The organism is Neisseria sp. HMSC073G10 (assembly GCF_001812605.1).
In the GTDB taxonomy this organism is placed as follows: domain Bacteria; phylum Pseudomonadota; class Gammaproteobacteria; order Burkholderiales; family Neisseriaceae; genus Neisseria; species Neisseria subflava_A.
The window spans coordinates 1-57,671 of the sequence record NZ_KV809540.1 but is presented as its reverse complement, the minus strand read 5'-3'; the positions used below and the strand labels follow the sequence as shown (position 1 = coordinate 57,671).

51 protein-coding genes and 3 tRNA genes (1 of these 54 running past the window's edge) are annotated in these 57,671 nt (G+C 51.6%); 28 read left to right on the top strand and 26 right to left on the bottom strand.

Translation table 11 applies throughout. The annotated features are described in order from the left end of the window. Together accC and katA are read left to right on the top strand one after the other, a co-directional pair. Positions 1 to 1,221: the 3' portion of an acetyl-CoA carboxylase biotin carboxylase subunit gene (gene accC, locus HMPREF2865_RS11275; protein ID WP_070460540.1), read on the top strand. 141 nt of this gene lie to the left of the window's left edge; only the last 1,221 of its 1,362 coding nucleotides appear in the window; its start codon lies off the left edge, out of view; it ends in the stop codon at positions 1,219 to 1,221. A 304-nt stretch (positions 1,222 to 1,525) separates the two neighbouring features. After that, positions 1,526 to 3,040, top strand: a complete 1,515-nt coding sequence (katA, locus tag HMPREF2865_RS11270; RefSeq protein ID WP_070647252.1) for a catalase KatA — start codon at positions 1,526 to 1,528, stop codon at positions 3,038 to 3,040. A 302-nt stretch (positions 3,041 to 3,342) separates the two neighbouring features. Here the strand turns inward: katA and groL are convergent, their stop codons facing one another. From groL to groES, 3 genes are read right to left on the bottom strand one after another with little or no spacing between them, the layout of a single operon-like run. Beyond that, complete coding sequence (gene groL / locus HMPREF2865_RS11265) at positions 3,343 to 4,977, bottom strand: chaperonin GroEL (RefSeq protein ID WP_049322649.1); 1,635 nt, start codon at positions 4,975 to 4,977, stop codon at positions 3,343 to 3,345. 46 nt (positions 4,978 to 5,023) lie between these two features. After that, positions 5,024 to 5,323, bottom strand: coding sequence for a hypothetical protein (locus HMPREF2865_RS11260; RefSeq protein ID WP_070647251.1), 300 nt, complete (start codon positions 5,321 to 5,323; stop codon positions 5,024 to 5,026). A 24-nt stretch (positions 5,324 to 5,347) separates the two neighbouring features. Further along, complete coding sequence (gene groES, locus HMPREF2865_RS11255) at positions 5,348 to 5,635, bottom strand: co-chaperone GroES (RefSeq protein WP_003684150.1); 288 nt, start codon at positions 5,633 to 5,635, stop codon at positions 5,348 to 5,350. 423 nt (positions 5,636 to 6,058) lie between these two features. On the opposite strand from groES, the gene HMPREF2865_RS11250 reads away from it, so the two are divergent. The 6 genes from HMPREF2865_RS11250 to HMPREF2865_RS11225 all read left to right on the top strand — a co-directional run bounded on the left by HMPREF2865_RS11250 (position 6,059) and on the right by HMPREF2865_RS11225 (position 12,953). Beyond that, on the top strand, positions 6,059 to 8,161 hold the full coding sequence (locus HMPREF2865_RS11250) for a TonB-dependent siderophore receptor (protein WP_070460546.1): 2,103 nt from the start codon (positions 6,059 to 6,061) through the stop codon (positions 8,159 to 8,161). Between the two features lie 115 nt (positions 8,162 to 8,276). Beyond that, the gene (locus HMPREF2865_RS11245) at positions 8,277 to 9,239 is read left to right on the top strand and encodes a siderophore ABC transporter substrate-binding protein (RefSeq protein ID WP_070647250.1); all 963 of its coding nucleotides are present in this window, start codon (positions 8,277 to 8,279) and stop codon (positions 9,237 to 9,239) included. Positions 9,240 to 9,469: 230 nt separating this feature from the next. Further along, complete coding sequence (locus HMPREF2865_RS11240; protein WP_070647249.1) at positions 9,470 to 10,438, top strand: ABC transporter permease; 969 nt, start codon at positions 9,470 to 9,472, stop codon at positions 10,436 to 10,438. Further along, entirely contained in the window at positions 10,428 to 11,399 is a 972-nt protein-coding gene (locus tag HMPREF2865_RS11235; RefSeq protein WP_070647248.1) for an iron chelate uptake ABC transporter family permease subunit, read from the top strand. The genes HMPREF2865_RS11240 and HMPREF2865_RS11235 overlap by 11 nt, the downstream gene beginning before the upstream one ends. 88 nt (positions 11,400 to 11,487) lie before the next feature. Next, positions 11,488 to 12,114, top strand: coding sequence for an FmdE family protein (locus tag HMPREF2865_RS11230; protein WP_070647247.1), 627 nt, complete (start codon positions 11,488 to 11,490; stop codon positions 12,112 to 12,114). An 80-nt stretch (positions 12,115 to 12,194) separates the two neighbouring features. After that, the gene (locus tag HMPREF2865_RS11225; protein ID WP_070647246.1) at positions 12,195 to 12,953 is read left to right on the top strand and encodes an iron ABC transporter ATP-binding protein; all 759 of its coding nucleotides are present in this window, start codon (positions 12,195 to 12,197) and stop codon (positions 12,951 to 12,953) included. A gap of 68 nt (positions 12,954 to 13,021) precedes the next feature. Here the strand turns inward: HMPREF2865_RS11225 and HMPREF2865_RS11220 are convergent, their stop codons facing one another. From HMPREF2865_RS11220 to HMPREF2865_RS11205, 4 genes are all read right to left on the bottom strand, one after another. After that, positions 13,022 to 14,314 (bottom strand): valine--pyruvate transaminase, encoded by a 1,293-nt coding sequence (locus tag HMPREF2865_RS11220; protein WP_070647245.1) that lies wholly within the window; start codon positions 14,312 to 14,314, stop codon positions 13,022 to 13,024. A gap of 140 nt (positions 14,315 to 14,454) precedes the next feature. After that, a complete protein-coding gene (locus HMPREF2865_RS11215) occupies positions 14,455 to 14,613 on the bottom strand; it encodes a DUF1328 domain-containing protein (RefSeq protein WP_039862543.1) in 159 nt (52 codons plus the stop codon). 72 nt (positions 14,614 to 14,685) lie between these two features. Continuing rightward, entirely contained in the window at positions 14,686 to 14,880 is a 195-nt protein-coding gene (locus HMPREF2865_RS11210) for a CsbD family protein (protein WP_063068317.1), read from the bottom strand. A 301-nt stretch (positions 14,881 to 15,181) separates the two neighbouring features. Beyond that, positions 15,182 to 15,481 carry a porin gene (locus HMPREF2865_RS11205; protein ID WP_070647244.1) on the bottom strand — a complete coding sequence of 100 codons (300 nt, stop codon included), beginning with the start codon at positions 15,479 to 15,481 and terminating at the stop codon, positions 15,182 to 15,184. Positions 15,482 to 15,575: 94 nt separating this feature from the next. On the opposite strand from HMPREF2865_RS11205, the gene HMPREF2865_RS11200 reads away from it, so the two are divergent. The 4 genes from HMPREF2865_RS11200 (at position 15,576) to HMPREF2865_RS11185 (ending at position 19,479) form a co-directional block, all read left to right on the top strand. Beyond that, on the top strand, positions 15,576 to 16,406 hold the full coding sequence (locus HMPREF2865_RS11200) for a carbon-nitrogen hydrolase family protein (protein ID WP_070647243.1): 831 nt from the start codon (positions 15,576 to 15,578) through the stop codon (positions 16,404 to 16,406). Positions 16,407 to 16,415: 9 nt separating this feature from the next. Beyond that, positions 16,416 to 16,961, top strand: a complete 546-nt coding sequence (gene ruvC / locus HMPREF2865_RS11195; RefSeq protein WP_003684216.1) for a crossover junction endodeoxyribonuclease RuvC — start codon at positions 16,416 to 16,418, stop codon at positions 16,959 to 16,961. Positions 16,962 to 17,039: 78 nt separating this feature from the next. After that, a complete protein-coding gene (locus tag HMPREF2865_RS11190; RefSeq protein ID WP_256388722.1) occupies positions 17,040 to 17,924 on the top strand; it encodes a lipid A biosynthesis lauroyl acyltransferase in 885 nt (294 codons plus the stop codon). A gap of 760 nt (positions 17,925 to 18,684) precedes the next feature. Then, positions 18,685 to 19,479 (top strand): 3'-5' exonuclease, encoded by a 795-nt coding sequence (locus HMPREF2865_RS11185; protein WP_070460568.1) that lies wholly within the window; start codon positions 18,685 to 18,687, stop codon positions 19,477 to 19,479. Positions 19,480 to 19,563: 84 nt separating this feature from the next. On the opposite strand, the gene prmC is transcribed toward HMPREF2865_RS11185, so the two are convergent. The 3 genes from prmC to tldD are packed head-to-tail and all read right to left on the bottom strand — an operon-like array spanning position 19,564 to position 22,322. Further along, positions 19,564 to 20,376, bottom strand: coding sequence for a peptide chain release factor N(5)-glutamine methyltransferase (gene prmC / locus HMPREF2865_RS11180; protein ID WP_070460570.1), 813 nt, complete (start codon positions 20,374 to 20,376; stop codon positions 19,564 to 19,566). Next, positions 20,366 to 20,827 (bottom strand): hypothetical protein, encoded by a 462-nt coding sequence (locus HMPREF2865_RS11175; protein WP_070460571.1) that lies wholly within the window; start codon positions 20,825 to 20,827, stop codon positions 20,366 to 20,368. Before HMPREF2865_RS11175 ends, prmC begins: the two co-directional genes overlap by 11 nt. 52 nt (positions 20,828 to 20,879) lie before the next feature. Then, a complete protein-coding gene (gene tldD / locus HMPREF2865_RS11170; protein WP_070647242.1) occupies positions 20,880 to 22,322 on the bottom strand; it encodes a metalloprotease TldD in 1,443 nt (480 codons plus the stop codon). Between the two features lie 254 nt (positions 22,323 to 22,576). Here tldD and HMPREF2865_RS11840 point away from each other — a divergent pair, with 254 nt between their 5' ends. Then, positions 22,577 to 23,098 (top strand): DUF4189 domain-containing protein, encoded by a 522-nt coding sequence (locus HMPREF2865_RS11840; RefSeq protein ID WP_083309609.1) that lies wholly within the window; start codon positions 22,577 to 22,579, stop codon positions 23,096 to 23,098. Positions 23,099 to 23,491: 393 nt separating this feature from the next. On the opposite strand, the gene HMPREF2865_RS11160 is transcribed toward HMPREF2865_RS11840, so the two are convergent. The 6 genes from HMPREF2865_RS11160 to HMPREF2865_RS11135 all read right to left on the bottom strand — a co-directional run bounded on the left by HMPREF2865_RS11160 (position 23,492) and on the right by HMPREF2865_RS11135 (position 27,139). Then, positions 23,492 to 24,334 carry a cell division protein gene (locus tag HMPREF2865_RS11160; protein ID WP_070647240.1) on the bottom strand — a complete coding sequence of 281 codons (843 nt, stop codon included), beginning with the start codon at positions 24,332 to 24,334 and terminating at the stop codon, positions 23,492 to 23,494. A 15-nt stretch (positions 24,335 to 24,349) separates the two neighbouring features. After that, positions 24,350 to 26,110, bottom strand: coding sequence for a bifunctional biotin--[acetyl-CoA-carboxylase] ligase/type III pantothenate kinase (locus tag HMPREF2865_RS11155; RefSeq protein WP_070647239.1), 1,761 nt, complete (start codon positions 26,108 to 26,110; stop codon positions 24,350 to 24,352). Further along, a complete protein-coding gene (locus HMPREF2865_RS11150) occupies positions 26,107 to 26,613 on the bottom strand; it encodes an adenylyltransferase/cytidyltransferase family protein (RefSeq protein ID WP_141745162.1) in 507 nt (168 codons plus the stop codon). The genes HMPREF2865_RS11155 and HMPREF2865_RS11150 overlap by 4 nt, the downstream gene beginning before the upstream one ends. A gap of 259 nt (positions 26,614 to 26,872) precedes the next feature. After that, positions 26,873 to 26,948, bottom strand: a tRNA-His gene (locus HMPREF2865_RS11145). Between the two features lie 9 nt (positions 26,949 to 26,957). Next, a tRNA-Arg gene (locus HMPREF2865_RS11140) sits at positions 26,958 to 27,034 on the bottom strand. A 27-nt stretch (positions 27,035 to 27,061) separates the two neighbouring features. Continuing rightward, positions 27,062 to 27,139: transfer RNA gene (locus HMPREF2865_RS11135), tRNA-Pro, on the bottom strand. A gap of 201 nt (positions 27,140 to 27,340) precedes the next feature. On the opposite strand from HMPREF2865_RS11135, the gene folD reads away from it, so the two are divergent. From folD to aroG, 11 genes are all read left to right on the top strand, one after another. Then, complete coding sequence (gene folD / locus HMPREF2865_RS11130; protein WP_070647238.1) at positions 27,341 to 28,192, top strand: bifunctional methylenetetrahydrofolate dehydrogenase/methenyltetrahydrofolate cyclohydrolase FolD; 852 nt, start codon at positions 27,341 to 27,343, stop codon at positions 28,190 to 28,192. 84 nt (positions 28,193 to 28,276) lie between these two features. Further along, a complete protein-coding gene (locus HMPREF2865_RS11125; protein WP_049333660.1) occupies positions 28,277 to 29,350 on the top strand; it encodes an AI-2E family transporter in 1,074 nt (357 codons plus the stop codon). A gap of 129 nt (positions 29,351 to 29,479) precedes the next feature. Beyond that, positions 29,480 to 30,721 carry an aromatic amino acid transporter gene (locus HMPREF2865_RS11120; protein WP_070647237.1) on the top strand — a complete coding sequence of 414 codons (1,242 nt, stop codon included), beginning with the start codon at positions 29,480 to 29,482 and terminating at the stop codon, positions 30,719 to 30,721. Between the two features lie 93 nt (positions 30,722 to 30,814). Then, positions 30,815 to 31,267, top strand: coding sequence for a DUF7832 domain-containing protein (locus HMPREF2865_RS11115; RefSeq protein ID WP_070647236.1), 453 nt, complete (start codon positions 30,815 to 30,817; stop codon positions 31,265 to 31,267). Positions 31,268 to 31,278: 11 nt separating this feature from the next. Next, the gene (gmhB, locus tag HMPREF2865_RS11110; protein ID WP_039862535.1) at positions 31,279 to 31,857 is read left to right on the top strand and encodes a D-glycero-beta-D-manno-heptose 1,7-bisphosphate 7-phosphatase; all 579 of its coding nucleotides are present in this window, start codon (positions 31,279 to 31,281) and stop codon (positions 31,855 to 31,857) included. Between the two features lie 71 nt (positions 31,858 to 31,928). Next, positions 31,929 to 32,660, top strand: coding sequence for a lysophospholipid acyltransferase family protein (locus HMPREF2865_RS11105; protein ID WP_070460589.1), 732 nt, complete (start codon positions 31,929 to 31,931; stop codon positions 32,658 to 32,660). A 49-nt stretch (positions 32,661 to 32,709) separates the two neighbouring features. Next, the gene (locus HMPREF2865_RS11100) at positions 32,710 to 33,405 is read left to right on the top strand and encodes a M48 family metallopeptidase (RefSeq protein WP_070647235.1); all 696 of its coding nucleotides are present in this window, start codon (positions 32,710 to 32,712) and stop codon (positions 33,403 to 33,405) included. Between the two features lie 172 nt (positions 33,406 to 33,577). Continuing rightward, a complete protein-coding gene (locus HMPREF2865_RS12215; protein ID WP_168163644.1) occupies positions 33,578 to 33,727 on the top strand; it encodes a hypothetical protein in 150 nt (49 codons plus the stop codon). A gap of 156 nt (positions 33,728 to 33,883) precedes the next feature. Continuing rightward, a complete protein-coding gene (locus HMPREF2865_RS11095) occupies positions 33,884 to 35,359 on the top strand; it encodes a surface lipoprotein assembly modifier (RefSeq protein ID WP_070647234.1) in 1,476 nt (491 codons plus the stop codon). A 289-nt stretch (positions 35,360 to 35,648) separates the two neighbouring features. Then, positions 35,649 to 37,145, top strand: coding sequence for a subtype B tannase (locus HMPREF2865_RS11090; RefSeq protein ID WP_210399363.1), 1,497 nt, complete (start codon positions 35,649 to 35,651; stop codon positions 37,143 to 37,145). A 292-nt stretch (positions 37,146 to 37,437) separates the two neighbouring features. After that, positions 37,438 to 38,481, top strand: a complete 1,044-nt coding sequence (aroG, locus tag HMPREF2865_RS11085; RefSeq protein WP_070460595.1) for a 3-deoxy-7-phosphoheptulonate synthase AroG — start codon at positions 37,438 to 37,440, stop codon at positions 38,479 to 38,481. A 158-nt stretch (positions 38,482 to 38,639) separates the two neighbouring features. On the opposite strand, the gene HMPREF2865_RS11080 is transcribed toward aroG, so the two are convergent. The 8 genes from HMPREF2865_RS11080 to wrbA all read right to left on the bottom strand — a co-directional run bounded on the left by HMPREF2865_RS11080 (position 38,640) and on the right by wrbA (position 49,507). Beyond that, positions 38,640 to 39,257, bottom strand: coding sequence for an NAD(P)H-binding protein (locus HMPREF2865_RS11080; RefSeq protein WP_070460597.1), 618 nt, complete (start codon positions 39,255 to 39,257; stop codon positions 38,640 to 38,642). A 92-nt stretch (positions 39,258 to 39,349) separates the two neighbouring features. After that, positions 39,350 to 41,170 carry a heme anaerobic degradation radical SAM methyltransferase ChuW/HutW gene (gene hutW, locus HMPREF2865_RS11075; protein WP_070647232.1) on the bottom strand — a complete coding sequence of 607 codons (1,821 nt, stop codon included), beginning with the start codon at positions 41,168 to 41,170 and terminating at the stop codon, positions 39,350 to 39,352. Between the two features lie 274 nt (positions 41,171 to 41,444). After that, positions 41,445 to 42,170: an ABC transporter ATP-binding protein gene (locus HMPREF2865_RS11070; protein ID WP_070647231.1), complete on the bottom strand. Its 726-nt coding sequence runs from the start codon at positions 42,168 to 42,170 to the stop codon at positions 41,445 to 41,447. Positions 42,171 to 42,216: 46 nt separating this feature from the next. After that, positions 42,217 to 43,158 (bottom strand): FecCD family ABC transporter permease, encoded by a 942-nt coding sequence (locus tag HMPREF2865_RS11065; protein WP_070647230.1) that lies wholly within the window; start codon positions 43,156 to 43,158, stop codon positions 42,217 to 42,219. A 142-nt stretch (positions 43,159 to 43,300) separates the two neighbouring features. Then, the gene (locus tag HMPREF2865_RS11060; protein ID WP_070647229.1) at positions 43,301 to 44,092 is read right to left on the bottom strand and encodes a heme/hemin ABC transporter substrate-binding protein; all 792 of its coding nucleotides are present in this window, start codon (positions 44,090 to 44,092) and stop codon (positions 43,301 to 43,303) included. 72 nt (positions 44,093 to 44,164) lie between these two features. Then, complete coding sequence (locus tag HMPREF2865_RS11055) at positions 44,165 to 46,363, bottom strand: TonB-dependent hemoglobin/transferrin/lactoferrin family receptor (RefSeq protein ID WP_070647228.1); 2,199 nt, start codon at positions 46,361 to 46,363, stop codon at positions 44,165 to 44,167. A gap of 144 nt (positions 46,364 to 46,507) precedes the next feature. Then, positions 46,508 to 48,691 carry a TonB-dependent siderophore receptor gene (locus HMPREF2865_RS11050; protein ID WP_070647227.1) on the bottom strand — a complete coding sequence of 728 codons (2,184 nt, stop codon included), beginning with the start codon at positions 48,689 to 48,691 and terminating at the stop codon, positions 46,508 to 46,510. Between the two features lie 210 nt (positions 48,692 to 48,901). Continuing rightward, complete coding sequence (wrbA, locus tag HMPREF2865_RS11045) at positions 48,902 to 49,507, bottom strand: NAD(P)H:quinone oxidoreductase (RefSeq protein ID WP_070647226.1); 606 nt, start codon at positions 49,505 to 49,507, stop codon at positions 48,902 to 48,904. Between the two features lie 99 nt (positions 49,508 to 49,606). Here wrbA and HMPREF2865_RS11040 point away from each other — a divergent pair, with 99 nt between their 5' ends. The 4 genes from HMPREF2865_RS11040 to xth all read left to right on the top strand — a co-directional run bounded on the left by HMPREF2865_RS11040 (position 49,607) and on the right by xth (position 54,321). Next, positions 49,607 to 50,809 carry a YihY family inner membrane protein gene (locus HMPREF2865_RS11040; protein ID WP_070647225.1) on the top strand — a complete coding sequence of 401 codons (1,203 nt, stop codon included), beginning with the start codon at positions 49,607 to 49,609 and terminating at the stop codon, positions 50,807 to 50,809. Between the two features lie 99 nt (positions 50,810 to 50,908). Further along, positions 50,909 to 52,690, top strand: a complete 1,782-nt coding sequence (locus HMPREF2865_RS11035) for an extracellular solute-binding protein (protein WP_070647224.1) — start codon at positions 50,909 to 50,911, stop codon at positions 52,688 to 52,690. 414 nt (positions 52,691 to 53,104) lie between these two features. Further along, positions 53,105 to 53,383, top strand: a complete 279-nt coding sequence (locus HMPREF2865_RS11030) for an ArsR/SmtB family transcription factor (RefSeq protein ID WP_070647223.1) — start codon at positions 53,105 to 53,107, stop codon at positions 53,381 to 53,383. A gap of 167 nt (positions 53,384 to 53,550) precedes the next feature. After that, a complete protein-coding gene (gene xth, locus HMPREF2865_RS11020) occupies positions 53,551 to 54,321 on the top strand; it encodes an exodeoxyribonuclease III (protein WP_070647221.1) in 771 nt (256 codons plus the stop codon). Between the two features lie 351 nt (positions 54,322 to 54,672). Here xth and HMPREF2865_RS11015 read toward each other — a convergent pair whose 3' ends face one another. Beyond that, positions 54,673 to 55,296, bottom strand: coding sequence for a hypothetical protein (locus HMPREF2865_RS11015; RefSeq protein WP_141752551.1), 624 nt, complete (start codon positions 55,294 to 55,296; stop codon positions 54,673 to 54,675). 21 nt (positions 55,297 to 55,317) lie between these two features. After that, on the bottom strand, positions 55,318 to 57,345 hold the full coding sequence (uvrB, locus tag HMPREF2865_RS11010; RefSeq protein WP_070647219.1) for an excinuclease ABC subunit UvrB: 2,028 nt from the start codon (positions 57,343 to 57,345) through the stop codon (positions 55,318 to 55,320). Positions 57,346 to 57,671: the final 326 nt, after the last annotated feature.

The window sequence follows — 57,671 nt, the reverse complement described above, 5'->3', positions numbered from 1 at the left end:
TCCGTGTGCATCGGCCCTGCCGCATCTGCACAAAGCTACCTCAACATTCCCGCCCTCATTGCTGCTGCCGAAGTCACCGAAGCCGACGGCATCCACCCGGGCTACGGCTTCCTCGCCGAAAACGCCAACTTTGCCGAACAAGTCGAACAATCCGGCTTTGTCTTCATCGGCCCTAAAGCCGACACCATCCGTCTGATGGGCGACAAAGTATCCGCTAAACACGCCATGATCGAAGCCGGCGTGCCTTGCGTTCCCGGCTCTGAAGGCGCATTGCCGGACGACGGCGAAGAAATCCTCAAAATTGCCGATAAAGTCGGTTATCCCGTCATTATCAAAGCATCCGGCGGTGGCGGCGGTCGCGGTATGCGCGTCGTCGAGAAAAAAGAAGACCTCCTCCAGTCTGTCGAAATGACCAAAGCCGAAGCAGGCGCGGCATTCGGCAACCCGATGGTTTACATGGAACGCTATCTGCAACGTCCGCGCCACGTCGAAATCCAAGTGATTGCCGACGAACACGGCAACGCCATCTACCTCGCCGAGCGCGACTGCTCCATGCAGCGCCGCCACCAAAAAGTCATCGAGGAAGCACCGGCTCCGTTCATCACTGAAGAAGAACGCGCCAAAATCGGCAAAGCCTGTGCCGACGCTTGCAAACGCATCGGCTATCGCGGCGCAGGTACGTTTGAATTCCTGTACGAAGACGGCGAATTCTTCTTTATCGAGATGAACACACGCGTTCAGGTTGAGCATCCGGTTACCGAGCTCATCACCGGCGTAGACATCGTCCAAGAGCAATTACGCATCGCATCCGGCCTGCCTTTGCAATACAAACAGGAAGACATTCAAGTCGAAGGCCACGCGTTTGAGTGCCGTATCAACGCCGAAGACCCGTACAACTTCATTCCAAGCCCAGGTCTGATTGAAAGCTGCCACCTGCCCGGCGGCTTTGGCATCCGCGTCGACAGCCACATCTACCAAGGCTACCGCATTCCTCCTTACTACGACAGCCTGATCGGCAAAATCTGCGTCGTCGGTAAAGACCGCGACCAAGCCATGGCAAAAATGCGCGTAGCCCTTGCCGAGCTGGCGATTACCGGCATCAAAACCAATACGCCGCTGCACCGCGACTTGTTCAGCGACCCAGGCTTCCAAAAAGGTGGCGTCAGCATCCACTACTTGGAACATTGGTTGGAAGAACGCAAAGCCAAACTGGATAAATAATCCCTTGTTTTGACTAAAAATAAGGCCGTCTGAAACACAAAATAAAGTTTCAGACGGCCTTTTTTCACAATTAAATTATTTATTAAAACTAATGATATTTAATAATTGATTTATTATATCTATTCTAAATCGGTTTCATAGTTCCAATAGTTAAAACCTTTCTGTATAGTTGTTTTCATAGCTTAAGTAAAAGGAAAAACAAATGTCGATACAAGAAATTTATGAGAATCAAGAAACCGGCTACGAATATGCCTTCCGGCAAATCGTTTTATAAACCACTGACCATTTTGCAAAGGAAACCATCATGACTACCTCTAAATGCCCTGTTACCCACCTGACCATGAACAACGGCGCGCCCGTTACCGACAACCAAAACAGCCTGACCGCAGGTCCGCGCGGTCCGTTGTTGGCGCAAGACTTATGGCTGAATGAAAAACTTGCCGACTTCGTGCGCGAAGTCATCCCCGAACGCCGTATGCACGCCAAAGGTTCAGGCGCGTTCGGTACGTTTACCGTAACACACGACATCACAAAATACACCCGCGCCAAAATCTTCAGCGAAGTCGGTAAGAAAACCGAGATGTTCGCCCGTTTCACCACCGTGGCAGGCGAGCGCGGCGCAGCAGATGCGGAACGCGACATCCGTGGCTTTGCATTGAAGTTTTATACCGAAGAAGGCAACTGGGATATGGTCGGCAACAACACGCCCGTGTTCTTCCTGCGCGACCCGCGTAAATTCCCCGACCTGAACAAAGCCGTCAAACGCGACCCGCGCACCAATATGCGTTCCGCCACAAACAACTGGGACTTCTGGACGCTGCTGCCCGAAGCCCTGCACCAAGTCACCATCGTCATGAGCGACCGCGGCATCCCCGCCAGCTACCGCCATATGCACGGCTTTGGTTCGCATACTTACAGCTTCTGGAACGAAGCGGGCGAGCGTTTTTGGGTGAAATTCCATTTCCGCAGCCAGCAAGGGATTAAAAACCTGACCAACGAAGAAGCCGCAAAAATCATCGCCGACGACCGCGAAAGCCACCAGCGCGATCTGTACGAAGCCATCGAGCGCGGCGAGTTTCCAAAATGGACGATGTACATCCAAGTCATGCCTGAAGCCGATGCGGAAAAAGTGCCTTATCATCCGTTTGACTTAACCAAAGTTTGGCCGAAAAAAGACTATCCGCTGATTGAAGTGGGCGAATTTGAGTTAAACCGCAATCCCGAAAACTTCTTCGCCGATGTGGAACAATCCGCCTTCGCACCGAGCAACCTCGTTCCCGGTATCGGCGCCAGCCCCGACAAAATGCTGCAAGCGCGTTTGTTCAATTACGCTGATGCGCAGCGCTACCGCTTGGGCGTAAACTTCCGCCAAATCCCTGTCAACCGCCCACGTTGCCCTGTTCACAGCAACCAGCGCGATGGACAAGGCCGTGCCGACGGCAACTACGGCAGCCTGCCGCACTACGAACCCAACAGCTTCGGCCAATGGCAGCAACAACCCGACTTCGCCGAACCGCCTTTGAAAATCAACGGCGACGCGGCGCACTGGGACTACCGCCAAGACGATGACGACTATTTCAGCCAACCGCGCGCCTTGTTTAACCTGATGAACGACGCACAGAAACAGGCTTTGTTTAACAACACCGCCGCGGCCATGGGCGATGCGCCTGACTTCATCAAATACCGCCATATCCGCAACTGCTACCGTTGCGATCCGGCATACGGCGAAGGCGTAGCCAAAGCCCTTGGACTGACTGTCGAAGATGCCCAAGCGGCACGAGCCAACGACCCGGCTTTAGGTCAACCTGGTTTACTGTAAGGAGGCATTATGTGGATAGAAATTGAAGAACTCTTATCTCAAGCTGTCCGATACAGCCGTTCAAACAAAAAGTAACGGTTTAGATCATTAAGCAGGCCGTCTGAAATACAAAATAAAGTTTCAGACGGCCTTTTTTATGATGAAGTTTATTTGATTGCTTCAGATTCAATGGAACTGGCTGCCCTTATTTCTCAGTAAATCATGGCATGCCCCTCACCATCTCATGCTTCTACTGACAAATAAAAAACCGCACAGCTGCTTGCCGTGCGGTTTTGCTTTTTGTCTGAAGGTTTCAGACGGCCTTACATCATGCCGCCCATACCACCCATGCCGCCCATATCAGGCATAGCAGGTTTTTCTTCAGGGATTTCAGCGATCATGCAGTCTGTGGTCAGCATCAGGCCGGCGATAGATGCGGCGTGTTGCAGCGCGGAACGGGTTACTTTGGCAGGGTCGAGTACGCCCATTTCGATCATGTCGCCGTATTCGCCGGAGCCTGCGTTGTAACCGTAGTTGCCTTTACCTTCCAACACTTTGTTCACAACCACGCTAGGTTCGCCGCCTGCGTTGGCAACAATTTGACGCAGAGGAGACTCAACGGCGCGCAATACGATTTGTACGCCTGCGTCTTGGTCGGCATTGCCGGTATGCAGGTTTTCCAAAGCAGCACGGGCGCGCAACAGGGCGACACCACCGCCGGCAACCACGCCTTCTTCAACGGCTGCGCGGGTAGCGTGCAGCGCGTCTTCCACGCGGTCTTTTTTCTCTTTCATTTCGACTTCGGTAGCGGCACCGACTTTGATCACTGCCACACCGCCGGCCAATTTGGCCACGCGCTCTTGCAGTTTTTCTTTGTCGTATTCGCTGGTTGCGGTTTCAATTTGTTGGCGGATTTCAGCAACACGCGCTTCGATTTGGGCCGCATCGCCGAAACCGTCGATAATGGTGGTGTTTTCTTTACCGATTTCGATGCGTTTGGCTTGACCCAAGTCGTCCAAAGTCGCTTTTTCCAGAGACAGGCCGACTTCTTCGGAAATCACCACGCCGCCAGTCAGGATAGCGATGTCTTGCAACATGGCTTTGCGGCGGTCGCCGAAGCCAGGGGCTTTCACGGCAACGGTTTTCAGGATGCCGCGGATGTTGTTCACCACCAAAGTCGCCAAGGCTTCGCCTTCTACGTCTTCAGCGATAATCAAGAGCGGACGGCTGGCTTTGGCCACTTGTTCCAAAACAGGCAACAAGTCGCGGATGTTGCTGATTTTTTTGTCGAACAACAATACAAACGGATTGTCCAAAGCAGCGATTTGTTTTTCAGCATCGTTGATGAAGTAAGGAGACAGGTAGCCGCGGTCGAACTGCATACCTTCGACGACATCCAATTCGTTTTCCAAAGATTTGCCGTCTTCAACGGTAATCACGCCTTCTTTACCGACTTTTTCCATCGCTTCGGCGATAATCGCGCCGACTTGTTCGTCAGAGTTGGCGGAAATCGAGCCGACTTGAGCGATTTCTTTAGAAGTATCGCAAGGTTTGGCGATGTTTTTCAGCTCGTCAACCAAAGCGGCAACGGCTTTGTCGATACCGCGTTTCAGGTCGGTCGGGTTCATGCCGGCGGTCACGTATTTCATGCCTTCGGCAACGATGGATTGCGCCAATACGGTTGCAGTAGTGGTACCGTCGCCGGCTACGTCGTTGGTTTTGGACGCCACTTCTTTCACCATTTGCGCGCCCATGTTTTCGAATTTGTCTTTCAATTCGATTTCTTTTGCAACAGACACACCGTCTTTAGTGATGTGCGGGCCGCCGAAAGCGCGGTCGAGTACCACGTTGCGGCCTTTAGGGCCCAAAGTTACGCGTACGGCGTTTGCCAATACGTTGACACCGTTTACCATTTTTTGGCGAACTTCGTTACCGAACTGTACGTCTTTTGCTGCCATATTTTATCTCCAGAAAATATAATTAATTTTCAATGCACTATAACTCTTAGAGCTGTGCTTCTTGCAATTTCATTTCTTGTTGCTGTTCTTCACCAAATGCTGTGCTTTGGATATGAATATCACCATTAATCAAACCTTGGGAAATGGAAATAAACCCAGCCACTTGTTCATCTGATTGATTTTGCAAATCAGGAAAAATTTGTTTCATTTGCTGAATTGTAACACCTGCTTTGTCAGCTCGTGCTAAAGTTGCAGCACCTGATAGCAGCCTTGCAGTACCTGTTGGATTTGAAAAAGTATTGATTGTGGCATCAATAAATTGTTTGCAAGTTTCTTTAATAAACATTCACTTTATCCTCAAAAATCAGGTTTACTCCACAATACCGAAGATGTCTTCTTCACGCATTACCAACAGCTCTTCGCCGTCGGCTTTTACAGTTTGGCCGCTGTATTTGCCGAAGATCACTTTGTCGCCGACTTTGACATCCAGCGGACGGCGCTCGCCGTCTTTACCGATTTTGCCCGCACCCACGGCGATTACTTCGCCCATGTCGGGTTTTTCAGCAGCCGCACCCGGCAAAACGATGCCGGAGGCGGTTTTTTCTTCAGCTTCTAAGCGTTTGACGACTACGCGGTCGTGTAAAGGGCGGATGGTCATGTCTTAATGCTCCGATAAATAAATAGATTGAAAACAATTGTCTGTCGGACATGACAGACACGGTTTGCTTGAAAATAGCGGCACACTTAGTAGAAAGCCTGCCGTAATGGCGGGTAGATTTGGGTTGTTTGCGACAAATTCAAGGGAAAAAGTAAAAAATTCTATGCAGTCTTTCCAAATATTTTCATACGCAAAAATGCCCGATCACTTATTTTTCAGACGGCCTGACATACAAACTGCAAAATTCGTTTAAAAACAACACAATTTCTTTACAAATGCAGCACAACTCTTTACAACTATTCCTTTTTAATGCATTATTATAAATGATGATTATTCTTAATTGCATATTTTAAAGATAATTCCTCTTTGATTTGGATTTGCTTTTATTTTTTTATTACTGTCATTTTATTAAGGACATTTTCAATGAATACGCCCCTGTTCCGACTAAGCCTGCTGTCACTGACACTGGCAGCCGGTTTTGCACACGCAGAAAATGAAGCCAAAGACAATGTTGTGCTTGATACCGTTACCGTTAAAGGTGACCGCCAAGGCAGCAAAATCAAAACCAATATCGTCACCCTTCGTCAAAAAGACGAAAGCACATCAACCGATTTGCGCGAATTATTAAAAGAAGAACCTGCCATCGATTTCGGCGGCGGTAACGGCACATCCCAACACATGACCTTGCGCGGCATGGGTCAGAACTCTGTCGACATCAAGGTGGACAACGCCTATTCCGACAGCCAAATACTGTATCACCAAGGCCGTTTCATCATCGACCCTGCGCTGGTCAAAATCGTCTCCGTACAGAAAGGCGCGGGCTCGGCATCTGCCGGTATTGGTGCGACCAACGGCGCGATTATTACTAAAACAGTCGATGCCGAAGACTTGCTAAAAGGTTTGGACAAAAACTGGGGCGTGCGCCTCAGCAGCGGCTATGCCAGCAATGACGGCGTAAACTACGGCGCCAGCGTGTTCGGAAAAGCCGGCAACTTCGACGGCTTATTCTCTTACAACCGCAACGATGAAAAAGATTACGAAGCAGGTAAAGGCTACAAAAGTCCCAACGGCGGCAAAACCGTACCTTACAGCGCACTGGACAAACGCAGCTACCTGGCCAAAATCGGAACAACCTTCGGCGACGGCGACCACCGCATCGTGTTGAGCCACATGAAAGACCAGCACCGGGGCATCCGTACTGTGCGTGAAGAGTTTACAATCTTCGAGTCCAACCCTGCAAAAGACAGGCAGAAACCCTCATACCGTGAAACTACCCAATCCAACACCAACTTGGAGTACACGGGTAAAAACCTGGGCTTTGTCGAAAAACTGAACGCCAACGCCTATGTGTTGGAAAACGAACGCTATTCCGCCGATGACAGCGGCAGCGGTTACGCAGGCAATGTGGCAGGTCCGACCACAACCAAAATCACCACCAAAGGTGCAAATATCAACTTCGACAGCCGCCTTGCCGAAAAAACCCTGTTGAAATACGGTGTCAACTACCGCCATCAGGAAATCAAACCTCATACCTTCCTGAATTCGCAATACACCAGCACCAATGCCGCCCTGCAAAGTCTGGTACGCGGATACAGCCTGACCAACCCGACCAAAACCGATTACGGCGTGTATGTCGAAGCCATCCAAGATATCGGCGATGTTACCCTGACCGGCGGTCTGCGTTACGACCATTTCGATATCAAAACCCATGACGGCAAATCGGTTTCAGACGGCAAAGTCAACCCGAGTCTGGGCGTAATTTACCAACCTGTCGAAAACTTGAGCTTCAGCGTAAGCCACAACTACGCCAGCCGCAGCCCGCGCCTGTATGACGCGCTGCAAACCCACGGCAAACGCGGCATCATCTCGATTGCCGACGGCACTAAAGCTGAACGCGCGCGCAATACCGAAATCGGCTTCAACTACAACGACGGCACGTTTGCCGCAAACGGCAGCTACTTCTGGCAGACCATCAAAGACGCGCTTGCCAATCCGCAAAACCGCCACGACTCTGTCGCCATCCGTGAAGCCGTCAACGCCGGCTACGTCAAAAACCACGGTTACGAATTAGGCGCGTCCTACCGTACAGGCGGCCTGACTGCCAAAGTCGGCGTAAGCCACAGCAAACCGCGTTTTTACGATACGCACAAAGATAAATTGTTAAGCGCGAACCCCGAGTTTGGCGCACAAACCGGCCGCACTTGGACGGCCTCCCTTGCCTACCGCTTCCAAAATCCGAATCTGGAAATCGGCTGGCGCGGACGCTATGTTCAAAAAGCCGTGGGTTCGATATTGGTGGCAGGTCAAAAAGGTCGCGACGGCAAACTGGAAAACGTTGTACGCCAAGGTTTCGGTGTGAACGATGTCTTCGCCAACTGGAAACCACTGGGCAAAGACACGCTCAATGTCAATCTTTCAGTCAACAACGTGTTTAACAAGTTCTACTATCCGCACAGCCAACGCTGGACCAATACCCTACCAGGTACCGGACGTGATGTACGCTTGGGCGTGAACTACCGCTTCTAAGCAATCAGCTTGAAAAAGCCGTCTGAAAACAAAAGTTTTCAGACGGCATCTAGCTTTATAATCCGATACAAGTTATCATTTCGATTTACTTTATTTCCGACTACGGAGAAACTCTATGTTACGTTTGACCGCTTTAGCCGTATGCTGCACCCTCGCTTTGGGTGCGTGTTCACCAAAAGATTCTGCTTCCAATCAGGCACAAACTGCTTCCGCTTCTGCCGCCCAAACCGAAGGCGCAAGCCTGACGGTGAAAACCACGCGCGGTGAGGCAACAGTGCCGCAAAATCCGGAGCGTATCGCCGTTTACGATTTGGGCATGCTCGATACTTTAAACAAACTGGGCGTGAAAACCGGTTTGTCCGTCGACAAAAACCGCCTGCCCTACTTGGACGAATATTTCAAAACCACGAAACCTGCCGGCACGCAGTTTGAGCCTGACTACGAAGCACTCAACGCTTACAAACCGCAGCTCATCATCATCGGCAGCCGTGCAGCCAAAGCGTTTGACAAGTTGAACGAGATCGCACCGACCATCGAGATGACCGCCGAAACCGCCAATCTGAAAGAAAGCTCAAAAGAGCGCATCGACGCACTGGGTCAAATCTTCGGCAAACAGGCCGAAGCGGACAAGCTGAAAGCGGAAATCGATGCTTCGTTTGAAGCGGCGAAAACTTCTGCGCAAGGCAAAGGCAAGGGTTTGGTGGTATTGGTCAACGGCGGTAAGATGTCAGCTTTCGGCCCTTCCTCACGTTTGGGCGGTTGGTTGCATAAAGACATCGGCGTTCCCGCTGTTGATGAATCGATTAAAGAAGGCAGCCACGGCCAGCCTATCAGCTTTGAATACCTGAAAGAGAAAAACCCTGATTGGCTGTTTGTTTTGGACCGCGGCGCGGCCATCGGCGAAGAAGGTCAGGCTGCGAAAGATGTGTTGAACAATCCACTGGTTGCCGAAACGACCGCCTGGAAAAAAGGCCAAGTCGTGTACCTCGTGCCGGAAACCTATCTGGCGGCCGGCGGCGCACAAGAATTGCTGAACGCTTCCAAACAGGTCAGCGATGCGTTTAATGCGACCAAGTAATTCGGCGCGGGCATAGCCGCCCGCTTCTTTCAGACGGCCTGAAGGGTTTGATGATACACAGGGTCAAGCTGCTTGACCTGAAGTCATTGGATTTGGGCCGTCTGAAAATACATGGTGCAAATGGACAATTTTTGCCTGTTTGCATCTGTTTTTATGATGGGCAAACCTGCCTTTTTTGCCAAATACCTTAACCCTTCTTTCAGACGGCCTTATTTTTTCCGAACCATTTTATGTTTCACAAACCTTCATTTTTAAATGCGGTCAACGGTGTGGCGCTGCTGATATTGTTTGCCGTCAGCCTGTCGGTCGGCGTGGCCGAATTCAAATGGTCCGCCCTGTTTTCGCTATCCGACAGCCAACAGGTCATGTTCATCAGCCGCCTGCCGCGCACGTTTGCGATTGTGCTGACGGGCGCGTCGATGGCGGTGGCCGGCATGATTATGCAGATTTTGATGCGCAACCGTTTTGTCGAACCGTCGATGGTGGGCGCAAGCCAAAGCGCGGCTCTGGGTTTGCTTCTGATGACCCTGCTGCTTCCGGCCGCGCCGCTGCTGGCAAAAATGTCGGTTGCCGCCGTTGCCGCGCTGATCGGGATGTTGATCTTTATGCTGCTGATCCGCCGCCTGCCGCCGACCGCGCAACTGATGGTGCCTTTGGTCGGGATTATTTTCGGCGGTGTGATTGAGGCGGTGGCCACCTTTATCGCGTATGAAAACGAAATGCTGCAAATGCTCGGCGTGTGGCAACAGGGCGATTTTTCCGGCGTGTTGCTCGGGCGGTATGAATTGTTGTGGGCAACGGGGATTTTGGCTTTGTTTGCCTATTTGATTGCCGACCAGCTGACGATTTTGGGTTTGGGCGAAACGGTAAGCGTGAACTTGGGGCTGAACCGGACGGCGATTCTATGGTCGGGGCTGATTATTGTGGCGCTGATTACGTCTTTGGTGGTCGTGACGGTCGGCAATATTCCGTTTATCGGCTTGGTCGTGCCGAACATCATCAGCCGCCTGATGGGCGACAAACTGCGTCAAAGCCTGCCTGCGGTGGCCTTGCTGGGCGCGTCTTTGGTGTTGCTGTGCGATATTGTCGGACGCGTGATTGTGTTTCCGTTTGAAATTCCGGTCTCTACGGTTTTTGGCGTAATGGGGACGGCTTTGTTTTTGTGGCTTTTATTAAGGAAACCTGCTCATGCCGTCTGAAAAAAATATCGGTTTTATGGCAGGAAGCAGCCGTCCGTTGTGGGTCGCCTTTGCACTGTTGCTGGTTTCCTGCGTCCTGTTTATGACGCTCAACGTCAAAGGCGATTGGGACTTTGTCTTGCACCTGCGCCTGACCAAGCTTACCGCGCTGCTGATGGTCGCCTATGCGGTCGGCGTATCCACGCAACTCTTCCAAACGCTGACCAACAATCCAATTCTGACCCCTTCGATTTTGGGTTTCGATTCGCTGTATGTGTTTTTGCAGACATTGCTGGTGTTTACGCTCGGCGGCGTGGGCTATGCTTCCCTGCCGTTGACGGGTAAATTCGGCTTTGAACTGGTCGTCATGATGGGCGGCTCGCTGCTGCTGTTCTACACGCTCATCAAACAGGGCGGACGCGATTTGTCGCGCATGATTTTAATCGGCGTGATTTTCGGGATTTTGTTCCGCAGCCTGTCATCGCTGCTTTCGCGCATGATTGATCCCGAAGAATTTACCGCCGCGCAGGCGAATATGTTTGCCACCTTCAATACTGTCCATTCAGAATTGTTGGGCATCGGCGCAATCGTGTTGCTCATCAGCGCCGCCGTGATCTGGCGCGAACGCCACCGCCTCGATGTTTACCTGCTCGGCCGCAATCAGGCCATCAATTTGGGCATCAACTACACGCGCAATACCTTATGGCTGCTGCTCTGGATCGCCGCACTGGTTGCAACCGCCACCGCCGTTGTCGGCCCGGTAAGCTTTTTCGGCCTGCTGGTTGCCGCGCTGGCCAACCATTTTTCTCCATCGGTCAAACATTCCGTCCGCCTGCCCATGACTTTTTGTGTCGGCGGCATCCTGTTGGTCGGCGGGCAAACCATCTTCGAACACTTCCTCGGCATGCAGGCCGTATTGAGCGTGGTCGTCGAATTTGCAGGCGGATTGGTATTTTTATATTTGGTGTTGAAAAAGAAATAAATTAAACGTGCCCAAACGTTCGCAAAAATAAACTCAGGCCGTCTGAAACCTTCAGACGGCCTAAGCAAACCCATAAAGGACAACCCTCATGACACAAGAACGCCTTCCTTCATTCTTCGATGAAGCCCCGACCATTACCGTCCAAGACGCATTGGCCGACTTCCTCGGCGCAGCCGAAAACGGCATCTTCACTTACCGCTACGCCGATGCCGTGCGCCTGTGCGGCCACTCCTGCCCGACTGTCGCCGGTGCCTACCTGATGGTGGTCAAAGGCCTGAAAGCCCTTTACGGCGCAGAGCTGCCGCAACGCGGCGACATCGAAGCCTTTATGCAGGGCGAGCGTGACGAAGGCACGACCGGCGTTACCGCTTCCGTCGTCCAACTCCTTACCGGCGCGGCACCCGAAACCGGCTTTGGCGGCGTAGGCCCAGCCGGACGCTTTGCCCGCCGCCACCTCTTGTCCTTTGGTACAGGCGAAATCAACGGCACACTCGCGCTCCGCCGCCGCGATACCGGCAAAACCGTTGCCGTCAGCCTCAATGCCGCGCTCCAACCCTTTGCGCCGCAAATGCGCGACATCATGCCCAAAGCCGTCAGCGGCAGCGCAAGTGCCGACGAACTCAAACAATTCGGCGAGCTTTGGCAAGAACGCGTCCGCGCCTTCCTGATCGACCAAGCCGACAATCCCGAATTTGTTACCGTCAGCGAAATCTAACCACACCATACAGGAATAAAATTCAGACGGCCTCACGCTGAAAGGCCGTCTGAAACTCAAATTTCCACTTGGATCCGCCTATGATTACCATCCGCAACGTCAGCCACACCATCGGCAGCAACCCCATCCTCAACGACGTCAGCCTCGACATTCCCGAAGGCGGCATTACCGCGCTGATCGGCCCGAACGGCGCAGGCAAGTCCACACTCCTCTCCTTTATGGCGCGCCTGCAGCCCTTGGTATACGGCAACATCAGCTACGCAGGCAAAGACATCAAAACCACCCCCACCGCCGAACTCGCCCGCACGCTCTCCATCCTCACCCAAGAAAACAGCATCATGAGCCGCATTACCGTGCGCGACCTGCTCATGTTCGGCCGCTATCCCTACCACCAAGGCAGGCCGTCTGAAACGGATAAAACCATCGTCGAAGAAGCGCTTGCCGAGTTCCACCTGCAAGACTTCGCCGACCGCTACCTGACCGAGCTTTCCGGCGGCCAACGCCAACGCGCCATGATTGCCATGGTGTTCTGCCAGCGCACCGACTACGTTTTGCTGGACGAACCGCTGAACAACCTCGACATGTATCATGCCCGCTCCCTCATGCAAATCCTGCGCCGACTGACCGACGAACACAAACGCACCACCGTCGTCGTCCTGCACGACATCAACCAGGCCGCCGCCTACGCCGATTACGTCGTCGCCATGAAAAACGGCCAAGTCGCCATGCAGGGCAAGCCCAACGATATTTTCACCGCCGAAAACATCAAAACCCTATTCGATATGGACGTCAACGTCCTCGATTACGAAGGCAAAAAACTGGTTATCCACCATATCTAAATCCGACAAAAAGGCCGTCTGAAACCCGATTGCTCAGGTTTCAGACGGCCTTTGCCTATTCAAAGCGTTTATTTTTTATCGTACAAACCGCGCACCACGCGACCGATCGCGGCAATGCCTTTTTCCAGCGTTTCCGCGTCCTGCGCAATGCTCATGCGGATACACTCGTGCGCGTGCGGATAGTCTTGCGTATCGATGCCGACGAAGAAATGCTCGCCCGGAATAATCAGCGTGCCTTCGGCTTTGAGCATTTCGTACAAGGTTTGCGACGAAACAGGCAGGTTTTCAAACCAAAGCCATAAGAAAATCGCACCTTCAGGCTTGTGGATTTTCAACGGATACGCGCCCAATTCACGCTTGAGCAGGGAAACCGCCGCTTGCGCCTGCTGACGGTAAAACGGCTGAATCACTTGGTCGGCCAGCTGTTTCAGACGGCCGTCGTTCAACAGCGGAGCCGCAATCGCCGCACCGAAACGCGTAGGCGACAGGTTCACAATCGCATTCAAACTGCTGACGGCTTTGACCACTTCCGGCGCGGCGATAATAATGCCGGTACGCACGCCGGGTAGGCCGATTTTAGAAAGACTGAAGCAAAGGATAATGTTTTCGTGCCAGTTGAGCGTCACATCGCTGTAAATAATATTCGGGAACGGCATTCCGTAAGCGTTGTCGATAATCAGCGGAATCCCGTGTTCCTGCGCCAATGCGTCCAAACGCGCCATCTCGCCGTCGGTCAACACATTACCGGTCGGGTTGGTCGGACGCGAACAGCAAATCGCACCGATTTTGCCCTCTTTCAATTCAGGCAGGCTCTCCAGCGCGTCAAAGTCCACTCGGTATTTGAAAAAGCCCGCTTCGCCTTCGTGTTCGACATTTTCGATTTTCGGCTTCACCGAAATAAAATGCTGCCCTTCGACATGCACGTCCGCATAACCGATATATTCAGGCGCAAGCGGCAACAAAATCGCTTTTTCAGCCGTTTGGCCGTCTGAAAGATTGAATTTGCCGCCAAACAGGTTGAACAAATAGAAAAACGCGTTTTGCGAACCATTGGTCAACGCGATATTGTCCGCCGTCAGATTCCAGCCGTATTCACGGTTAAGAAACTCCGTCAAAGCCGCAATCAGCGCCGCATCGCCCTGCGGATTGGAATAATTGCCGATATTCTCAACAGCATGTTCCGCCGCCAACTTGGAAAACACATCGGCGAACACCGCATTGACTTCAGCAATCTTCGCTGGATTGCCGCCGCCAAGCATATTGACGGGCTTGTCACTTTTGAGCGCATCGCCCAAATCGTCCATCAACTGCAAAATACCGCTGTGTTGTGTGAATTTTTCGCCGAATGCTGAAAACTGCATGGAAACTCCGTTGCTGAGTGTGTAAAAAAATAAACCACTATTATAAGAACAAAGGCCGTCTGAAAACCAGTTATCCTGATTTTTCAGACAGCCTATTTGACGGAATGGTGGCTTGATACAACCTTATTGGTCTACAGGTATTATTTCTTCCTGCCAAAAATCAATGATATCACCGACAAGATCAAGAAACCGGCAAATAAAATTTTGGCTATGCCTGCCGCACTACCTGCAATACCACCGAAACCTAATACAGCTGCAATAATAGCGATGATAAAGAAAACGATCGAATAATGAAGCATGATTTTTTCCTTTCGGTTTAATATAAAAACGGTCGAGAGAGACACGACCGTTTATTGGGAAATTCAACGGTCTTAGCTGTTCAACCAATCATCAATTTCTTTTTCAGCTTCATCTTTAGTGCGACCGTAACGCTCTTGGAGCTTACCAGCCAACTGATCGCGCTTGCCTTCGATGATTTCTAAATCATCGTTTGTCAACTCGCCCCATTTTTCTTTGGCTTTACCTTTAAGTTGCTCCCATTTTCCTTTGATAATATCTTCATTCATGGTTATACCATCCTATCTTATTGATTAATATTTAACTCACGGATAAAACCGCTTGCATTTAACCTTACTTGATAATTTTTTAATTTGCAAGCAATGCCAATGCTGATTTTTTAATCAGCTACCCAATATTTTATTAATTTCATAAATAATCAATAAGTTATATAAAATTGTTAAATTTTGAAAATATTAAGATATTATTGATTACCGCCTTTTAAGTGTATTCTTTAAATCAATCGACCTCACTATAAAAAACAGGCCGTCTGAAAATCTTTCAGACGGCCTTTACTATCCAATCTTTCCTTTAACGGCCAAAATTCTCGCGGCGTTCGCGCCAGTCTTGGCGGATGGAGCCGCTTTTGCCGACCGGAGTATCTTGTTCGACTTCCCAAATAAAATTCGTTCCGCCACCAATCGGATGCGAACCGCGCAAGCCGATGTGGCTGCCTTGATCGGCAACGGCGGTTCGGCTATATGTTTGGCCGCCGAAACGGGTTTGCGAGGTTTCGATGCCGCTTTTGATGTTGCCGTAAAGCTGTACGTCGGCATGTGCGGCAAGTGAGGCGGTGGAAAGTGCGGCAGTGAGGAGAAGTTTTAAGTTCATGGTTTATCCTTTTTTGGAGAGGAATTGTGTGACGATTGTATCGGCCTTGTGCGTAAACAAGTTACAATTCTTGCAAAATCTGACAGGAGTTTTGATGATGCGCTCTTTACGCGCCGCCGCTGTGCAAATGGTGTCGTCCACCGACCCAGAAACCAATATTGCCACCATGAAGCGCTTTGTCCGCGAGGCTGCCGAACAAGGGGCGGATTGGGTGTTGCTGCCCGAATATTGGCCGCTGATGGGCAAAAACGATACGGACAAGCTGGCATTTGCCGAGCCTTTGGACGATGAACGAGTTGGCGAAACCTGCCACACCCGTTTTCAGACGGCCTTAAGCGAAACGGCAAGGGAATGCGGCGTGGTGTTGTTTGGCGGTACGGTTCCGCTGCAAAGCCCAGACGCTGGCAAGGTGATGAACACAATGCTGGTGTATGACCGCGACGGCAATCGAATCGGGCTTTACCACAAAATGCACCTTTTCGGCTTTTCCGGTTTGGGCGAACGCTACGCTGAAGCCGATACGATACTGGCAGGAAGCGATGTGCCGAAGTTAAGCGTGGACGATGTTCCGCTGGCGGCCGGCGTCTGCTACGATTTGCGCTTTCCTGAATTTTTCCGCGCCCAGCAGCCGTTTGATGTTTTGCTGTTACCGGCTGCGTTTACCTATACGACCGGCAAGGCGCATTGGGAATTGCTGCTACGCACCCGTGCGGTGGAAAACCAATGCTACGTCATTGCATCGGCACAAGGCGGACTGCATGAAAGCGGCCGCCGCACATTCGGCCACAGTATGATTATCGACCCTTGGGGCGATGTGTTGGCGACGTTGCCGGAAGGCGAAGGCGTGATTTGTGCCGATTTGGATACTGCGCGCCTGCAAAGCGTGCGCACGCACCTGCCTGCCCTGAAACACCGATTACTTTAAACACGCACTATGTCCCAGTTCCAACCCACACGCATTCTCGGCATCGACCCCGGCAGCCGCGTGACCGGCTTCGGCGTGATTGATGTCCACGGCCGCGAGCATCATTATGTTGCTTCCGGCTGTATCAAAACGCCGACCGGCGCGTCGCTTTCCGAACGCATCGCCGTGATTGTCCGCCATATCGACGAAATCATCCGCCACTATCAGCCTCATCAGGCGGCCATCGAGCAAGTGTTCGTCAACGTCAACCCGGCCGCGACTTTGATGCTCGGTCAGGCACGCGGTGCGGCGATTGCCGCTTTAGTCATGCACGATTTGCCCGTATTTGAATACACCGCGCTTCAGGTCAAGCAGGCTGTGGTCGGCAAGGGCAAGGCCGCCAAAGAGCAGGTGCAGCATATGGTGGTCCAAATGCTTGCACTTTCAGGCACGCCTCAAGCCGATGCCGCCGACGGACTCGCCGTCGCCCTTACCCACGCCCTGCGCAATCACGGATTGGCTTCGCAACTCAACCCTGACGGCCTACAGGTCAAGCGCGGCCGTTTCCAATGGTAAGCCGACATTCAGGCCGTCTGAAATAGTGTTCCAGCCCGTTTTCAGACGGCCTTTCGGTTATAATAACCCTTTGCCCACATACAGCGAGCCTTCATGAAAGCCGCCTTCCTTTTTCTCTACCTCATCCGCCTGCTGCCTTTTTGCGTGTTGCACAAGATTGCCGACGCGATCGGCATTCTCGCTTATTACGCGGTCAAACCGCGCCGCAAAGTCGGCGAGGTCAACCTCAAAAAATGCTTTCCCGAGCTGAGCGACAGCCAGCGCACTGCCCTGCTCAAACGCCATTTCCAACACATGGCCAAGCTGATGCTCGAATACGGCCTCTACTGGTACGCGCCTGCGGACAAGCTGCGCTCGTTGGTACGCTATCAAGACAAACACCATCTCGATGAAGCCCTCGCCGCCGGCGAAAAAGTCATCATCCTCTATCCGCACTTTACCGCATTTGAAATGGCGGTTTACACGCTCAATCAGGATGTGCCGCTGACCAGCATGTATTCGCACCAAAAAAACAAAGCCCTGGACGAGCAAATCCTGAAAGGCCGCCATCGCTACAACAATGTGTTCCTGATCGGCCGCACAGAAGGCCTGCGCGCCATCATCAAACACCTGCGCAAAAGCGATGCGCCCTTTCTTTATCTGCCCGACCAAGACTTCGGCCGCAACGATTCCATTTTCGTCAATTTCTTCGGCATTCAGACGGCCACGATTACCGGCCTCAGCCGTATCGCCGGCATGACCAAAGCCAAAATCATTCCCGCCATCCCCACGCGCGAAGCCGACAATACCGTAACCCTGCGCTTCTATCCGGCTTGGGACAATTTCCCGACCGAAGATGTCGAAGCCGACACCCAGCGCATGAACGACTTCATCGAAGAGCGGGTACGCGAGCATCCCGAACAATATTTCTGGCTGCACAAACGCTTCAAAACCCGTCCCGAAGGCGAAAGCAGCTTTTATTGACTACATCGAATTACAATTTAAATATGCAAAAGCGGCAAAATCCTTCTTTCTCCGCTTTCTCATTTTAATTGAATCAAACCAAAATTCATGTTCGAATCCAAACAATCAAATAATATTCCGCTTTAAAAACAGATTTTTTCAGTGCAATTGAAACTTTCAAACAACCCTATATTTTTTCTCAAACGAAAAACGTCCAGTTTAATACACTTTTTCATTTATATATTAAATTTAATTTATTTTAAAAACAATATGTTACAAAATAGTTCATCTGAAAAAATACATTTTAATCATCCAAAATATGAAATAAAATTAAATTATAATTTAAAAAAATAAAATAAATATCTAACTTTTGAATAATTATGAAATATAATTGCAAAAATATGACAAAATCTGAAATTTATACCGAAACAAGTCTTCAGAAAAAAATACTTGGCAAACTGTAAAAATTCGCGTAAATTTCACTACATTAAATTACAAAATGTTCAAACGGCCTCGCCGGTTTTAGATACTTTTGTAAACAGTTTTCTGATATTGCAAGAAATTGCGGTATTTTAGAGGATTTCGGTGCAATGCCCGAAATGAAAGTTTACTGATGCAGAGTTGAGCTGCATCTGTAAAGCCGCAGGTGAAAGCCTGTATTGTTTGTGAAGCGTAAATCTCTGATTTGAGGTATTGGGGCAATCCTGTGGGGGATTGCCTCTTTTTTTATCTGCGCCGTCATGCCACAATGACATCATCCCTTATCCAACCCGATCACGCCATGACTCCGATACTCGCCTTCGACATTGAAACCATTCCCGACGTACACGGCATCCGCCAGCTTTACGATTTGCCAGCCGATTTGCCCGACAACGAAGTCGTCCTGTTTGCCCAGCAGCAACGCCGTGCCAAAACCGGCAGCGACTTTATGCAACACCATCTGCACCAAGTCGTCGCCATCTCCTGCTGTATGCGCTGGGGGCAAGACAAAATCCGCGTCAGTACCATCGGCGATCCCGAAGACAGCGAAGAAGTCATGATTGCCAAGTTCTTCGAGGTCATCGAAAACTATACGCCGCAACTTGTCAGCTGGAACGGCGGCGGTTTCGATCTGCCCGTCCTCCACTACCGCGCCCTGATACACGGCATCAGCGCCGCCCGCTATTGGGACATGGGCGACGGCGATTTTGGCGACAGCCGCGACTTTAAGTGGAACAACTACATCAGCCGCTACCACACCCGCCATTGCGACCTGATGGATTTGCTCGCCCTCTACCAACCGCGTGCCAGCGTGCCTTTGGACGATATGGCCAAACTCTGCGGCTTCCCCGGCAAACTGGGTATGGACGGCAGCAAAGTTTGGGACGCTTATCATGCAGGCCGTCTGAAAGACATCCGCGATTATTGTGAAACCGATGCCGCCAATACCTACCTGATGTACATGCGCTTTCGCATGATGAGCGGCGCGCTCGATGCCGACGAATACGAAGTCGAAATTAAACGCATCAAACATTATCTGGCCGCACAAGCCGAAGAAAAACAACATTGGGCGGAGTTCGTCGCTGCTTGGCGTTAAACCAGGCCGTCTGAACAGACAAACCAGAAAACCAAAAGGGCGTGATCGACACGCCCTTTTTTATATTTCGACAAATCATGCCCATTAAGCAGGCAAACGCCCCAGCGTTACCCTATCCAATCCAGCCAAATCCTGTTCGGTTGCCACTTCGGCAAAACCGTTCTCAAGCATAATGTTCCGCACTGCTTCGCCTTGGTCGTAGCCGTGTTCAAACAGCAGCCAGCCGTTGGCTTTCAAGTATTTGGGGGCTTCTTGGGTAATGTGGCGGATATGGCTGAGGCCGTCTGAAAAGTCGGTCAACGCATTTTGCGGTTCAAACCTCAAATCGCCTTGCGACAAATGTTCATCGCCGTCCTCGATGTACGGCGGATTGGAAACAATCACATCGTATCGGCCTTCAGACGGCCTGTCGGTATCAAACCACGAACCCTGCGCAAACTCGACTTTTGCGCCCAATTCGGCCGCATTTTGACGGGCAGTATCCAAAGCACCAACGCTGATGTCGGATGCGCGAACATCAGCATCAACGCGTTCAAGCGCGACGGTCACGGCAATGGCGCCGCTGCCCGTCCCCAAGTCCCACACACGGCCTTGCGGCGGCAAGCGTTTGAGCACGGCTTCCACCAAATGCTCGGTTTCAGGGCGTGGAATCAGCACATGGGGATTGACGGCAAAACGTCTCCCGTAAAACTCGCGTTCGCCCAACAGATAGGCCATCGGCTCGCCTTTCAGACGGCGTTGAGCCAAAGCCTCCAAGGTTTGCAGGGCAGAGTCTGCCAAATCGTCCGTACCGCGTGTAACCAGTTGCGCGCGCGTGTAACCCAGTGCATATTGCAACAACATCCGCGCTTCATTTTTGGGCAGCGCCGATTGGCGCAGCCATTCATCAAGCGTCATTTTTCGTCCCATCTGCCAGCATTGTTGCTTTTCTTTCCTTATTCTTTCCGGCAAACGTGCCGATGGTGGCAACCGCAAATGCGGCATACCACAAATAAAATCCTGCACCGTAGCGCACAATATCCGATGTATTCCCTGCTTCATCAACGTGTACGGCTTTCACACTGAAAGCCACCAGCGCCAAGCCCCAAAGTGCCGCATGGACAGGCACGACCTTCTTCCGCAACGCCAACAAAACAATGGCCGCCAACCAAACATAATTAGCATAGGCCGCACAATATCTGATGTCCAAAGAAGCAAATATCGACCCCAAAATCAAAACGGTCAAACCCTTCATGCTTTCATGATTGCCCAAATAAAATGCAACATTGGACAAAGACGCGATCCACAGGGCAACCGACACCAGCAACATCACTATGAGAAAACTTGATTTCCGATTCTGTTCCTGCATGGTTTTATCCTAATGTAAAAGGCCGTCTGAAACCTTTCAGACGGCCTGCCGTTTAAATTTCGCTACCGCCGACGGTCAGTCCGGCATCAATCCTCAGTGTCGGTTGTCCGACGCCGACAGGAACACTCTGCCCTTCTTTGCCGCAGACGCCGATACCGCTGTCGAGCGCAGTGTCGTTGCCTATCATGGAAACATGTTTCAGCACTTCGGGACCGTTGCCGATAATAGTCGCGCCTTTGACAGGATATTGCAGCTTGCCGCCTTCCACCCACCACGCTTCGGATGCGCTGAACACGAACTTGCCGCTGGTAATGTCCACCTGTCCGCCGCCGAAATTGACGGCGTAAATGCCCTTGTCGATGGACGCGATGATTTCTTCCGGCTCATAGCCGCCGTTTTCCATAAAAGTATTGGTCATGCGCGGCATAGGGGCGGAAGCGTAACTTTCGCGGCGGCCGTTGCCGGTCGATTGCGTACCCATCAGGCGGGCGTTGGTTTCGTCCTGCATATAGCCGACCAAAATACCGTCTTCAATCAATACAGTGCGTCGGGTTTCGTTGCCTTCGTCGTCGATATTGAGCGAACCGCGTCTGTCGGCAATATCGCCTTGATCCACAACTATCACGCCTTTGGCAGCCACGCGTTCGCCGATTCTGCCGGAGAAAACGCTGGTTTCTTTACGGTTGAAATCGCCTTCCAAACCATGTCCGACCGCTTCGTGCAGCAACACGCCCGGCCAGCCGTTGCCCAAAACGACGGTCATCTCGCCGGCAGGCGCAGGACGGGATTCAAGATTGGTCAGCGCTTGTTTGACGGCGGAATCGACAAACCGACAAACCAAGTTTTCATCGAAATACGCCAAATCATAACGCCCGCCGCCGCCCGCGCTGCCCTGTTCGCGACGCTCGCCCTGCTTGGCAATGACGGTGACGTTCATGCGCACCATCGGGCGGATGTCGGCAGCGTGTTTGCCGTCCAGACGGGCGATGTACACCATGTCGTATTCGTAGGTCAAACCGGCCATCACTTGCACGATACGCGGATCGGCGGCTTTGGCCAGCGTTTCGACTTTGTTCAACAGCGCGACTTTGGCAGCAGAATCAAGACTGGCAATAGGGTCAATCGCCATGTGGACAGGCTTGCCGTAGGCAGGTGTCGGCACTTTGACGCTGGCTTCGCCACCAGCCGCACCAATCACGCGCACGGCTTTGGCAGAGCGGTTGATCGAATCGATACACAAGCTGTCGGCGTAGGCAAAAGCGGTTTTATCGCCCGAAACGGCACGCACGCCCACGCCCTGATCGATTTGAAAGCTGCCCGATTTGACGATGCCCTCTTCCAAATGCCAACTTTCATAGGCAGTGCGCTGACAATAGATGTCGGCATAATCGACATGGTTGGCGCCGATAATGCTCAGGCTTTGGGCGAGCAAATCGGGGGAAAGATGGTTGGCTTCGAGCAAATCCCGCTGTACGGCGGCGTAGGTTTTTTGCATAATTTTTCAGACGGCCCGACAAGCAGGCAAAGTTAATTTGGCCTTGATTATACGGTATTTTATATGGCTTTGGATATGTTGATTGCTTGGGTTTATGAGTGATTGAAACAAATCAAAAGGCCGTCTGAAAGATAGGGTGAAATGTTTGCCTACCCTATTTCAACGTCAGCCGCGTGAAGAAGATAACAAATCATCGTATGATTGATGCAGCGCAGGCTGATAAAGATTCAAATAATAAATAGATTGGAATTGAAATGAAAAAGTTACTTGTTGTATTGCTAGGACTGGCAAGTCTTAATGTTTATGCCAACGGCTGCGGCGGTGAATACCAACCTGCAACTGGAACTTGTCGTATTATCGACAGCTCGGGCCGACAAATTCTATATAACGTTGGCAGACCACAATCTTCTAATAGTGGTTATTCTCAAAACCAACCAAGCGTTGTCAATATCGATGTTCCTTCAAAATATGGTGCATGGGCAATCAATCCTAAAACAGGTATATCAGGTGGAGCACTTGAGATGGATTCACTTGATGCTGCAAAAAAACTAGCCATTAAAACCTGTGAAGAAGGTGGAACAAATAAACCGTGTAAAGTTAGAGCTTGGTTTCGCAACGCCTGTCTCGCTGTTGCTCTAGGAAAAGATGGTTCAGCTTTTTTTGGAGTAGCCCCCCCGGGTATGGCTGAAGCGGAGGCATTAAAAAAATGTCGAAAACGTGGAGCTTTACAATGCAGAATTACTACCCCTGAAGGTTGCTCTATGCCTAAATTCTAACAGACAAAAGGCCGTCTTTATTCAGACGACCTTTTCAATCACGGCAAAGACGATACTAAAACTTAATTTCCATACAAAACAATCTATTACAGAAAAATCCCTTATTTTTTCAATTTTGCTATTGATAATAGTTATTATTAGCGTATAATCAAAACCACTCGGAAGACGTCCTAATCCGAGCCATTAAACGACAGATTTTATCCCCCTCTTCCCCATTATCTCTTGATACTCGGAGTGCGCATATACGAAACATACCTGTTCCCCTTTATATCAGATACTCAAAACCGAAAAACATGAAACCCACTGCCGATACAGTGGGTTTCGTGTTTTGTGGCGTTCGGTTTATCAGGTTTGGCACTGCTGTTCAGGCCGTCTGAAACCGAATAAATCTGATTATCGGCAGGTTTTCATGTTCAATTTGCCATAACGGCCGACAATGTTTCTGATGTCTTGGGCATCGCGCTCGTCGACCGCCATAAAGACCACGGTCATGCGCGCCACGCTCAAACCGGTATCGGGTGCGCTTCTGTCTTCCTGTTCGACAATGCGCGCGCCGCCGAAACCTGCGCTGGACAAGCGTGAAATCAATACTTGGGCGGAAGAACGGCTGCGTGTTACGTCAATGCTGATTTCGCCGTTGTGAATGCTGCCGCTAAAGCCGCGGCTGCCCAAGGCATCCAGCTGGGCGGAAGTGTCGCCGTCGGCAGGTAAGACCACGCGGAAGGTTTTGGAAGCAGTCTCGCCACCGGATGCGCCGTTGCGTTTTTCGATACTGCGGCTGGCTGCATGAGGCCATTTGCCCAATAGGCCTTTGATGCGGTGGTAATCGTCTTCATCCATCACTACGGTGGCGCTGCTGGTACACAAGCGTTCCACGCCGGCCGCGCCCATCTCTTCTTCAGCGGCGCGGCGTTCTTGCGCTTCTTTCTCGCGGCGCATTTTTTCTTTTTTCTCTTTTAACTGCTGCGCTTCTTGCTTTTTACGCAAGGCTTCTGCTTCTTCGGATTCAGGTTCGGCCATAATCAGGCCGTCTGATTCAACCACCACCCAATCGGGTTGCGATGCCTGCCGAGGCTCGGCTTTAGGCGCGTCCAAAGAAGACGGGCGCAATAATTCGTGCGTACCGCCTTCCAAGGAAGATTCGGGTTTGGCGGTTTTATGTTGTGTCCGATAGGCAACCATGCTGCCAAAAACAATGATGTTGAGTGCGACCAAGACCGCAAACAGCCATTTCATGATGCGTTTTCCTTTTTATTGTCCGTTGCGATGGGCAATCCAATGCAAGAGCCCGTGAATCACGAGATTATCGACGATTTTCACTTGATTGTCATGAACGAATGACTCCGGCAGCGCCTGTACGACTCTGGCCGCGCCGCCGCCCGTGATAATAATATCGACCGGTTTGCCCTCGCCCGTTTTGTCTTTCAGACGGCCATGCATCATCATCAACGCGCCGCAAACGGCATCCATCATGCCGCTGGCAATGGCGTTCGGCGTTGTGGTTGGGAACGGATATACCTTGCCGATGGGGCGGTTGAGGTTGGCGGTCTTGAGCGCCATCGCCTCTTTCATCAAGTGGAAACCGGGCATGATGGTGCCGCCGAGATAATGATTGTCTTCCGTCAGCGCGTCGGTGGTTACGGCGGTGCCGCAGCTGACGACGACGCAGGCATTTTGCGTAAAGCGACGGCTGCCCAGCGCATTAAACCAACGGTCGGAGCCATGTTCTTCAGGACGGCGGTAATGGTTGCGGATACCCAAAGCCTGCGGCATGGAAGACAGCCATTCGACCGGACGGGTTAATTGTTCTTCCACCATCGCTTTTTTTACCGAACCGCACACGGCGCAACCGACAATCTTCACATCATCATCGGCAAATTGCAGCCATTCTTCGCCCAGCTGGGTCAAATCACGATACGGCGCGCGGCCGACTTCGGAAAATGTGCCGTTCTCTACCCACGCCCATTTCAACTGACTGTTGCCGCCGTCCAGCAGCAAAAAGCGTTCCGGCTTAGTCGCGGCAGGTTGCGCCGGACGATTATCCGGACGCAAGCTGATCTCGCCGCTGACAATGGTTTTCTCGCCATTGTCGGTCAACAAACGCAACGCGCCTTGCGCATCCACGCCTTTGACTACGCCTTCATGAACAATGCGCCCTTCTTGAAGCAGCAAGACCGGCCTGCCTGTGTCGCGGTTGGCGGCATCGTATTCGCCGACACATGACGCGAATCCGTTTTGCGCGTATTCGTTCAACAGCGCATCGAGTTGCGCCAATACCGCATTCAATAAGGTTTTGACGCTTACGCCCTGCTTAGAGGCCGTCTGAAACAATGCCTGTATGGAAGTGGCGTTTTCAACTTCTTTCGGCAATACAAAATTGATACCGATGCCGATGACGGCGACGGTTTTATTCTCTACCCGAGCCGTTTCAATCAACACGCCGGCCAATTTATCGTTGGCTACAACCAAATCGTTCGGCCACTTGATATTTACGTCCAAACCGATATCGGCAAGCGCGCGGCGGCAAGCCAATGCCACAACCAACGCCAGCGAACCCAGCTCATATTGCGGCTTGTCAAACGCCCAGCCCAAGCTGAACATCAGACATTCACCCTGTCGGTTGACCCAGCTTCGCCCTTGCCGTCCGCGTCCTTTGGTTTGAAAATGCGCCACGCACAAGGCCTTATGCGCCAAATCTGCCGACTGGCGCGCCAATGCCATGATTTCATCGTTGCTGGACGAACATTCGTGTTTCAACTGCGCACGAAAACCCTGTTTTCCGGCCATTTGTTGCAGAGATTCTTCGGCAAACACAGCCAAAGGGCGCACCAAGCGCCATTGCCCGTCATGCTGGCGCAGCAAACCGCGGATATGACCCGGCATCTGTTGCCAGAATCCGTTTAATTGTTGCGGCTTCATACCGACCACTCGCGCCAACTGAGAAACGTGTTGCGGCAGGCCGTCTGAAAGCGCGGCGAGCAAGGCCCAATGGCGGCTGTTTAAATCCGTCATTCGCCTCCTCCGGCTTCGCGGATTTTCGCCAACGTTTTGGTGGTCGAAGTCTGGTGTAAAAACGGAATCGAAAATACTTTGCCGCCGCGCGCAAACGTCTCGGCCGCACCGACAATCTTATCCACAGGCCAATCGCCGCCTTTAATCAACACATCGGGTTTGACCATTTCAATCAACGCGGCAGGCGTATCGTCATCAAACCATGTGACCAAATCCACGCTCGCCAATGCCGCTGCCACTGCCGCGCGGTTTTCCAAAGGATTAATCGGACGGTCGTCCCCTTTGCCCTGACGGCGCACCGAAGCATCGGTATTCAACGCCAACACCAAAGCCGCACCGGCCGAACGCGCCTGCGCCAGATACGTTACATGCCCCCGGTGGAGAATATCGAAACAGCCGTTGGTAAACACTAGCGGACGGGGCAGTGCCGCCAAACGCTCCGCCAGCTTTTCGGGCGGACAGATTTTGGATTCAAATTCTGGAGCTGACCATTCGGACATGATGCGGTTCCTTTGGGAATGAAACAGAAAATAATCGGGGTATTATAAAGGATAACGGCGAAACGCCATAAAAAGATACCGAACGGTACAATATTCGGGCTTGACTGCGTATTCATTGACATTTGATAACACAGCAAACGCCATTTTTGCCGATACTATGATGAAACGGTTTGATAAATACTTTTTTGAAACCCAATTAAATCTGAAGTAAAATTCGGGTATAAACGGAAAAAAGCCTGCATACAATATGCAGGCTTTCATCTGGGGTGGCTGATGGGGCTCGAACCCACGACAACTGGAATCACAATCCAGGGCTCTACCAACTGAGCTACAGCCACCGTAAAAATTGGCACGCCCGACAGGAATCGAACCTGTAACCCCCGACTTAGAAGGTCGGTGCTCTATCCGGTTGAGCTACGGGCGCTCATGCCGATTCGTGCTAAGAATTTTGTGGTCGGGGCGGTGGGATTCGAACTCACGACCCTCTGCTCCCAAAGCAGATGCGCTAACCGGGCTGCGCTACGCCCCGACTGAAGACCTGAACTATACAGACCCTTTTTAACCCGGTCAACATCTACTTTGCTTTATTTTTTCATTTTTTGATTATCTTATTATTTTTAATCGTTATTTATTTTTATGCTTCACAATCAGGGCTACTCTTTTGTGTCAGGTCGTCTGAAAAATGCGATAATTTAAACGCAATATTTATCCCTATTGAGGAGGAAAAATCATGGCTGCACAACTTATAGACGGAAAAAAAATCTCCCAGCAACGCATCGAGGCGGTCGCGCAGGCGGTAAAAGCGCGTCAGGAAAAAGGTTTGCACACGCCTTGCTTGGCGGTGGTATTGGTTGGCGACGACCCTGCCAGCGCAGTTTATGTACGCAATAAAAAACTGACCTGCCAAAAAAGCGGCATTGAATCGCGCTCTTATGAGCTGCCGTCTGAAACCACGCAAGACGATCTGCTGAAACTGGTGGATGAATTGAATGGCGATCCTGCCGTCGACGGTATTTTGGTGCAACTGCCGCTGCCGGCACACATCGACAGCCAAGCGGTTTTGGAACGTATCGAGCCGCATAAAGATGTGGACGGCTTCCACCCTTACAACGTCGGCCGTCTGGTCGTCAAAATGCCGCTGATGCGCCCGTGCACACCCAAAGGCGTGATGACTTTGTTGGAAGCCTACGGCATCGACCCGAAAGGCAAAAAAGCCGTCATCGTCGGCGCATCCAATATTGTCGGCCGGCCGCAGGCGTTGGAATTGCTGCTGTCCCGCGCGACGGTAACCATTTGCCACAGCGCCACGCAAAACCTTGCCGATGAAGTTGCCGCCGCAGATATTTTGGTGGTCGGCGTAGGCATTCCGAATTTCGTTAAAGGCGAATGGGTCAAACCCGGCGCAGTCGTTATCGATGTGGGCATCAACCGCTTGGACGACGGCAGCCTGTGCGGCGACGTGGAATTTGATGTTGCCAAAGAACGCGCGTCCATGATTACGCCCGTTCCCGGCGGCGTCGGCCCGATGACGATTGCCACTTTGTTGGAAAACACGGTACACGCGGCCTCATTGCACGATTAATCGCTGTCATTAAGTTAGGCCGTCTGAACATGGTTTTTCAGACGGCCTGACCTGTTTTTTTGCTTTTTACCTTATTGGCTTCACATGTCCTTACTCTCTTCCCACTCCGACAACCCGACTTTCCGCAACGCTTCCTATATCCTGATGGGCTTGGCCTTGCTGATTGTCTTGCACTACCATTTGCTGCCGCTGCTGCTGTCGGTTATCCTGACCTATATCTTTATTACGCGCACCAACGGCGTCATCCTCAAGCTCCGCCGCCGTGTTTTGCCGCGCAACACGCGGCTGCATAAATCACTCAACGCGCACAATATCAACCTGATTTCCACCACGCTGACGCTGGCCATCGTGTTCAGCATCATCACAATGATGTCTTTAGGCATTTACCACCTGATACACGGCGGCCATGTCGGCTTTATGCTGGCCAAGCTGGCGGCAATTTTGGAAGACACCAAAAACAGCCAAGACCTGCCTGCGGCCATTCTCAATATGCTGCCCAACAATATGGCCGAAATCAAAGCCTCGGCAATCAAGCTGATTGAAGAATACCGCGCCGCGCTGACCCGCATCAGTAAAAACAGCATCACGTCCTTCGTGTACATCCTCATCGGCATCATCATCGGCGCCATGCTCAGTTTCCACCGCCTGGAAATGCGCAAAAACCGCCATAAAATGCCGCTGTTTAAAGCCGAATTGATGCGGCGCATCATCAATTTTGAAACCAGCTTTGAACGCGTGTTCCTCGCCCAGGTCAAAATCTCGCTGATCGACACCTTCCTGACCGGCCTGTACCTCTACTTGGTTTTGCCACTGTTCGGCGTTGAGCTGCCGTTTAAAATGACCGTCCTGATCGTTGCCTTTATCGTCGGCTTAATTCCGGTGGCGGGCAACCTGATTTCCAACACCATCATCATTATTTTGAGCCTCGGCGCATCGCTTTACGTCGCACTCGCATCGCTGGTTTTCCTCGTTGTCATCCACAAGCTCGAATATTTCCTCAACGCCAAAATCATCGGCTCGGAAATCGAATCCAGCGCATGGGAATTGCTGGTGGCGATGGTCGTCTTTGAACGCATTTTCGGCATCGGCGGCATCATCGTCGCGCCGGTTTATTACGCGTATCTGAAAAACGAATTGAAACTGCGAAAATTGATTTAATTAGTTGCATTTATACACATCAAAGGCCGTCTGAAAACGACAAACGGGTTTTCAGACGGCCTTTGCTTTACCTTTTCTTACACTTTACGGCATAATGGCAGCCACGCATTTCTAGAAGAAAGATAAACAATGTCAACCAAAACCCCTTCCCTATTCGGCGGCGCGATGATTATCGCCGGTACGGTTATCGGCGCAGGCATGCTTGCCAACCCGACCGCCACCTCCGGCGTATGGTTTACCGGCTCGCTGGCCGTGTTGCTGTACACCTGGTTTTCCATGCTCTCCAGCGGCCTGATGATTTTGGAAGTCAACACCCATTATCCGCACGGCGCCAGCTTCGACACTATGGTTAAAGACCTGCTCGGCCCGGCTTGGAACGTCATCAACGGCGTTGCCGTCGCTTTCGTTTTATACCTGCTCACCTACGCCTACATCTTCGTCGGCGGCGACCTGACCGCCAAAGGCATCGGCAGCGCGGTAGGCAGAGAAGTTTCGCTGACCGTCGGCCAACTCGTCTTCTTCGGCATTCTCGCCTTTTGCGTTTGGGCATCCGCACGCTTGGTTGACCGTTTCACCAGCATCCTCATCGGCGGCATGGTATTGACCTTTATTTGGGCAACCGGCGGCCTGATTGCCGATGCCAAAATGCCTGTCCTGTTTGACACCCAAGCCCCTGCCGGCACCAGCTACTGGATTTATGTCGCCACCGCCCTGCCCGTCTGCCTTGCCTCATTCGGCTTCCACGGCAACGTTTCCAGCCTGCTCAAATACTTTAAAGGCGACGCGCCCAAAGTGGCCAAATCCCTATGGGCAGGAACGCTGATTGCGCTTGTGATTTACATCCTCTGGCAAATCGCCATCCAAGGTAACCTGCCGCGCAGCGAGTTCGCACCGGTTATCGCCGCAGAAGGACAAGTTTCCGTCCTGATCGAAACGCTGTCCAAGTTCGCCCAAACCGGCAATATGGACAAAGTGTTGACCCTGTTCTCCTACATGGCGATCGCAACATCCTTCCTCGGTGTAACGCTCGGCCTGTTTGACTACATCGCCGACATCTTCAAATGGAACGACAGCATTTCCGGCCGCACCAAAACCGCCGCGCTGACCTTCCTACCACCCCTGATTTCCTGCCTGCTCTTTCCTACTGGCTTCGTTACCGCCATCGGCTACGTCGGCCTGGCCGCCACCATCTGGACCGGCATCATCCCCGCCATGCTGCTCTACCGCTCGCGCCATAAATTCGGTGCCGGCAAAAACTACAAAGTTTACGGCGGATTCTGGCTGATGGTTTGGGTCTTCCTCTTCGGCATCATTAACATTGCCGCCCAAATACTGAGCCAAATGGAACTTGTTCCTGTATTTAAAGGTTAAATTCCCTTAAGGCCGTCTGAAACACCCTCTTTCAGACGGCCTAATTCATTATTTTCCGCTACAATACCCCCTTTCCCCCAACGAACACCGTCCATGTACGACAATATCCGTTTCCATCTCGACGAAGACTACCCCGAACAGCTCCCGCCCGAAAACGCCGCCACCCACATCGGTATGTACTGGCAGTGGGCGGCGCAGGCAGGCCTCGTCAACCCCGTCTGGCAAACCGCCCCCGAAACCGCAGCCGACTTCGCAGCCATGACCTCGGGCAAAATCAGCGGACGGCACTTCCTGCTCAAACACATGGACGGCGCACTGACGGCGGACGACTTTACCGAACTCGGCCAACGGTTTACCGAGTTCTACTACACCGACGAAGAAGACGGCTACGGCGCATTTATGGAAGACTACGTCCTCGCCCTCGACACATCCTCGCTCGGCGGCTTCTACCACGTCAAAAACACCCTGGAAACCTTCGCCAAACTGACACCCGTTTTTCAGACGGCCTTTGAAAAATGGAAAAGCAGTTTGAAAGCAGAAAAATAAGAGCCCACACCATGAAACTCATCATCCTCGACCGCGACGGCGTCATCAACCAAGACCGCGACGATTTCGTCAAATCCGTTGACGAATGGATTCCCATCGAAGGCAGCATGGATGCCATCGCCTTTTTAACGCAGGCTGGCTACACCATCGCCGTGGCCACCAACCAATCCGGTATCGGCCGCAAATACTTTACCGTGCAAGACCTGACCGAAATGCACGCGAAAATGCACCGCCTTGCCGTTCAAGCAGGCGGCACCATCGACGGCATTTGGTTTTGCCCGCACACTGCTGCCGACAACTGCGAATGCCGCAAACCCAAGCCCGGCATGATTATCGACATCATCGAACGCTTCAAGGCCAATGCCGCCGAAACCTGGCTGGTCGGAGACAGCCTGCGCGACCTGCAAGCCATTGATGCCGCAGGCGGCAAATCCGCGCTCGTCCTGACCGGCAAAGGCAAAAAAACGCTGGCCAAACACGAGCAAGACCTGCCCGAACACACCCAAGTCTTCGACAACCTGCTGGCTTTTTCGCAATACATCATGCGTGAAAACACACAAATCGAAGAAGCCGCGCAAGCTATCCTATAAACGACAAGGCCGTCTGAAACCAGCCGACAACGGTGTTCAGACGGCCTTCAAACGACAGACTTTTCCCCGATATGCTGATTATCCGCAACCTGATTTACTGGTTCATCCTTTCCTCTAGCATTATTTTGCTGTTCCCCTTTATGCTGCTCGCCCTGCCCTTCCAAGGCGGCGCGCACAAAATGGCGCAAGTTTGGGTGCGTATCCTCAACTGGTCGCTCAAGCACATCATCGGCTTAAACTACACCTTAAGCGGCGCGGAAAACATTCCCGACCACCCCGCCATCATTTGCTCCAAACACCAAAGCGGCTGGGAAACCCTCGCCCTACAAGAGATTTTTCCGCCTCAAGTCTATGTTGCCAAACGCGAACTTTTCAAAATCCCTTTCTTCGGCTGGGGCTTGAAGCTGGTCAAAACCATCGGCATCGACCGCAGCAACAGCCGCGAAGCCAACAAACAACTCTTAGAACAAGGCCTTGCGCGTAAAAACGAAGGCTATTGGATTACCATTTTCCCCGAAGGCACACGCCTGCCGCCTGGTGAAAAAGGCCGCTACAAGCTCGGCGGCGCGCGCATGGCAAAAATGTTTGAGATGGACATCGTCCCCGTTGCGCTCAACAGCGGCGAGTTTTGGCCGCGCAACTCCTTCCTCAAATACCCCGGTACGGTCAGCGTCATCATCGGCAAACCCATTGCCCACAACAACGGCAATGAAGCCGAACTCATGGCCCAATGCGAGCAATGGATTGAAAGCCAGCAGCCCCTGATTACCGGACAAGGCCCGTTCGCCCCCAAAACCAAATAAATCATTCCATCGGGTGGGCCGCTATGCCCTCCCTTTTCACTCAAACACCATGCCCCGCCTCCATACCCATACCCTTTCAGACGGCCTCACCATTCATATCCAGCTCAAACGCAGCGCCAAGAAAAACCTCATCTTGCGCCCCGTTTCCGCCGATACCGTCAGCATCAATATCCCTCCGTTTGTTACCCAGCACACCTTTACCCAATGGCTGAACGACAACGAAGCCATCCTGCGCCGTACCTTAAACAAAGCACCGGCCCGACAAACACCCACCGACACGCTTCCCGAATGGATTTGGTATCAAGGCGTTCAGACGGCCTTGTCCGTCCATGCAGCAAACCACATCCAAATCAGGCCGTCTGAAATCCTGTTGCCCGAAAAAGAAAACGCCGCCCAACTCACCCATTTGCGCCGTTTCCTACACGAGCGTGCGCACGAATATCTGCTGCCACGCCTCGAAGGCCATACCCGAACCACCCGCCTGACTCCGAGCGCCATTTCCCTTTCCAACGCCAAAACTTTCTGGGGCGTTTGCCGCCACACCACCGGCATCCGCCTCAACTGGCGGCTCATCGGTGCGCCCGAATATGTCGCCGACTACGTCTGCCTGCACGAACTCGCCCACCTGCGCCATCCCAATCACAGCCCTGCATTTTGGGCTCTGACCCACTCGCTTACGCCACATGTTGACCAAGCCGAACAATGGCTGAAGGCGCACGGCAGCGAATTGTTCCGCCTCGGCTAAGTCTTATCCGGCAGCATTTTTCTGCAAGCAAACACCAGCCCAAAGCAAAGAATCAACGCCCTCCAAACAAATCATGTAGTCGCACGTAAAATCAGGTTTATCCGCTTGCCGCCACTCATACCTACCGATAAGATGATGCCATTCTCAAAACCCTTTTCAGAAAGGAAAACCGATGACCAAAGCAAAATCGTTACTGGCCACCGGCATTTTGGCTCTTTTCTCCGCCACGGCATTCGCCTCCTCGCTGCCTTCCGAAATCTACCGTCCGGCAGGCGCGCACACCATCAAAGCCGATTTGGATTTGGACTTGGACCAAAACTAAATCCGACTCGCAAATAAAGGCCGTCTGAAATCCCATCGGGTTTCAGATGGCCTTTTGTCGTCTTTATCAGATATAATGGCACTCGGTTTGTAAAATTTCTGACTCAAAACATTGTACAATCTGCCCACTTATACCGATAACATCCCAAACATTGCCATGAAAAAACGTCTGCTCCTCCTCGCCATCCTTCCCCTTTCCCTTCACGCCGCCGATGTGCCGCCTGATGTGAAACCCGAGCTTCAAGTCAACACAGCCGAACCCCAACAACCCGAAACGCACAACATCCCTGTCGAGCAGACAAACAGGCCGTCTGAAAAAATCATCAACGTCGATGCCGACACCCTGCTTGCCAATACCGAATTACTGGCACGCGCCATGTATTCCGCCGTCGTCGCCCACAACATCCCCGGCATCAAAGCCGTTTTGCCCATTTACGAACAATGGCCAGAACACGACCGCGCCATGGCACGCTATGCCAAAGGTTTGCTTGCCCAATCCGAAGGACGCGCCGCCGAAGCCATCGGCCATTACCGCCGCTTTATCGCCGAGCAACCCGATGCCTCCGCCGTCCGCTGGCAGCTTGCGACCGCCTTGTTTGAAGACAAACAAAACGAAGCCGCAGCCGACCAGTTCGACAAACTACAAACCGAATCCCTCCCGCCTGCCTTGCAAGAACGCATCGAAACCTACCGCAAAGCCCTGCGTGAACGCGACTCATGGCAATTCAATGCCGGCTTGAACATCACGCGCGAACAAAACATCAACCAAGCCCCCGGCCAACGCCGTCTGGGCAACCACCTGAGCGATGAACAATGCCGCGCCGTGCGCCTTGCCTATCCCGACGACGACTGCTTCCGAGGCTGGACATTCCCCGAACCCATCGATGCCACTGCCATCCATTACCAAATCGGCGCAGAAAAAAAATGGTCGCTGCCCCGCGGCTTCTATGCCACGGCAGGCGCAGACCATTACGGCAAAATCTATCCCAAACACACCAACTACAACGACCTCACCACACGCTTTTCGGCAGGCATCGGCTATGCCGACCAGCGCAACGATATCGGCATGACCCCGTTCCATGAACGCCGCTTCTACGGCAACGACCCCTACACCTACACCAACGGCGCACGCCTCCACTACAACCATTGGTGGCAACCCAAGCTGCAAACCCTCAGCGCATTTGAAGCAGGCCGTCTGAAAAACGGCCGCCGCGAGCATTCCAACAACACCAGCCAACTGCTCAGCAACTCCATCGTGTACTACCGCAACGCGCGCCAATACTGGGTAGCCGGTATCGACCTCTACCGCGAACGCAACCGCGACGACAAAAGCGACAGCTTCAACCGCTACGCCCTGCGCACCACATGGGGACAAGAATGGCCCAAAGGCCTCTCCACCGTCCTACGCCTCAGCGCCGCCCAACGCCATTACCAAGCCCCCAGCTTCTTCAGCAACGAACAAAACCGCCGCGACAAAGAAGCCTCCGCCTCCCTAAGCGTATGGCACCGCGCCCTCCATTTCAAAGGTATCACCCCGCGCCTGACCATTGCCCACAACAAAACATGGAGCAACGACAAGTTCTACGAATACGGCAAAACCAAAATGTTTGTCGAATTGAGCAAAACGTTCTGACAAGTAGTACCAATCTGCGAAAAAAGCAAAAATGCCTGTCCTGCATACTTATTTACAAGACAGATTCAAACTTTTACAGATACCGAATCAATAGATTTTTTAAGGCATAATGTCTTATTAAATTCATATTTATCAAATAGATGAAGTTTACGCCCATATTACTTTACGACGTAACGTACAACACTACATAACGCTACAAAGAAATCAGGCCGTCTGAAACCCGACTTGGCGTTTCAGACGGCCTAAGTATTCGTTATCATATCCGCTTACCTCTTCAGAAAGTATGATGATGAACGCCCTAAACAAAACCCTCTTATCCGTTTCTGTCGCGCTGGGATTGAGCGCCTGCGCTTCCGTCAAAACCGCAGACACCTACGACCTAGACTTCTCCAAACAAAAATACACCGAACAAAGCATCGAAGTGAACGGTCAGGCCATCAAATTCCGCGCTTACGAAGGCGTAGTTTACGTCCGCAATCCTGTCGATACCCGTTACGAAATCATCAATATTTATGTACCCGAAGCCTATTACAACGGCGGCGAGATAGACGGTTTCAACGCCGAAACCGCACCGATTTTCCTGCCCAACCAAATCGGCGGCTATATGCCTGCCGAACCGGGCAAACCTGCTTTGGAAGGTAAACGCGGCGAACCTGAAGACGGTCAAAAATCGCCGAACGCCGCGCTGACCGCCCTTTCCAAAGGCTACGTCGTCGCCTCCCCGGGCGCGCGCGGCAGAACGGAATCCACCGGTAAAGCACCTGCCGCCATTGTCGATTTGAAAGCCGCCGTCCGCTATCTGAAAGCCAACGACAAAGCCATGCCCGGCGATGCCGAAAAAATCATTTCCAACGGCACAAGCGCAGGCGGCGCGATGTCCGCCCTCTTAGGCGCAACAGCCGATCAAAAAGATTATGAAAACCACCTCAAAGCCTTAGGCGCGGCGGAAGGCAGCGACAAAGTTTTCGCCGTATCCGCCTACTGCCCGATTACCGATTTGGACCATGCCGACATGGCTTACGAATGGCAGTTCAACGGCATTAACGACTATAAAAAAATGAATATTTCCATGCTCGACTACCGCGTCAAACGCGAGCTGGTCGCCGGCACGCTGACCGATGACGAGAAAAAACTGTCCGACCTCCTCAAACCGCTGTACCCCGCCTATCTCAACAGCCTGAACCTGAAATCCCCCGAAGGCAAACCACTGACGCGGGATGCCCAAGGCAACGGCAGCTTTAAAAACCATATTGCCGGCCTGCTCGCCCAATCCGCCCAAATCCAGCTTGACGCGGGCAAAGACCTAAGCGACCGCAAATGGCTGACCGTCCGCAACGGCAAAGTCGTCTCCGTCGATTTCGATGCCTACGCCAAAGTCGCCGGACGGCAAAAAACACCGCCCGCCTTTGACGGCGTAGATTTGAGCGCGGGCGAAAACCAACTCTTCGGCACCGATACCGTCGATAAACGCCACTTCACCGCGTTCTCCATGCAACACACTACCGCCTCCAACGCCGAAATCGCGGACGAAGAAACCGTCAAAATCATGAACCCGCTCAACTACATCGGCAAACCGGGTGCAAACCTGCCGCAAAACTGGCGCATCCGTGTCGGCACCAACGACCGCGACACCTCGTTGGCAGTCTCCGCCATATTAGCCGCCAAACTGCAAAACAACGGCTACACCGTCGATTACGCCCTGCCTTGGGATGTCGGACACGGCGGCGATTATGATTTGGACGAGCTGTTTGCCTGGATGAAACAGGTCAGCAGCGCTGCAAAATAAGCATTCGCAACATAGATTGAGATGAGATTTGGTATCCTGTTTTAATTAAAGAAAGGCCGTCTGAACTTTTTCAGACGGCCTGTATTTTGATAAAAACTTAAAGCCCTTTATTATATAAATGAAATTTTTAATAGAATTAAATTCTAATTTTTATGAATTAACTGATTTTAAATTCTATAAAATAATTTAAATAAAGAAATTTTAGAATAAAATTGCTAAAACAAAAAATCAAGCCTTGTTTAATTCCGCTAAAACCTGTAACCTGTATCAAAAATAAACAAGAGAGTTCATCATGTCCCAGCACCACCCTACCGACGATATTAAGATCAAGGAAGTCAAAGAGTTACTCCCTCCAATCGCACATTTGTATGAGCTGCCTGTTACGCCTCAGGTTGCCAATTTGGTTTATAAAACACGTCATGAAATTGCAGATTTGGTTCACGGCCGCGACAACCGTTTGCTGGTCATCATCGGCCCATGCTCGATTCACGATACTAAGGCGGCGGTAGAATATGCGCAAAAATTGCTGACCTTGCGCAAAAAATATGAGAAAGAGTTGCTGATTGTGATGCGCGTGTATTTTGAAAAACCGCGTACAACCGTTGGCTGGAAAGGTTTGATTAACGATCCGCACTTGGACGGTACGTTTGACATCAACTACGGCCTGCGCCAAGCGCGTCAGTTGTTGCTGACTTTGAACGAAATGGGCATGCCTGCTTCGACTGAATTCTTGGACATGATTACGCCGCAATACTACGCCGACCTGATTTCTTGGGGCGCGATTGGTGCGCGTACGACTGAAAGCCAGGTACACCGCGAATTGGCCAGCGGCCTCTCCTGCCCTGTCGGTTTTAAAAACGGTACGGACGGCAATCTGAAAATCGCCATCGACGCCATCGGTGCCGCCAATCATCCGCACCACTTCCTGTCTGTAACCAAAGCCGGACATTCCGCGATTGTCCACACCAGCGGCAACCCTGATTGCCATGCGATTTTACGCGGCGGTAAAGAGCCTAATTACAGCGCGGAGCACGTTAAAGACGCGGTTGCGCAGCTTCAAAAAGCCGGCGTGAGCAGCAAACTGATGGTGGACTGCAGTCATGCCAACAGCCGTAAAGACTTCCGCAAACAAATGGATGTAGCTCGCGATGTTGCGGCGCAGCTGAAAGCCGGTGAAGAAAACATCATGGGCGTGATGGTGGAAAGCCACTTGGTTGAAGGCCGTCAAGACAAGCCTGAAGTTTATGGTCAAAGTATTACGGATGCCTGCATCGGTTGGGATACGACTGAAGAATTGCTGGCCCTGCTTGCTGAAGCGAAAGGTTACCAAGCTTAAGTGCTAAACCATAAAAAAAGACCGGATATGTTCCGGTCTTTTTTGTGTCTGTTATTTTGATTTCTTTGCTCATATTCAGAATAAAAACAGTATTTTAAGAAAAAATCAGGCCGTCTGAAACAATTAAAAGACAGTTTCAGACGGCCTACTCAATCCGGTTATGCCGCACCAACGCTATACGTTTCGCCCTTGCTGTCCGCTTGGCCGACAATGGCAGCAACGGCAGCGGCCAAGCCGTTGCGCGTCATGTATTTTTGCGGAATTTCTTGGGCATTTTGTGTCAAGGTATAGGCATTATCTTCGCCATCGGCAAGGCCGCAGGGGCGCAGGATAGTCCAATTCAAACCGCTTTGTTTGAGATAGATTTCGGCTTCCGTTTTGGCACGGACGGCTTCGCCGAGTGCCTGTTTGAACGGCTCGCTCATCATGTCCCATTGTTCACCGCAGCCCATGCTGGTAATCAGTACAAAGCGGGCTTGCGGATTGACGGCTTTCGTAACGGCAATAATGTTGATATTGCCCAGCGCATCGCTGCGGATGCCCTCTTCGTTTTTGCCTCCGACAAAACTGATCACGGTATCGGGACGGTATTGTGCCAACGCTTTATCGAGCGCATCGGCATCAAGCGCATCGGCGACGACGGTTTGAATATTGTGTTCGGTAAAAAAGCTGTCTTCAGACGGCCTTCTCAATACGGCGACGGTATCGGCTGAGTCAGTCAATGTGCGGATATAGGCTCGGCCAGACGGGCCGTTGGCTCCGAAGATGAGTTGCATGTTTGGGGTTCCTTTGTATGGTAGATGTTTATTGTTAGAAAATCCGCTCCTCTATGCAACAAGGAACGGATTTTCAGGCCGTCTGAAACCGTTTAAGCGGCATTAAACAGTTTGCGCATGGCTTCGATTTGGTGTTGTTTCAACTCGCCTGCTTCATCGCGGCCGACAAAAATTTTAAACATGGCGCCACCGTTGCGGTTGATAAAGTTGAGCGAGCAAGTGGCTTTACCCATGAACGGGCGTTCCAAAAGGTAGATGGAGGCGCAGTTTTCATAGTAGATGTGGCCGTGTACGCCGCCGTCAGTTTCAGGATGGTCAAAGTTGTAGAAACCGCGGCCGACTTTGCCGTTTGGCAGTTTGCCGCTGACTTCGACGATGGCATCGGGGGTGTGGGCGATGAAGGTAACGGATTCATCCCATGCTGCGATGGCTTGGAGGATTTCGACAATGCGGCTGCCTTCGGTTTGGCGCACGTTCTCTTCAGGCAGGCAGCGGATAACGTCTTCAAAACTGCATTGGTTTTGCGCGGCCAGCATTTCCAGCACTTGGCCAGGATTTTTTTCTAATGATTGGCGCAACATGGTTTGTTGTTCGGCTGAAAGTTTTTGCATGGTTTGATCCTTTTCTTGAGTCGGAAGAGTGAGCATGAGTTTGCGGATAAGGGTGGGCGACCAATAACGGCCGCTGGTATTCAAACGGATCAGGCCGTCTGAATCGGGTTCTTTAAAAAGCTGCATTTCCTGCCATTGGGCAATCAGCTTTTGCGCTGCTTTGTTGCCGTCGAACAATGATGGATTCAGACGGCCTGTTTCAATATCGTGCTGAACTTTGCTGAGCAGTGCTTTATTTGGACTATGGCCGCTCATAAATGCGATGTTTTTCTCGCCTTTCGGCGTGGCGAGATAACTTTCCAAATCGCCCTGCACCTGATAGCTGAAACCGCCGAAGTTACCCCCTGCGCCGGAGCCGAACGCCAAACAGGGAATGTCGGATTTGATCAGGGTATTGTAGCGGTTGCGCTCGCCGCGGCCGGGATAGGCGAAGTGGCTGTTACTGACCTGTTCCCATCCTTTTTCCAGTAGTGTTTCAACCGTGTAGGCATATTGGTCTGCCTGAATATCAAAGCCCGGCGGTGTCGGAAATGCGCCTTTTTCAATCATGCGGTTGATGGGTAGCATGGGATAAAGGTTGAACGCGTACGTATCCAAACCGGACAGCGGCAGCTCGGTGGCACGGGCGATATCGTTTTGCCAAACTTCATCGGTTTGATTGGGCAGGCCGAACATCAAATCAGCGACAATCACGGCATCGAGTTCGCACAGTTTTGCCAAATATTCAAACGCCTCGTCGCCGCTGTGTTTGCGGCCGAGACGGCGGCGGATAGCGGTATTGAAGGTTTGCACGCCGATGGAAATACGGTTGGCCCCTGCTTCGAGACAGGCCTGTGCTTTTTCCAAATCGAAATGGCTCATGCGCCCTTCGATGGTGAACTCGCAGTCTTCGGCAAGAGGCAAATATTGGTAGCAGGCACGAATCAGGCGGACGAGGTCTTCCGTAAGCAACGCGGTGGGCGTACCGCCCCCGAAATAAACGGCTCGGATTTTGCCCTTTCCTGTACGGACTTCGGCTTCAGCGGCCATTTCTTCGATAATTTTGTCGGTGTACACGCTGCTTTGGCTGTCCTTCCACGCATTACGGTAGAAGCCGCAAAAAACGCAATGGTTGGCGCAAAATGGAATATGCAGATAAGCAAGCGCATCCACATCGGTGGCATGGGGAAGCTTTTTCTTCCAAATGTTCTGCCACTGGGGACGCGGCATTGGAACACCGCCCCAAACGGGCATTAATGCCTGACGTTCGGGAAATGCCTTGGGCGCGGATTGTTTCGGAGTCCAAACAAGCTGCTGTACCATGATAATGATTAATAAAAATTATTAATAAGATTGATATATTAAATAACCATCATCGTTTTCTTGTCAACATTTTTGAGTAATTAAAAATCAGTATTATTTTAAAATATTGTATTCTATAAATAATTAAATGTATTTCTATTTTATGGAAATCGGCATTTTACTTGTGAAATGCACAAAATTTGGTTCTTCAAGTCGGGAACATCCTCCCATCTCGTTTTATTTTTGAACGATAAAATAAATTTTCTTTATCGTTTTTCAGACGGCCTGTTGGCGCTCAGCTTCTGAAATAAAACCCTGCTTCATCTTCGCAACGGCGTATCTGCCAACCGTAAACCGATTCAAGCAAGTCGGGGCGCATCACTTCGCCCACCTTGCCTGATGCAACGACTTTTCCCTTATTCATCAAAATAATATGTTCCGCATAACGCGCGGCGAGGTTTAAATCGTGCAATACCATCATTGATGAGGCACGGTTTGAATGCCCGACCAAATACTGCATCAGGCGGTGTTGGTGGCGAATATCGAGATGGTTGCACGGTTCGTCCAAAAGCAAGACCGGCGCGTTTTGCAACAGGGCGCGGATGATGTTGGCGCGTTGTTGCTCGCCGCCTGAGAGCTTGCCGATACGCTTATCCGCCAATGCCGTCAAATCAAAATAATCGAGCAACTCGTCCGCCCATTCATGGTTCAGACGGCCTTTTTGTACGAATGACGCCAACGCAATGTATTCACGTACGGTCATCGGCATATTATAACGGCCATGCTGCCCGACCCATGCCACCCTGCCCGCGCGGATTTGCGGCGTAACGGCCTCACCGAAAAGCGTGATTCCCCCCTGCCCCGTTTGCCCGATTAATGCCCGCAGCAAAGTAGATTTGCCTGCGCCATTCGGGCCGATAATAACGGTCATGCCCGAAGGTATATCCAGTTGATCAATTTCAAGCAGGGTTTTGTCTTGGACGCGGACGGAAAGATTACGGATTTGAAATAAGGTGTGCATGGCAAAAGATATGGTGCAATAAAGTTTCAGACGGCCTGTTTAGGCATCAACGGCTTTTCAAAGGCTTGATAAACAAATACATAAAAAATGGTCCGCCCAATAAGGCAATTACGATACCGACCGGCAGATCGACAGGGTATGTCAGCCAGCGCGCTGCGCCATCTACCACCATCAAAAATACTGCGCCCAACCAAGCCGACAGCGCAATCAGTTTGCGGCGGCTGCCGCCGACGGTTTGCGCCAGCACATTGGGGATCATCATGCCGAGAAAACCGATGATGCCCGAAAGCGATACCGCCGCTCCCGTCATCAATGCCGCGCCGATTACGGTTTGCACACGCAATGCCCCAACTGATACCCCCATACTGGCAGCCGTGTCTTCCCCCGTCATCAAAACATCCAGCCGCCTGCCTGCCGACAGCAAAATCAGAAAACCGGGCAACATGACCGTGATTGCCGCGACAGGAGATGAGAAACCGGCTTCGGCAAGGCTACCCGACAGCCATGTGGTTGCACTGCGCAATACCAAATCGTCAGATAAAAACAAAATCATGCTGACTACCGCGCCCGAAAACGCGCTCAACACAAACCCCAACACCAGCAATCCCAAAGTACCGCCACCAAGCAGTTTGTGCACCGCCAAAATCAGCAGGCACACACCCAATGCACCGAGAAAAGCCGCGCCCGGCACACCCATCGCGCCGCCGCCCAAAGCCAATAACACAATCACGCCCAAGGCCGCCCCGCCCGACGTCCCGATCAAACTCGGATCGGCCAGCGGGTTCTCAAATAAAGCCTGCAATGCCGCCCCCGAAGCGGACAAACCGGCTCCGACCAAAAGTGCGGTATAGATGCGCGGTAAACGGATTTGGCGGACGGTTTCATCCATCGCCAATGGCGACTCCCACGCGCCAAAACCGATGCCGCAGCACAAATAAACGGCAGCGGCAGTAAGCAGCAGGCAGAGGGTAAGGGTATGCGGTTTCATGACATCATGAGGTTTAAGCGGATTGAGGGACGGTTTCAGACGGCATTTTTAAGACAACCGTTTTGCTTCCTCCTCAATAAGAAGGAACAAATCAAGGCCGTCTGAAAACAAAAATCGGGCAGGCTTTTCAAATCAGGCGCGTTTATTTCGCCAAACCGTGCAAACGCTGAATCACTTGTGGCGTATCCAGCCCGTAACGGAACATATCGTTGGCCTTCCACAAATAAATTTTGCCGTTTTTCGCGGCAGGCGAGCCGGCGATTTCGGGACGTGCGGCAAAGGTTTTGACGTTGCCTATCATGGCGGTGTTGTGGTCGGCAATAATGATGATGTCGGGTTTGGCCGCAATCCATGCCTCACGCGTCATCGGTTTGAGGCCGTCAATGGCGGCTGCGGCATTGATACCGCCGGCGCGGCGGATAATTTCGTCGGCGGCAGTATTTTTGCCCGATACGATGCGCCCGTCGTAGCTGAAGAGGTAGCGTTTGCCGCTGGAAGGCTGTTGTTTCATATCCGCCTGCCACTTACTGGCCAACTTATCCGCCTGCGCGCTTTTGCCGATAAGCTGACCGATGTTGCGGATACTTTGCGGATAGGAGGCGATGCTGTCATCGGGCGCAACATTGACGGCTTTAATGCCTGCTTTTTGCAGGTGGGTAAAAATATCGGCAGGCTGCGCCATCCATGAACCGATGGCAATGTCGGGTTTGGCGGCCACAATCGGTTCAACCGTCAGGCGGCGATGAATGCCGATACTGGGCTTGTTTTTCAACGCCGGATTTTGAACAGTCTGATCGCGGCCGACGATTTCGTCCAATGCGCCGAGCGCGGCAACGATGTCTGCCGTATCGGGGGTCAACACGACGATGCGTTGCGCGTGTGCAGTGCCGGCCAACGAAATAAACGCGGAAAGCAGGAGGAGTTTGAGTTTCATTGTTTTTCCTTGTTGTATGCTTTCAGACGGCCTGATCGTTTTTCCAGGCCGTCTGAAAACGGTTGAATCACATTAGAACTTCAGTTGTACGGTCGCAGCGAAATTACGACCGGTTTCGGTGTACAAGTCCATCACACTGGTACGGCTCATGCCGGCAACGTCTGTGTGCTGCCAGTATTTTTTGTTGCCGACGTTGTAAATGTTTGCGCCGATTTCGAGGTTTTTAAACGGCTTGTACCACGCGCCGACATCCCATACGCCATAACCCGGTGCTTGGAAAACAGTGTCGCTGCTGACGCGGCTATGTTTTTTCGACCAGCGCAGCTTGGTGCCGACACCCCATTTTTCCTGCGTGTAATCCAAACCCAAAACGCCGTTAAGCGGATAAGCGGAATCCAATGGTTTGCCGTCCTGCTGCTCACCGCGCATCCAAGCGATGCTGCCGGAGACTTGCCAGCCCGGCAGGAATTTGTAGGCGGCAGAAGCTTCAGCACCGTAGGTTTTGACGTGATCAAGGTTTTGATATTGGTACTGGATAATCGGGCGTCTGCCAACGGTGGAGGTACCGATTTCAGTGCGGTTGATGAAGTTGCGGTAACGGTTGTAGAACGCGGTGACTTGCGCACGGGCGCGTTCGTTTTTGAACTTCATCCCCAATTCAAAGCTGTTGGAGCGTTCGGATTTGAGGTTGGCATTGGGAATGACGGCATAGCCGTAGGTCGTATTGGCAAACGCCATGGTCGCGCTGTCAAACGGCGGCGTACGGAAGCCTTGTGAATAAGTAGCGAAACCGGTGAACTGCTCACCCATCGGCACGCTCAGGCGCAGGCTGGGCGTAAACGCGGAATCGCTAAAGCGCGTCGCCGTTCCGCCGGGATTTGCGTTGAGATAGGCTTGGTCGGTCGACGTGTTCAGCTTGTCTTTTTCGTAACGCAAGGCCGGGGTCAGGACGATGCCGTTGCCGAAGGTCAGGCTGTCTTGTACGTAAACGCTGAACGTTTTGCGCTTACTGTCGGGGAAAGTTTTATTCGGATAGGTGCTGCCTGCATAAACTTTGCTGACGGCGCCGGTCAGATTGTCCACTGTCAGGCTGTCGCGCGGACGGGCGGTCTCGGTGTGTTTGTATTCTGTGCCGGCAACGACGGTTTGTTTGACCGCACCGTCAAATTCCCACACACTACGCCCGTTCAGCCCGCGTATGGTCTGATTGAAACCGTAGTCGGAATAACGGGTCGAGTTACCTAATTGGCGCGCGCCCATACGCGTAATACTCGCATCGACGGCATCGTCTTCCGTACGCAGTTTTTGCTGATAGGCAGTCAGGTTGGCTTCTTTCAGACGGCCTTCGCCAGCGTAGCGGTAGCCCGCTTCGATACGTTGACGGCGGATACGGTCGCGAGCATTGCTCTCGGATGTTGCGATGGTTACCGGCCCGCGCGATTGCGAACCCAAGCCGTTTGCCAACACGGTGTCGTTGGCGTGGTAATACTGTTCGTACAAAGTTTCAAAACGGTGGCGTTCGTTGCCGATATTGCCTTTCGCCAAAATATTGTAGGCATTGTTTTTCTGTGGATTGGTGGCAGTACGCGCAGTCGAGTAGCTGGTATCACTGCCCATGTTTTCGGTTTCATGACCTTGACGGCGCGTCAGCATCAGCAGACCTTCGGCGTTTTCATGGAAACCTGCCACAGTCGCCGTCACGCCATGGCTGCGGTCGCGACTGCGGTAGCCGTGTTTCAAACCGAAATGCCCGCGTTTGCCCGCATCGACAAAATCGCTCGGTGAGAGCGTCACCATGTTCACCACGCCGCCGAGCGCGTCGCTGCCGTACAGCGCGGAATAAGGGCCTTTGACAATATCGACCTGCTTGAGCGTGTCGCTTTCGACCATATCGCGTCCCGAAATCGCGCCGTTGGAGCCGCCACCTGCATAAGATTCGGGAATGCGCACGCCGTCCACCATCATCAGAATGCGGTTGCCGTCTATGCCTCGGATATTGATACCGGCATGACCGCGGCGGTTATTGTCTGACGGCACGCTGACGCCGGATTCATACATCACGATATCGTCCAAATTCTGCGCCGAGGCTTGATTCAAGGTTTTGCGTCCGATAACCGACACATTCGGCGCGGCTTTATCCAAGGTTTGCGCATTACGGTCGGCCGTGACCACCACAGGCTCTATTTCTGCCTGAGCCACTGGCATCTGAGCCGCATATAACTGTCCGGAAAAAACCGCCCCTATTACACAGGCAATCGCTTTCTTTTTCATTACATAACCTTATTATTTGAATAATAATGGTTTACATTTATAAAACAAACAGACGGTTTTTGCAAGTTTAAGATATAAACAAAAGGCCGTCTGAAAACCCGATAATTTAGGTTTTCAGACGGCCTGTCCTACTTTTCTTTTCAATTAGAACGTATGTTTAACCGTTGCAGTCACACTACGCGGCGTGCCGTAAACGTGAATATCCGGCATGGGGCGGTAGCGTTTGTTGAACACGTTTTCAAAGTCTAAACCGATGCGGGTGGATTTGCCGATTTTGTAATGCGCGGTCAAGTCCAGCGTAGCGTATGGGCGTTGGGTCAGTGCTTCTTTACCGGCAGCGGTGAAGGGCTGGTATTCATCATAGGCGTTTGTACCGCTTTGCCAGTTGACGTTTGCACCCAAGTTTAGGCGGTCGGTAACATCATACGCAGTAAAGAGTTTGAAAAGGTGGGCAGGATAAGAAGGGTTGACCACATTGCCCGAATCATTTTTGAGTTTGGAGTACGCATAAGAAGCATTGAGCAGCCATTTGTCGCTCAAGCGTCCGCCGACGGACAATTCCACGCCTTTGGTCGTCGTGCGGTCAATAGATTCATAGTAAAACCGTTGATTTTCCTCATCGTCAATTTCTTTCCCCAAATGGTCGCGTTTATTGATAAACGCAGCCGCAGAAGCGTTCAAACGGCCTTCAAACCCTGAGGCTTTTAAGCCGAGTTCATATGTTTTGCCACGTTGCGGTTCCAGCGGTTTGCCGTTTTGATCCAAATAGCGCACTTGCGGGCGGAATATGGTGGTATAGGAGGTGTAGGCTGTCAGATTGTCATTTAAATCATAACTTGCGCCCAAATAGGGGATAAATACCTTGTTTTTATGCCTGCTGTCGGCAAAATTGTTGCGATTGGAACTGTAGTGGTATTGCCAATCTACAAACCGTCCGCCGCCTATCAATGCCAGCCTGTCGGTTAGTTTAAAACGGGTCGAACCGTAAACAGAGAGGTTTTTCATATGGGCAAAGCCGTCGCGAAGGTAGGGCATGGCCAGTTTTGTGAAATTTCCGTCGAAAAGGCGCAAATCAGGGACAACCCTATCTTTATCTTTGTCGTAATATGAAAGAGTTTCCTTATTGTGCTGATAGCTGATGCCGGCATTGAATTCATGTTTGCGTCCCCAAAGCGGGTAATCGCCGTCCAAACTCAGAGAAAAATCTTGGTCGGTGTACTTGGCTTGGTCGCGCTCGGCAACGAATTTAGCGGAATAGTCCGGATAAATGACAAAAGGACCGGCTATACCGGAAACTGCATCACTTTTTCCATAAGTATGGCTGTAGTTGCCGTTCAGAGCCCAACCGTTTTCAAACTCATGATTGACAGAGGTGAAGATTTCCGCACTGTTTTCTTTACCGTAAGCCCATTTTGCCGAGGCATTGCTGCGCGGTGAGGCTGCAAATGGTTTGAAAGGTTGATTTTTTCTAGGGTTTCCCGCCACGGTCAGATAGCTGAAAGGCGAGCTGCCGGTATTGCGGAAACGGTGTATTTCCGTACCGATATTCCACTGAGTCTGAGGGGCAATGTCGTAGGAGAGAATGCCGTAGAACGTATGATTGTGGCGCGAAGTGTTCGGCAGGTAATCGCCGCCGTGGTCGCTGACCAAAATAGCGCGGCCGCGCAAGGTATTGTCTGCATTTAAAGGCTGATTGGCATCAAGGACGAAGCGGTAGTGGTTCCACGAACCGACACCGGCTTCTACGCTGACGGCAGGTTTGGCAGTCGGTTTTTTGCGTTCCAAAGCAACCGTACCGCCCGGCTCGCCCATACCGCCGTTGGACAAACCGCTTGCGCCGCGCACGACGACGACTTGGTCATACAATGCGCTGTCCAGATTGTTGGTACCGCGGCGGATGGCTTTACCGTCGTAAAGGAATTTGGGCGCGCCGTCCACGGAAATGCTGTCAACGGCCTGACTGCGTGAAATAAACTCGCTGTGGCCGGATACGTTGTTGCCCATTTTGCTGTGGAACACACCCGGTGTTTGTTTCAATACGTCCTGCAGGCTGTCCAAGCCTTGGTCTTCGATTTGTTTTGCCGTTACGACAGACAGGGACTGCGGCGTTTCGCGCTGGGTCAGGCGGATGCCTGTCGCGGCGGAGGAAGCGGGAATGGTGTAGTTGGAAGTAGTCTGTTTACCGACTCCTTGGACGGTAACTGTCGGTAAATCGACACGCTCTTGCGGCTGGGTATTTTCTACTTCGGTCGAGAAAGAATACGCCGAACACAGCGCCAGACTGACGGCAAAGCTTAATTTGCCATAGGGAAATACAGGTAGTGACATAGCCTCTCCAATTAGCTTATCTTTACAATTTGGTCGCAGATTCTATCAAAAAGATGTAGCCCGATGGAACTATGTTTTAATCATTATTTTCTAAGTATTTTGTTTAATTCAAAATATTTATTTTCTATCTAGTCCCAATTAACTAAAAGGCCGTCTGAAACCCATATCATCAGGTTTTCAGACGGCCTTAATCTTTTTATGATAAGGCAATCAGTCTGCCAATTTTCTTGCCAATTCTGCCAAACGTTTACCTTGTGCAAAGGCAATATCGTTTTCTTCGGAGGTCAATGCCGGCTTGCTGTCGTGGCCGGAAACATGGCTTGCGCCGTAAGGCGTGCCGCCGCTTTGGGTATTGCTGAGCGCGGACTCGGTATATGGAATGCCGCTGATGACCATGCCGTGATGCAACAGGGGCAGCATCATGGTCAGCAGGGTGCTTTCTTGGCCGCCGTGCAGTGAAGATGTGCTGGTGAAAACGGTGGCAGGTTTGCCGACGAGTTCTGCACCGAGCCAAAGGGGAATGGTGCCGTCGATAAAGTATTTCATCGCGGCGGCCATATTGCCGAAACGCGTCGGGCTGCCGAGCGCAAGGCCGGCGCAATTTTTGAGGTCGTCGGCAGTCGCGTATGGCGCACCTTCGTCAGGAATGGCTTTTTCAACGGCTTCGCAAACGGTGGAAACTTTGGGAACGGTACGCAATACGGCTTCGCAACCGTCCACGCTTTCGATACCGCGTGCGATTTGGCGGGCAAGGTTGCGCGTGCTGCCATTTTGGGAATAAAAGAGAACGAGGATTTTCAGAGGATTTGGGTTCATTTGGGGTTTCCGTTACAATGCTGTCAGGTGTCAGACGGCCTTTTAAATACTCAGGCCGTCTGAAAAGAAGAAATTTCAATTTAAAAGTGGGAAAAGGTTATGCCGTTTTCGCAATGGTGGCAAGGTTTTTTAAAGAGTAAAGGCGTGGCGTTCGCTTGGTTTGTCGTGCGCCGTTTTGATGAGGAGCGCGTGCCGCAGGTAGCGGCAAGCATGACGTTTACGACGCTTTTGGCTTTGGTGCCCGTGTTGACGGTGATGGTCGTCGTCGCTTCTGCCTTCCCTGTTTTCGACCAATGGTCGGGGGAATTTATCTCTTTTATCAACCGCACCATCGTTCCGCAGGGCGCGGACATGGTGTTTGACTACATCAATGCATTCCGCGATAAGGCTACCAATCTGACGGCGATCGGCAGTGTGATGTTGGTCGTAACCTCGCTGATGTTGATTCGGACGATAGACAATGCGTTCAACCGGATTTGGCGCGTCAATTCGCAACGGCCTTGGATGATGCAGTTTTTGGTGTATTGGGCGTTGCTGACGTTTGGGCCTTTGTCTTTGGGCGTGGGCTTGTCGGTCGTGATCGGTCAGGTGCAAGTAGTGGGCGGTTCGGAATGGCTGAGGGTCATCACTACGGTTTCATTTATTACGCTGCTGCTGTGGGGTTTATACCGCTTTGTGCCCAACCGTTTCGTGCCTGCCAGCCATGCTTTGGTCGGCGCGGCCGTAACGGCGTTTTGCTTGGAAACGGCACGCTTTTTGTTCGCTTGGTATATGGGCAACTTTGACGGCTACAAATCGATTTACGGCGCATTTGCCGCGGTACCGTTTTTCCTGTTGTGGCTCAACCTGTTATGGACGTTGGTATTGGGCGGCGCAGTTTTGACCTCGTCCCTGTCCTATTGGCGCGGCGAAGCGTTCCGCCGCAGTTTGGATGCGCGCGGCCGCTTTGACGATGTATTGAAAATCCTGCTGCTGCTCGATTCTGCCCAACAAAGCGGCAAGGCATTGCCGGTGCAGGAGTTCAGACGGCATATCAATATGGGCTTTGACGAATTGGGCGAGCTTTTGGAAAAACTGGCGCGACACGGTTATGTCTATTCCGGCCGTCAGGGCTGGGTCTTGAAAATGGGGGCAGAGTCCATCGACTTGGCGGAGCTGTTCAAACTTTTTGTCTACCGTCCGCAAACGCTTAATAAAGACAAGGTCAATCAAACGGTTGACCACATTATGCAACCCTGCTTGGAAACCTTGAACATGACGCTGGCCGAGTTCAGTGCCCATACGAAAAAACAATCCTCTTAAACCTGACGCCGTCTGAAAGCAAAAATATCAAGTTTCAGACGGCCTTTGCTATAATCAGCACACTACTGAATACTACATTCAACCTACAAGGAAAAATAGATGAAAACACCAGCCCTACTCTCGCTGCTCGGTCTGATTCCATCTGCCGCTTTTGCCGCCCACGGCGTAAGCCTTGGCCAACCACCGAAATATCCGGCCAACTTTACCGCCTTCGAATACGTCAATCCCAACGCTCCCAAAGGCGGCTCGTTTACCACGCCTTTCCTCGGTGCTTTTGACACGCTCAATCCCTTTACCCTCAAAGGCAACCACGAATACGGCATCAGCATGCTGACGCTCGACACCCTGACCGAGCAAAGCATGGACGAACCTTACGCCGTTTACGGCCTGATTGCCGAAGACATCGCCCTGGCGCCGGACGGCCTTTCCGTTACCTTCAAAATCAACCCCAAAGCCAAATTCCACAACGGCGATCCCGTTTTGGCCAAAGACGTTGCCGCTTCATTTAACATCCTGACCAAAGACAAAGCCGCCGCCCCCATGTACCACTTCTACTGGAGCGACGTGGCCAAAGTGGAAACGCCCAGCGATCGCACCGTCGTGTTCCGCTTCAAACAGCGCAACTCAGAATTACACATGATTCTCGGCAGCCTGCCCGTCTTCTCGCATAAAAGCTATCCCAAAGGCCTGGCAGCCGCACCCAACAGCCTGCCGATCGGCTCCGGCCCCTACCGTTTTGCCAAAGCTGAAAACGGCCGCATCAGCGAGTTTGTCCGCGACAAAAACTACTGGGCGCAAAATCTGCCCGTGCGCAAAGGTCGCTACAACTACGACCACATCCGCATCAAATACGTCAAAGACGAAGTTGTCCGCATCGAAGGGCTGAAAGGCGGCCAATATGACTTCGTACAAGAAAACGTCGCCCGCAACTGGGCGCGCGCCTACTCCGACGAAGTCCTCAAAAAACGCAATCTGTCCAAACACGAATGGATACAAAACAGCACGGCCGGCATGCAAGGCTTCGTCATCAATATGCGCCACAAGCCCTTGGACAATATTTACGTCCGCCGCGCCTTGATTGAAAGCTTCGACTACGAAAGCGTCAACCGCCGCATCTTCTACGGCGCATACCGCCGCACTGACAGCTTCTTCACCAACAGCACCATGGCTGCAACCGGCAAACCTGACAGCGCGGAAACCGCATTGCTCAAATCATTGGGCACCAAGCTGCCCGACGGCGTATTGGATCAAGACGTCCCTATGCCGCCGGTTACCGACCCCAAACTGGGCGTGCGCCCGAACCTGCTCAAAGCACGCGCCCTGCTTGAAAAAGGCGGCTATCAATACAAAAACGGCAAAGCAGTCGACAAACAAGGCAAACCGCTGACCTTTGAATTCCTCGCACCAAGCAAAAACTACGAACGCATTACCTCCAAATGGCAGAGCGACCTCGCCAAAATCGGCATTACCATGAACGTGCGCACCGCCGACTCCGCCGTGTACCAAAAACGCATGAACGACTTCGATTTTGACGTGACCACCGGCTACTACGGCAACAGCGAAAGCCCCGGCAACGAGCAATACGACTACTTCAGCTGCGCCGCCGCCAAAACCGAAGGCAGCCGCAACCTATCCGGTGTCTGTCATCCTGCGGTCGAAAAACTGCTGACCCATTTCAACAGCTTTACCAACCGCCAAGAGCTGCAAACCACCTCGCGCGCGCTCGACCGACTGATCCGCCACCAATACACCATCGTTCCAAACTGGTTCGCCGACCGCTACCGCGTCGTGTACCGTAACGATGTGGGCATTCCGTCCAAGCTGCCGAAATACTACGACCCCATCACCTTCGCCATGACCGCAGGCTGGAAGAAAAAGTAGTCGCATTTCGACAACACGTCCAAGCATCTGACAAGCCTTTGGCGTGTAGTCCTAAGCATAGAATCATAAAACCTAGTTGTTTGTTTAAAAACAATCAATCGGCTGATTCAACACAAACATAAAAGAAAAAACAACTTAAAGCCAAATCAAAGGCCGTCTGAAACATCCGTCAGCAAAATCATCTGCAACGGAACATTTCAGACGGCCTTTTCGTCTTTTTTCAATCCAGTTTCACAACCGAAGTAAAATCTCGAAAATGAACACAAAATTGCAAAACAATGCCCTCAAGTTTTACAAAACCATGTACACTGCAAGGTAAGAGTTTGAATTACAAGGTTAATCTTAATAAAAACTACAATCATCCAAATTTAACCTAAATCAAGCATTCATATAACAAACAAAAGGAACAATAATATGGAAATCAAGCGTCTCTCTACCATTCTCAAACTGATTGCCAACCCCGAACGCATGGCCATCCTTTTTCTGCTGCTTAACGGCGACCGCAGCATTACCGAACTGGCACAAGCGCTCGACTCCTCCCCGACCGGCATTGCCAACCACCTCGCACGCCTGCGCACCGAAGGCATCATCGATTTCACGCGCTACCACCGCATCATCGAATACCGCATCATCTCCGAAGAAGCCACCACCATCCTCAATACCCTGCGCACGCTCAAAGACCCAGCAGAATAAACAAATTATTCCACATCACAACATCAAGGCCGTCTGAAACATCAGCTTTCAGACGGCCTGCCACTTTCAGCCCATATCGAAAAATAAACCAATCCGCTATACAATACCGCCCATTCCCACAGGCGCAATCCACCGCCTTCCCTCCAAACAGCACACACGGAAACATCATGAAAATCGCCACTTGGAACGTCAATTCCCTCAACGTCCGCCTGCCCCAAGTACAAAACTGGCTGGCCGACCACCAAGCCGACATACTCGCCTTACAAGAACTCAAACTCGACCAAGACAAATTCCCGGCTGCCGCCCTGCAAATGATGGGCTGGCACTGCGTCTGGAGCGGCCAAAAAACCTATAACGGCGTCGCCATTATCAGCCGCCACGAACCGCAAAACGTACATTGCGGTCTGCCCACCCTCCCCAATGACCCGCAACGCCGCGTCATCGCCGCCACCATCAACGGCGTGCGCATCATCAACGTCTATTGCGTCAACGGCGAAGCCCTGGACAGCCCCAAATTCCAATACAAAGAACAATGGTTTGCTGCATTGACCGAATTCGTCCGCGCCGAAATGGCCGCACACCCCAAACTCGTCCTGCTCGGCGACTTCAACATCGCCCCGGCCGATGCCGACTGCTACGACCCCGAAAAATGGCACGAAAAAATCCATTGCTCCTCCATCGAAAGACAATGGTTTAAAACCCTACTCGACCTCGGCCTGACCGACAGCCTGCGCAAAATCCACCCCGAAGGCGCGTTCTACACATGGTTCGACTACCGCGGCGCCATGTTCCAACGCAAACTCGGCCTGCGCATCGACCACATCCTCACCAGCCCCGAACTCGCCGCCACCCTTACCGACGTCACCGTCGACCTAGAAACCCGCGCCCAAGAACGCCCCAGTGACCATGCGCCGGTTATTGCCGAGTTTGACTGTTAGATTTTAAAGCAATATAAACAATAAGGCCGTCTGAAAACTGGATTTCAGACGGCCTTTACGCTAAGAGGTTTTCAGAGAACGTTTGAGGTTGTCTGAAAGTTTGAAACAATGGTTTGAACGGCAAAGAACGCGTGCGTGCGTACCGCACACACCCTACACTTCAGTTTTAAAGTTTGCGCTGCCCGCGGTTGGTGAGAATACGGGCTACGGCTTGCTGAAAACAGAATTACGGTTTTCAGACGACCTTTTTATTATGTGCCACTTGAGTAAAATGTAGGTTGGGTTGCAAACCCAACATGTTGTGAAATCGAACAGTTTTGTTGGGTCTTGACCCAACCTACGCTTGCTAATTTATGATGGAGATGAGAGAGGGGCGAACATAAGACCCAAACATAAAAAGATAAAAAATAATATGATTGTGATTATTGCAGGTATAAAAATAATCAACAATACTGCATTATCTTTAGCACGATAAAATAACTTATCCCCATATAATGCAATGCTTAGGCATGATTTAAAAGTATTATGAGCAATATATATCATTAAAATTGGAAACAGGACGATAGGAGTGTATTGCCATATAAACATTAACAACTTGTTCAAAGGATTATTGTTATCGTACAATGCTTGATAATTAAACATTATCGTTATGATGGTGCATGATGACATAGTTGTTAAAAGTTTCTCGAATATATTTAGTAGAAAGTTCATATTTATAGATTCAAAATATGAATCTTTAATAGTTTGATTTTTATTTCTAATTATTTCCTTAATTTTTTTAATTCTTTCGTTTATAAGATCTCCATCATTTTTTGACGTTATATCATCTCTAACCTGATCTAATTCATTTTTAATTTCTTCATAATCTTTTTTAATTAAGGAAAGATGTTTTAAATAAAATCCGAAAGAAATAAAACTTAGTAGCACAATAATTATGATCTTGCATTGTTTCGATAATATTAAAAATTCCATCATGTACTCCTTATAAATTTATGTTCACTCCACCCCAAAAAGCAGATTTTCCTTAATCCCTCGAATTCTATCACGAAGAACAGCCGCTTCTTCAAACTGCAAATCCCTAGCCGCCTGCTGCATGGCTTTTTCCAGTTTGGCAATTTCTTTAATCGCATCTTCTTCGTTGTGGATTTCGCCGACTTTAACCTTGTTTTTGCCTTTCAGACGGCCTTTGCTGCTGTCTTCTTCGTGGTACACGCCGTCGATGATGTCTTTGACTTGTTTTTTAATCTGTTGCGGCACGATGCCGTGTTCTTCATTGAATTTAATCTGTTTTTCGCGGCGGCGTTCGGTTTCGTCAATGGCGGCTTTCATGGAGTCGGTGATTTCGTCGGCGTACAAAATCGCTACGCCATTCACGTTGCGGGCGGCGCGGCCTATGGTTTGAATCAGGCTGCGGTGGGAGCGCAGGAAGCCTTCTTTGTCTGCGTCAAGGATGGCGACGAGGGAGACTTCGGGGATGTCCAAGCCTTCGCGCAACAGGTTGATGCCGACGAGTACGTCAAACAGACCGAGCCGCAAATCTCTAATGATTTCAACGCGCTCGACGGTGTCGATGTCGCTGTGCAGGTAGCGCACTTTGATGCCGAGTTCGCTGTAATAGTCGGTGAGTTGCTCCGCCATGCGTTTGGTGAGTGTGGTAACGAGTACGCGTTCACCTTTTTGGATGCGGTCGTTGATTTCGCTCATTAAATCGTCGACTTGGGTGGCGACGGGGCGGATGATGATTTGGGGATCGACCAGCCCTGTGGGGCGGACGACTTGTTCGACCACTTGTCCGGCGTGTTCTTCTTCGTATTTGGCGGGGGTGGCGGAAACGAAGACGGTTTGCGGCATGACTTTTTCAAATTCGTGGAATTTGAGCGGGCGGTTGTCGCGAGCGGAAGGCAGGCGGAAGCCGTAATCGACGAGGTTTTGCTTGCGCGATGCGTCGCCTTTGTACATACCGCCGATTTGGGTGACGGTAACGTGGCTTTCGTCGATGAACATGATGGCGTTGTCGGGCAGGTAGTCCATCAGCGTGGGCGGCGGTTCTCCTTCTTTTTTGCCGGAGAAGTGGCGGGAGTAGTTTTCGATGCCTTTGCAGAAGCCCATTTCGTAGAGCATTTCGAGATCGAAACGGGTACGCTGTTCGATGCGTTGTTGCTCGACGGGGCGTTGTTCGCGGGCGAAAAATTCGATGCGTTCGCGCAATTCTTCTTTGATGGACTCGCAGGCGCGCAATACGGTGTCGCGCGGGGTAACGTAGTGGCTGGATGGGAAGACGGTGTAGCGGCCGACGCGTTGGATAAGGCTGCCTGAAAGCGGGTCAAACATATCGAGGCGGTCGATTTCGTCGTCAAACAGGCTGATGCGCAAGGCGTTTTCCGAGCTTTCGGCGGGGTACACGTCAATCACGTCGCCACGCACGCGGAAGCTGCCGCGTTTGAAGTCCAAATCGCCGCGTTCGTACTGCATGGAAACGAGCGTGGCGATGATGTCGCGCTGCTCGATGGTGTCGCCTTCTTTGACGGACAACACCATTTGTTGATACTCGGTCGGGTCACCGATACCGTAAATGGCAGACACGGTAGCAACGATAATCACGTCGTCGCGCGTCATCAGGTTTTTGGTGGCAGAAAGGCGCATTTGCTCGATGTGTTCGTTAATCGCGCTGTCTTTCTCGATGAACAAATCGCGGCTGGGCACATAGGCTTCAGGCTGGTAATAGTCGTAGTAGGAGACGAAATATTCCACCGCGTTTTCGGGGAAAAACTCGCGCATTTCGGCGTAAAGCTGGGCGGCAAGGGTCTTGTTGTGCGCCATGATGATGGCGGGGCGGCCGCTTTGCGCGATGACGTTCGCCATGGTGTAGGTTTTGCCCGAACCGGTTACGCCGAGCAGGGTTTGATAGGCCAGGCCGTCTGAAAGCCCTTCGAGTAGGCCGGCAATGGCAGTGGGCTGGTCGCCTGCGGGTGGGAAGGGTTGGTGGAGTTTGAAGGGGGAATCGGGGTATTGGATGACTTCCATAAGACGGCCTGTTTTATGTTCAGGTAAAGAGAGGATTATAACAAAGGGCCGTCTGAAAATTGATAGTGTGCCAATCTGATAAGACTAAATATTTCATCTCCCGAAAGGACGTGTCCCCCACGTCCTTTTTCTTTATCCGCTTCCTCCCTTTCGATCAGATTTCTACCCCGTAAAAGGCTTACACTCCGCATCATTGCCCCTAAATATCTCCTCACCGTCCGTACAGCTTCCCTTCACCTTCATCTTCCCACAAACCACCGCCGTCAACGACTCGTTCAAGCGTAATACTCTCGGCTCCGCCTCCCTGTCCAGAGCCACCGCCTTCA

Bases quoted from the DNA above. Each gene is read 5' to 3' on its own strand.
- HMPREF2865_RS11220 (WP_070647245.1), bottom strand. From the start codon at position 14,314: ATGCAGTTTTCAGCATTCGGCGAAAAATTCACACAACACAGCGGTATT.
- xth (WP_070647221.1), top strand. From the start codon at position 53,551: ATGAAAATCGCCACTTGGAACGTCAATTCCCTCAACGTCCGCCTGCCC.
- HMPREF2865_RS11120 (WP_070647237.1), top strand. From the start codon at position 29,480: ATGTCAACCAAAACCCCTTCCCTATTCGGCGGCGCGATGATTATCGCC.
- uvrB (WP_070647219.1), bottom strand. From the start codon at position 57,345: ATGGAAGTCATCCAATACCCCGATTCCCCCTTCAAACTCCACCAACCC.
- HMPREF2865_RS11240 (WP_070647249.1), top strand. From the start codon at position 9,470: ATGTTTCACAAACCTTCATTTTTAAATGCGGTCAACGGTGTGGCGCTG.
- HMPREF2865_RS11060 (WP_070647229.1), bottom strand. From the start codon at position 44,092: ATGAAACTCAAACTCCTCCTGCTTTCCGCGTTTATTTCGTTGGCCGGC.
- prmC (WP_070460570.1), bottom strand. From the start codon at position 20,376: ATGACGCTTGATGAATGGCTGCGCCAATCGGCGCTGCCCAAAAATGAA.
- HMPREF2865_RS11100 (WP_070647235.1), top strand. From the start codon at position 32,710: ATGCCCCGCCTCCATACCCATACCCTTTCAGACGGCCTCACCATTCAT.
- HMPREF2865_RS11230 (WP_070647247.1), top strand. From the start codon at position 11,488: ATGACACAAGAACGCCTTCCTTCATTCTTCGATGAAGCCCCGACCATT.
- HMPREF2865_RS11160 (WP_070647240.1), bottom strand. From the start codon at position 24,334: ATGAAATGGCTGTTTGCGGTCTTGGTCGCACTCAACATCATTGTTTTT.
- gmhB (WP_039862535.1), top strand. From the start codon at position 31,279: ATGAAACTCATCATCCTCGACCGCGACGGCGTCATCAACCAAGACCGC.
- HMPREF2865_RS11040 (WP_070647225.1), top strand. From the start codon at position 49,607: ATGCCGTTTTCGCAATGGTGGCAAGGTTTTTTAAAGAGTAAAGGCGTG.
- HMPREF2865_RS11210 (WP_063068317.1), bottom strand. From the start codon at position 14,880: ATGAATGAAGATATTATCAAAGGAAAATGGGAGCAACTTAAAGGTAAA.
- HMPREF2865_RS11250 (WP_070460546.1), top strand. From the start codon at position 6,059: ATGAATACGCCCCTGTTCCGACTAAGCCTGCTGTCACTGACACTGGCA.
- HMPREF2865_RS11215 (WP_039862543.1), bottom strand. From the start codon at position 14,613: ATGCTTCATTATTCGATCGTTTTCTTTATCATCGCTATTATTGCAGCT.
- HMPREF2865_RS11015 (WP_141752551.1), bottom strand. From the start codon at position 55,296: ATGATGGAATTTTTAATATTATCGAAACAATGCAAGATCATAATTATT.
- HMPREF2865_RS11035 (WP_070647224.1), top strand. From the start codon at position 50,909: ATGAAAACACCAGCCCTACTCTCGCTGCTCGGTCTGATTCCATCTGCC.
- folD (WP_070647238.1), top strand. From the start codon at position 27,341: ATGGCTGCACAACTTATAGACGGAAAAAAAATCTCCCAGCAACGCATC.
- HMPREF2865_RS11080 (WP_070460597.1), bottom strand. From the start codon at position 39,257: ATGCAACTCATCTTCGGAGCCAACGGCCCGTCTGGCCGAGCCTATATC.
- hutW (WP_070647232.1), bottom strand. From the start codon at position 41,170: ATGGTACAGCAGCTTGTTTGGACTCCGAAACAATCCGCGCCCAAGGCA.
- HMPREF2865_RS11205 (WP_070647244.1), bottom strand. From the start codon at position 15,481: ATGAACTTAAAACTTCTCCTCACTGCCGCACTTTCCACCGCCTCACTT.
- HMPREF2865_RS11125 (WP_049333660.1), top strand. From the start codon at position 28,277: ATGTCCTTACTCTCTTCCCACTCCGACAACCCGACTTTCCGCAACGCT.
- HMPREF2865_RS11155 (WP_070647239.1), bottom strand. From the start codon at position 26,110: ATGACGGATTTAAACAGCCGCCATTGGGCCTTGCTCGCCGCGCTTTCA.
- wrbA (WP_070647226.1), bottom strand. From the start codon at position 49,507: ATGAACCCAAATCCTCTGAAAATCCTCGTTCTCTTTTATTCCCAAAAT.
- HMPREF2865_RS11185 (WP_070460568.1), top strand. From the start codon at position 18,685: ATGACTCCGATACTCGCCTTCGACATTGAAACCATTCCCGACGTACAC.
- HMPREF2865_RS11070 (WP_070647231.1), bottom strand. From the start codon at position 42,170: ATGCACACCTTATTTCAAATCCGTAATCTTTCCGTCCGCGTCCAAGAC.
- HMPREF2865_RS11225 (WP_070647246.1), top strand. From the start codon at position 12,195: ATGATTACCATCCGCAACGTCAGCCACACCATCGGCAGCAACCCCATC.
- HMPREF2865_RS11050 (WP_070647227.1), bottom strand. From the start codon at position 48,691: ATGTCACTACCTGTATTTCCCTATGGCAAATTAAGCTTTGCCGTCAGT.
- HMPREF2865_RS11175 (WP_070460571.1), bottom strand. From the start codon at position 20,827: ATGCAGGAACAGAATCGGAAATCAAGTTTTCTCATAGTGATGTTGCTG.
- HMPREF2865_RS11090 (WP_210399363.1), top strand. From the start codon at position 35,649: ATGAACGCCCTAAACAAAACCCTCTTATCCGTTTCTGTCGCGCTGGGA.
- groES (WP_003684150.1), bottom strand. From the start codon at position 5,635: ATGACCATCCGCCCTTTACACGACCGCGTAGTCGTCAAACGCTTAGAA.
- HMPREF2865_RS11065 (WP_070647230.1), bottom strand. From the start codon at position 43,158: ATGAAACCGCATACCCTTACCCTCTGCCTGCTGCTTACTGCCGCTGCC.
- HMPREF2865_RS11840 (WP_083309609.1), top strand. From the start codon at position 22,577: ATGAAAAAGTTACTTGTTGTATTGCTAGGACTGGCAAGTCTTAATGTT.
- HMPREF2865_RS11235 (WP_070647248.1), top strand. From the start codon at position 10,428: ATGCCGTCTGAAAAAAATATCGGTTTTATGGCAGGAAGCAGCCGTCCG.
- HMPREF2865_RS11245 (WP_070647250.1), top strand. From the start codon at position 8,277: ATGTTACGTTTGACCGCTTTAGCCGTATGCTGCACCCTCGCTTTGGGT.
- HMPREF2865_RS11115 (WP_070647236.1), top strand. From the start codon at position 30,815: ATGTACGACAATATCCGTTTCCATCTCGACGAAGACTACCCCGAACAG.
- HMPREF2865_RS11105 (WP_070460589.1), top strand. From the start codon at position 31,929: ATGCTGATTATCCGCAACCTGATTTACTGGTTCATCCTTTCCTCTAGC.
- katA (WP_070647252.1), top strand. From the start codon at position 1,526: ATGACTACCTCTAAATGCCCTGTTACCCACCTGACCATGAACAACGGC.
- groL (WP_049322649.1), bottom strand. From the start codon at position 4,977: ATGGCAGCAAAAGACGTACAGTTCGGTAACGAAGTTCGCCAAAAAATG.
- ruvC (WP_003684216.1), top strand. From the start codon at position 16,416: ATGTCCCAGTTCCAACCCACACGCATTCTCGGCATCGACCCCGGCAGC.
- HMPREF2865_RS11260 (WP_070647251.1), bottom strand. From the start codon at position 5,323: ATGTTTATTAAAGAAACTTGCAAACAATTTATTGATGCCACAATCAAT.
- HMPREF2865_RS11055 (WP_070647228.1), bottom strand. From the start codon at position 46,363: ATGAAAAAGAAAGCGATTGCCTGTGTAATAGGGGCGGTTTTTTCCGGA.
- HMPREF2865_RS11200 (WP_070647243.1), top strand. From the start codon at position 15,576: ATGATGCGCTCTTTACGCGCCGCCGCTGTGCAAATGGTGTCGTCCACC.
- HMPREF2865_RS11030 (WP_070647223.1), top strand. From the start codon at position 53,105: ATGGAAATCAAGCGTCTCTCTACCATTCTCAAACTGATTGCCAACCCC.
- tldD (WP_070647242.1), bottom strand. From the start codon at position 22,322: ATGCAAAAAACCTACGCCGCCGTACAGCGGGATTTGCTCGAAGCCAAC.
- HMPREF2865_RS11095 (WP_070647234.1), top strand. From the start codon at position 33,884: ATGAAAAAACGTCTGCTCCTCCTCGCCATCCTTCCCCTTTCCCTTCAC.
- aroG (WP_070460595.1), top strand. From the start codon at position 37,438: ATGTCCCAGCACCACCCTACCGACGATATTAAGATCAAGGAAGTCAAA.
- HMPREF2865_RS12215 (WP_168163644.1), top strand. From the start codon at position 33,578: ATGACCAAAGCAAAATCGTTACTGGCCACCGGCATTTTGGCTCTTTTC.